The organism is Armatimonadota bacterium (assembly GCA_031081585.1).
GTDB lineage: Bacteria > Sysuimicrobiota > Sysuimicrobiia > Sysuimicrobiales > Humicultoraceae > Geohabitans > Geohabitans tengchongensis.
Genome location: JAVHLY010000002.1, coordinates 57672 through 115019, shown reverse-complemented (window position 1 = coordinate 115019; position 57348 = coordinate 57672). Strand labels below are relative to the sequence as shown.

Sequence of the window (57348 nt, the reverse complement as noted above, 5' to 3'; positions counted from 1 at the left end):
GAGGGTGACCAGCACCGGGCGCCCCGTGAGGACCGCCAGGAGAGCGGCGTGGCACTGGACGTTCAGGTCCTCCTTGGCGCCGAAGGCGCCGCCGTTGCTCACCTGGGTGACGCGCACCCGGTCCTCCGGCCACCCCAGGAAGGAGGCCACCTGCCGGCGGTCGTCCCAGGGCCCCTGGCCCTGGGAGTAGACGTGCAGCGTCCCGTCGGCTTCCGGGACCACCAGCGCGGACTCCGGCTCGAGGAAGGCGTGCTCGATGAACTGGGTCTGGAAGGTCTCGGTCAGGACGTGCGCCGCACTGGCCAGGGCGGCGTCGACGTCGCCGCGCTTGACCGTGGAGACCGAGAGGACGTTGCCGCGCTCGTGCAGGCGCGGCGCGTCGGGCTGCAGGGCCTGGACAGGATCCGTGACAGGCTCGAGGACCTCGTACTCCACCTCGATCAAGGCTGCGGCTTCCCGGGCCGCGGCCCGTGACGTCGCAGCGACGGCCGCCAGCACGTCCCCCACGTAGGCGGTGGTCTCCCCCTCGGCCACGAACTGGCGCCAGTCCCGCGTGATGAGCCCCTGGGTCCGTTCGCCGGGGACGTCGCGCCAGGTGGCCACCGCCACCACGCCCGGGTAGGCGCGCGCCTTCGTGGTGTCGATGCGCACCACCCGCGCCCGCGGGTGGTCCGAGAAGCGCAGCGCCCCGTGCAGCAGGCCGGGGACGCGCAGGTCGTTCACGTAGGGTTTGGTGCCCAGCGCGAGCTCCCGCCCCTCGTACCGTCCCGTGCGCGAGCCCACCCGGCCGCTCCAGTCCACCGCGGGCGGGGGCACCCCCCGCCCGGCCGCCGCCACGTGCTCGATGGCGTCGACGATCTTCACGTACCCGGTGCAACGGCAGAGGTTCCCGGCCAGCGCGCGGGCGATCTCGGCGCGGGAGGGGGTCGGCTGGCGCGCCAGCAGCGCCTCCGCCTTCATGACGATGCCGGGGGAGCAGAAGCCGCACTGGGAGGCGCCGGCGGCCACGAAGCAGTCGGCCCACAGGGCGCGGCGTTTGGGGGGCAGCCCCTCCAGCGTCGTCACCTGCCGCCCGGCCACCCGCGCCGCCGGCTGGGCGCAGGAGACCACGGCGCGGCCATCCACCATGACGGTGCAGGCGCCGCACGACCCCTCCGGCGCGCACCCGTCCTTCATGGAGGTGAGCCCGCACTGCTCCCGCAGGACCTCCAGCAGGCTGGCGCCGGGTGGGGCCTCGACGGTGACCGGCCGGCCGTTCAGCGTGAAGGCGATGGCCATGACCTCACCTCACTCCAGGGTGATGCGGGTCCCGGCGTCCCCGGCGAGCGCCCGCTCCAGGTTGGGCGGGTCGGTGATGATGGCCTCCCGGCCTCCCCGCTCCAGGTAGCCGATCACCGCTTCGATCTTGGGCGCCATGCTCCCCTGCCCGAAGTGCCCCTCGGCCAGGTAGCGGCGGGCCTCCGGCACCGTCAGGCGGCTGAGCCACTGTTGCTCGGGCCGCCCGTAGTGGAGGGCGACCTGGGGCACGGCGGTGGTGATGACGAAGAGGTCGGCCCCGATCAGGGTGGCGAGCAGCGAGGAGGCCAGGTCCTTGTCGATGACCGCGGCCACGCCGCGCAGGTTGCCCTCCGCGTCCCGCACCACGGGGATCCCCCCGCCCCCCACGCCGATGACGACGAACCCCTCGGCCAGCAGGCGCCGGATCGCCTCCACCTCCACGATACGCCGCGGCCGCGGCGACGGCACCACCCGCCGCCATCCCCGCCCGGCGTCCTGCACCACCGTCCACCCCTCGGCCTGGCGCTGGCGGGCCTTGGCCTCGTCCATGAAGGAGCCGATGGGCTTGGTGGGGTGCTGGAAGGCGGGGTCCCCCGGGTCCACCTCCACCTGGGTGACGACGGTGACGGCCTGGCGCACGAGGCCCCGGCGCTGGAACTCGTTGTGGAAGTGCTGCTGGATCATGTAGCCGATGGCCCCCTGGGTGTCCGCCCCGCAGACGTCCAGGGGCACCTCGTGCAGCTCGTGGGCGGCCAGCTCCGACCGGCGCAGGATGAACCCGATCTGGGGGCCGTTGCCGTGGGTGACCACCACTGACCACCCGTCGGCCACCATGGGGACGATGCGCTGCACCGTCTCCCCCACGGCGGCGTACTGGTCGGGGACGGTCTGGTGCTGGGGGTCTTTGATCAGCGAGTTGCCGCCGATGGCCACCACGGCGGTGCGGGACCTGGCCATGCTGCGCGCGCCTCCCCTAGCTCATCGTCAGGGCCATGACGGCCTTCTGGACGTGCAGGCGGTTCTCCGCCTGGTCGTAGACGACCGACTGCGGGCCGTCGATCACCGCGTCCGTCACCTCGATGTTGCGGTCGGCCGGCAGCGGGTGCATGTAGATGGCGTCCTCCCGGGCCAGCCGCATGCGCCGCTCGTCGGTGATCCAGTCCCGGTAGCGCTCGGCCAGCTCGGCGCCCTCGGCGTCGCTGCGGCCCGAGGCCATCGCCCCCCAGCTCTTGGCGTAGATGACGTCCGCCCCGCGGAAGCCCGCGTCGAAGTCGTCCAGGACCTCGAAGCCCACCCGGGCCCGCCGGGCGTTCTCCCGGGCCTGCTCCAGGACCTCGGGGAGCAGGTCGAAGCCCGGCGGGTGGACCAGCCGCACGTTCAGCCCGAAGCGCGGCATCAGCAGGACGAGGTCCTGGGGGATGCTGAGCGGCTTCTGGTAGCTGGCGGCGTAGGCCCAGCTCACCGTGATCGTCCGGCCGCGCGGGTCGCCGAGCTTCTCCAGGATGGTCAGCAGGTCGGCCAGGGTCTGGTGGGGGTGGAAGCGGTCGCACTGCATGTTCAGCACGGGGGCGCGACTGGCCTCGGCCACCGCGCGGATGTAAGCGTGGCCCGTCCCCCAGTCGACGTGGCGGATGGCGATGCCGTCGCAGTAGCGCCCCAGGATCTCGCCGATCTCCTTGGGGGTGTCGCCGTGGGCGATCTGGGTGGTGCGGCTCTCGATGAACTGGGCGTGGCCGCCCAGCTGGGCCATGCCCGCCTCGAAGGACGCCCGGGTGCGCGTGCTGGCGTAGAAGAAGAGCATGGCCAGGACCTTGTCGCGCAGGTAGGGGTGGGGCTGGCCCAGCGCCCGCAGCCGCTTGAGCGCCACGGCGGTCTCCAGCACGGTCTCGATCTCTTCCTTGCTCCACTCCTGGAGGCTGATCAGGTCGCGGCCGCGCAGGTGCGTCTGCACGCTACTCCACCGCCCCCAGGACCAGCGCCAGCAGCGCCATGCGCATCACCACCCCGTTGAAGGCCTCGATCCAGTAGCGGGCGTGGCGCGTGGCGTCCACGTCCGGCGGCAGCTCGTCCATGCGCGGCAGGGAGTGCAGGACGATGGCGTCGGGCTTGGCCAGCTCGGCCAGGAGCTGCCGGGTGACCTTGTAGGCCGCCGGGGTGGTGCCGCGGTCGGCCACCGCCTCCTCCCGCGGCTTCGTGTAGTCGGGCTGCACCACCGGCTCCATGTAGATGACGTCGGCGTGGCGCAGCACGTCGGCGACGCTGTCGGCCTCGCGGTAGCGGACGTTGCGCGCGTCCAGCTCCGCCTTGAACTCCGGCAGGAGCGACATCTCCCGCGGCGAGACGATGAAGGCCTCCATGTCGAACTGCGACATGGCGTAGAGGATGGAGTGCATGGTGCGCATGCGCATGTCGCCGACGCAGAGCACCTTCAGCCCGTCGAGGGTGCCCTTCTCCTGCCAGATGGTGTAGAGGTCGGTGAGCACCTGGGTGGGGTGCTCCCCCCACCCGTCGCCGCAGTTGATCACCGGCACCGAGGCCCAGCGCGCCGCCTCGGCGGGGGCGCCCTGCTGGAAGTGGCGCATGGCGATGACGTCGCCGTAGAACTCGAGCATGTGCACGGTGTCCTTGATCGACTCCTGGTACCAGTCCCCGGCGCGGGTCATCTTCACGTCGGAGAAGCCCAGCACCTTGCCCCCCAGCCGCAGCATGGCCGCCTCGGTGGCGAGCCGGGTGCGGGTGCTGGGCTGGTAGAAGGCGGTGACGAGCGTCTTCTCCTTCAGGAGGTCGGTGTTGCGCCGGTCCCGCGCGTAGGGGGCCAGCCGGTCGGCCACCTGGAAGACGTGGAAGTACTCCATCCGCTCGAAGTCCTTGAGCGAGAGGATGTCACGGCCGAGGAAACTCCTCATCCTATCCCTCCTTCGGTGCGTCTCCGGCGCGCGCCCCCGGGGCGCGGCGCCGTCGTCCCCGCGTGACGGTGACGACCCTCAGCCCACCCGCTCCACCCCGGTGAAGAGCACGACGACCTGCTCGTGCGCTCCCACCTCGCCCTCGCGCCGCAGGCGCAGCAGCCCGGCCAGCCCGGCCGACCCCGTGGGGTCCACCGGGATGCCGGTCGTCCCCCGGGCGAGGCGGTGGGCCTCCCGGAGGTCCCCCTCCGTCGCCGCCACCGGCCAGCCGCCGGTCACCAGCATCGCCCGCACCACCGCCGCCCAGTCGTAGGTCTCGTCGTCGATGATGCCGTGCGCCACCGAGCGCGGCGTCTCCTCCCAGGGCCACATGAACTCCCGGCGGTGCTGGACGGCGTAGGCGAGGGCCTCCTCGACGGCGTCGGGGTGGGCGGCCAGGAGGTCGGCCCGCGCGCGGTCGCCCTGCGCGTCCTCCGGCGCGCGCCAGGCCACGCCACGCCGGTCCAGGCCGCCCAGGGCCCGGGCCACGACGCGGTCGTAGGCGCGCCGCAGCGGCTGCACCCCCGCCGGCTGGACGGCGTGCACCCGCGGGAGGCGGGGCAGGACCCCGAGGGCCACCGCATCCTCCAGCCCCTGGACCACGGCGCTGGCCAGCGCGCCGCCCCCCACCTGCACGAAGAGACGGTCGGGGACGACCCCCGCCCCGGCCAGCGTGTCGGCGAGCTCGTAGCCCAGCGTCTTGCCGCCCTCGATGGTCAGCCCGTTGTCGCTCCCCTGGCAGGTGAAGGGCAGGCTGCCGGCGGCCACGGCGCGGCGCAGCGCCAGGTAGGTGGGGTCGCCCGATGTGCCCGGCTCGCGCGCGCACGCCACCACCCGCGCCTCCAGCCGGTGGAGGCGCTCGACAACCACCGGGTCGGCCGAGGTGGGGACGAAGACCCGCAGCGGCCACTGCGCCGCCCGCGCCACCACCGCGGCGGCCAGGGCGGCGTTGCCGCAACTGGCGATGGCCAGTTCCGGCCTCTCGTCCCCGCCGGCGCCCCCGAGCCCCGCGCCAGCGGGCGGTCCTCCGCCGGCCCGCCGCTCCACCTCCAGGTAGAGCCACAGCCCCATGAGGTGGCGGGCCTTGTGCGAGCCCGAGACGTTGCCGGTCTCGTCCTTCACCCACACCCCGCCCGAGGGGACGAAGCCCAGATGTGCGCCGAGCGCCGGCTGCGGGACGCAGGGGGTGACGACGAAGCCGCGGCCGTCCACGGCGGCCACGGCCCGGTCGAGGTCGGCCACCAGCGTAGCGAAGGCCTCGTCGCGCATCCCGGCGGCCCGGGCCAGGTGGTAGGGGCGCAGCAGCGTGCGGTAGCGCACGAAGGGGTTGGGCTCCGTCCCCCGGGGGAAGGTCAGGCGCGCGTGGTCGAGGCGGACCGCCAGCACGTGGTCCACCTCGGGGAGGGCGTCGGCCCGAGGGCAGCGGGCCAGCCAGCCGGCCCGCTCCGGGGCCTCGTAGCCGCACCCCGTGCAGCGCAGGACCGAGGGCACCGGCACCGCGCTCACCGCCCGGCCAGCACCCCCGTGCGGGCGTTGAACTCCCGGATCAGCGCGTCCCACACCGGAAGGAGGTCGCGCAGCGCCGTCCAGAACTGCGGCTGCCGGCGGGCCTCGAACGCGTCCAGCGGGACCCCCTGCTGCTCGACCCAGGTGAAGTAGCCCAGGTTGAAGATGCGGTGGCGCTCCAGGGTCGTGCACTCCCGCAGGTGGTCGGTGTCCACCCCGCGCAGGGACTCGGCGAAGACCTCCGCGGCCGCCGCCGCGTCAAAGCCTCCCGGGAAGTCGCGGCGCAGGACCTTCTCGCGCTCGCTGGCGTACAGCGCCGCGCCGTCGGTGGCCACCGTGACCAGGCAGTCCTCCGGTCCCAGGCGGAAGTGCTTGGCCGTCTTGATGGCGGCCAGCACGTTGCAGATGCTCGACAGGCCGAACGCCGGCAGCGCCGCCAGGACCGCCTCCGGCACCCCGGCCCGCTCGCGCAGGTACGCCTGCCCGGCCGGGCTGCTGAAGAGCACCCCCAGCCGGTCGGTGTGGCGGTCGGAGATCGCGGTGACGACGTCGGTGTTCATGACGTTGTGGATCAGCGGGATGTGCTTATCGCCGATCCCCTGGATGTTGTGCTCGCCGTAGCCGTTGTAGAGCATGGTCGGACACTCCAGCGCCTCCACCGCCACGATGCGGGCCCCGTAGCGCTCCTTCAGGTAGTCACCGGCGCCGAGCGTCCCCGCCGAGCCGGAGGCGGCGACGAAGGCGGCCAGGCGCAGCCCGGGCGTGCGCTCGCGCAGCGTCTCGTAGAGGTGGCCCAGCGCCCGCCCCGTCACCAGGTAGTGCGCCAGGTGGTTGCCGAACTCGGCGAACTGGTTGACGATGACGTTCCGCGGGTCGCGGGCCAGCTCGCGGCAGCGGTCGTAGATCTCCTTCACGTTGCTCTCGGTCCCGGGCGTGCGGACGATGTCCTCCGGCTCGGCCACCCACCGCTCCAGCCAGGCGAAGCGCTCCCGGCTCATCCCCTCGGGGAGGACGGCGATGCCCCGGCACCCCATGATGCGGCTGATGGCCACGCCGCCGCGGGCGTAGTTGCCGGTGGAGGGCCACACCGCCCGCTGGGTGGTGGGGTCAAACTGGCCGGTGACCACGCGCGGGGCCAGGCAGCCGTAGGCGGCCAGGACCTTGTGGGCGTGGATCATCGGGAAGCGGTCCCCGAGCGCGACCACGATGGGCGCGTCCACGCCGGTCAGCGCCCGCGGCAGGACGACGTGCTCGGGGACGGCGACGCGGCGCCGGTCGGCGCCATTGTACCAGTGCACTCGGTAGAGGTTCAGGGGCTCGGGGGCGTCCGGGTCGACCGCTGCCAGCGCCTCCTGCACCCTGTCGGGGATCCGGGTGGGGTCGGCCAGCTCGGCGAAGGTCGGCAGCGCCACGCGCGCCTGGCGCAAGCGGGCCACCGCCCGCTCGTACACCTCCCGGTCGACGATCTCCCGCTCCAGGCCCAGGTGCCGCATCGCGATGCCTCCGCTCCGTCCCCGCCCGGTAGCCGTGACAACGACATATCTTCGTTGTCACACGCCGGACGCGCTGACCTCCAGACGTCGTGACACCCTAGACGGCCGGCCCGCCCACCCCTGGGCGCGACGGGCCGAAGCGCTGGCGGCGCAGGAACCGCCCCGTCCCCGCCTCGCCCAGGAAGCGGCCGCCGTCCACCACCTGGCGCCCGCGCACCCACACCCCCACGGGGACGCCGCGCACGCGCATCCCCTCGAAGAGGTTGTAGTCGACCCGCATGTGGTGGCGGGCAACGCTGAGGGTGCGCTCGGCCGTCGGGTCCCAGAGGACCAGGTCCGCCTCCGCACCCACCGCCAGCGTGCCCTTGCGGGGGTAGAGGCCAAAGAGCTTCGCCGGGTTGGTGGCCGTGACCTCCACGAAGCGGTGCAGGTCGATTCGCCCGGTGGCCACGCCCTGCGCGTAGAGGACGACCAGCCGGTCCTCGATCACCGGCAAGCCGTTGGGGATCCGGCTGAAGTCCTCGCGCCCCAGCGTCTTCTGCCCTTCGTAGAAGAAGGGGCAGTGGTCGGTGGCCACGACGGCGAGGGTGCCGTCCCGCAGCCCCTCCCACAGCGCCGCCTGGTCGGCGGCGGTGCGTAGGGGAGGCGAGCAGACGAACTTGGCCCCCTCGAACCCCGGCCGCTCCAGCGCCTCAGCGGTGAGGCAGAGGTACTGGGGACAGGTCTCGGCCCACACCGGCTGCCCGCGGGCGTGGGCGGCCCGCACCGCCTCAAGCGCCCCCGCGCAGGTGAGGTGGACGACGTAGAGGGGGGCCTCCGCCAGCGCCGCCAGGGCGATGGCCCGGTGGGTGGCCTCGGCCTCCAGGATCGCCGGGCGGCTCCGGGGGTGCTCGCGCGGCTCCCGCCGCCCCGCCGCCACCGCCTCGCGCACCAGCAGATCGACGACGTCGCCGTTCTCGCAGTGGACCAGGGTGAGCAGCCCGTGGGCGCCCGCCAGGCGCAGGACCGTGAAGAGCGCGGCGTCGTCCACCTGCAGCCGCCCCTTGTAGGCCATGAGGACCTTCACGGAGGTGACGCCCCACTCGGGCAGGCGGGGGATCTCGGCGAGGGCCTCGGGGGTGGGGTCAGCCACGGTCATGTGGAAGCCGTAGTCGATGACGGCCTTGCCCTCCGCCCGGGCCTGCCAGCGGTCCAGCGCCTCGCGCAGCGTCCCGCCGCGCTCCTGGATGGCGAAGTCGATGTGCGACGTCGTGCCGCCGAAAGCGGCCGCCACCTGGCCGGTGTAGAAGTCGTCGGAGGAGGTGATCCCGTCGAGCGGCATGTCCAGGTGGGTGTGGACGTCGATGCCGCCGGGGAGGAGGTAGCACCCCCCGGCGTCCACGACGGTGGCGCCCGAGGCGGGCAGGTCCTCGCCGACGGCGGTAATGCGCTCCCCCTCGACCAGCAGATCGGCCCGAAACCGGTCGGTCGCGGTGACGAGGGTGGCGCCCCGGAACAGGGTCTTCATCGGCCTCCCATCGAGGGGCCCGCTCCAGCCCCGTGGAGCGGGCCAGGTCCTCCCGCGGCTGTCTGAGAGGAAAGGCCGGGGAACACTCGGAATCAGATTTCCACCTGCTCGCCGCGGACGCCTGCCCTGCGGGTGACCGCCGCGCGGGGGCAGGTGGGAGGGGGGAGGCTCGCATGGTCCACCGGGTTGCCCACCGGTTGCTGCGCGGGGCTGTCCTGGCCGCCCTGGTGCTGGCGACCACGACCCTGGCGTTCGCCCAGGCGCCGGCGCGCCCCGCACGTCCCGTCACCTGGAAGTTCACCCTGGACTTCCTCCTCCAGGGTCCCCAGGCCCCCTTCCTGGTGGCGCTGGAGAAGGGCTACTTCGCCCGGGAGGGGGTGCACCTGACCATCGACCGCGGCTTCGGCTCCGCCGACGCGGTGGCCAAGATCGCCGGCGGCGCCTACGACCTGGGCTACGCGGACATCAACACGATGATCGAGTTCAACGTCCGCAACCCGGGCAAGGAGCTCGTGGCCTTCGTCATGGTGCTCAACGCGCCGCCCTTCGCCATCCTCACGCTGCGGCGCGAGAACATCCGCACCCCGCAGGACCTCGTGGGCAAGCGCCTGGGGGCGCCGGCCGGGGACGCGCCGCGCCGGCTCTTCCCGGTCTTCGCCCGCGCCGTGGGCATCCACCCCGACTCGGTGGAGTGGGTGACGATGGACGTGCCGCTGCGCGAACCCTCCCTCATCCGCGGCAGCGTGAACGCCATCACCGGCTTCTACTTCACCGCGTTCATCAACCTGAAGGCCACCGGCGTCCGGCCGGAGGACATCGTGGCCTTCCTCTACAGCGACTACGGGCTGCCGCTCTACGGGAACGCCGTCATGGCCCCGCGGGCGCTGCTCGAGCGGGAGCCGGCGGCCGTGCGGGGGTTCGTGCGGGCCTTCATCCGCGGGGTCGCCGACAGCATCGCCTCCCCTCAGGAGGCCGTGGCGCTGCTCAAGCGCCGCGACCCGCTGCTGAACGAGGCGGTGGAGCAGGAGCGGCTGCTGTTGGCGCTGCGGGCCAACATCCTCACCCGGGAGGTCCAGGCCGACGGCTTCGGGGGCGTGCGACCGGAGCGGCTGGCGCGGGCCATCGACGCGGTGGCGCTGGCCTTCGGCCTGCCCACCAAGCCGACGTGGTACGAGGTCTTCACCCCGCGCTTCCTCCCGCCGAAGAAAGACCGGATGCTGCCGCCGCTGCGCTGAGGACGCTGCCCGCCCCCCACGTCGCGCCCGTGCCGGTCGACCCGCCCTTCATCCGGCTGGAGGGGGTGAGTGCCGCCTATACCCACGACCACCGGGCGGTCCCCGCCGTCGAGGACGTGAGCCTCACCGCTCCCCGGGGCGCCTTCGTGGCCGTCACCGGGCCCAGCGGGTGCGGGAAGACGACCCTGCTCAAACTGCTGGCCGGTCTGCTGCGCCCCACGCGCGGCGAAGTGTGGGTGGCTGGCCGGCCGGTGCGGGGCCCGCAGCAGCACGTGGGGATGGCCTTCCAGAACCCGATCCTCCTCCCCTGGCGACGCACCCTGGACAACGTGCTGCTGCCGCTGGAGATCGTGCCCCCGCACAAGCACCATCTGCGCACCCACCGCCGGGAGTACGTGGCGCGGGCGCAGGCGCTGCTGCGCGCGGTGGGGATGGACGGCTTCGGCGACCGCCACCCCTGGCAGCTCTCCGGCGGGCAGCAGCAGCGGGTGAACCTGTGTCGGGCGCTGATCCACGACCCGCTCCTGCTGCTGCTGGACGAGCCCTTCGGGGCGCTCGACGCCTTCACGCGCGAAGAGCTCTGGCAGGTCCTGCAGCGGGTGTGGCTGGAGCGGCGCTTCACCGTGGTGCTGGTGACCCACGACCTGCGCGAGGCCATCTTCCTGGCCGACACGGTCTACGTGATGAGCCCGCGCCCGGGGCGGCTGGTGTACGCGGCACCCGTCCCTCTCCCCCGGCCGCGGACGCTGGAGGACACCTTCACCCCTGCGTTCACGGAGCTCTACCACGCGGTGCGCCGGCACATCGGCGGTGGCGGGGAGGCCGCCGCAGGACCCGGCGGCGGCCCGGACCACGGCGCGCACGGCCTCCACCGAGAGAGGGCCGGACCATGACCCGGCAGCTGCGCGAGTGGACGCCGCCGGTGCTGGTCATCCTCGGCGCCTTCCTCCTCTGGGAGGTCGGTGTGGAGCTCCTCGGCGTCGAGCCATTCGTCCTGCCGGGGCCGCGGGCGGTGTGGGCCGCCTACCGGGCCTGGGAGGGGGCGATCTGGTTCAACGCGGCCCAGACCCTCTACACGACGCTGGTGGGGTTCGGGCTGGCGCTGGTGGGCGGGATGCTCCTCGGCCTGGCCATCGGCTACTCCGCCCTGGTCTATCGCGCCCTCTACCCGCTGCTGGTGGGGTTCAACAGCGTGCCCAAGGCGGCCATCGTGCCCGTGCTGGTCATCTGGTTCGGCATCGGCACCGTCCCGGCCATCCTCACCGCCTTCCTCATCTCGTTCTTCCCCATCGTGGTGAACGTGGCCACCGGGCTGGCCACGCTGGAGCCAGAGCTGCAGGACGTGCTGCGGTCGCTGGGGGCGAGCAAGCGGGAGATCTTCCTGAAGATCGGCCTCCCCCGCTCGCTGCCCTACTTCTTCGCCTCGCTCAAGGTGGCGGTGACGCTGGCCTTCGTCGGCGCCATCATCGCCGAGACGGTGGCGGCCAACCGTGGCATCGGCTACCTGATGATCGCGGCCAGCGCCCGCTTCGAAGTCCCGCTGGTCTTCGCGGGCCTCGTCGTGGTGGCGGCCATGGGGGTCGCCCTCTTCGTGGTCTTCGCGCTGGTGGAGCGGCGCCTGACGGGGTGGGCCTACCGGGGGCAGTCGGTCGCGGGCTGACGCCGTCTCCGGCGGCGCCGGCCGCGGACGCGAGATCTCCGCCCCTGCCCCCCATGCGCCGCCGGCGCGTGCTACCATGACTTCCCCGGAGGACCAGGAGACGGACCATGACAATGGTGGAGCACCTGGCCGCCTTCGCCGTGCGGGCCAGCGACGAGGATCTCTCGGCGGCAGCCCGGGAGCAGCTCAAGCTCCGGGTGCTCGACGCGCTCGGCTGCGCCATCGGCGCGCTGGACGGCACGCCCCTCCGCGCCCTGCGCGGGCACCTGGAGGCGTTCGGCGGCCGCCCGCTGGCGTCCCTCATCGGCGGGGGGCGCACCGCGCCGGACCGCGCCGCGCTCTACAACGGGGCCCTGGTGCGCTACCTGGACTTCAACGACAGCTTCCTGGCCCCCGGCGAGACCTGCCATCCCAGCGACAACCTGGGCGCCGTGCTGGCGGCCGCCGAGTCCGCCGATGCCAGCGGCCGCGACCTGCTGGCGGCGCTGGCCGTCGCCTACCAGGTGCAGTGCCGGCTCTCCGAGGTCGCCCCGGTGCGGGCCCGGGGGTTCGACCACGTGACCCAGGGGGCCTACGCGGCGGCCGCGGGCGTCGCCCGGGCGCTGGGACTGGACGCGGCGCGCGCGGCGCACGGCATCGCCATCAGCGGCACGGCCTTCAACGCGCTCCGGGTCACGCGCACCGGCCGGCTCTCCCACTGGAAGGGGCTGGCGTACCCCAACGCCGCCTTCGGGGCCACGCATGCGGTCTTCCTGGCCATGCGCGGGATCACCGGGCCGCTGGAGGTCTTCGAGGGCACCAAGGGCTTCATGGACGCCATCGCCGGGCGGTTCAGCCTGGACTGGAGCCGGGAGGACCTCGAGGCCGTGCGCCGCACCGTCGTGAAGAAGTACAATGCGGAGATTCACGCCCAGTCGGCCCTCGAAGGGTTGCTGGAGCTCAGGGCCGCGGCGGGGTTCGGCGGCGAGGAGATCGAGCGGATCGAGCTCGACACCTTCGACGTCGCCTTTCACATCATCGGCGGCGGTGCGGAAGGGGACAAGTACGAGGTCCGGACCAAGGAGGAGGCCGACCACAGCCTGCCCTACATGCTGGCCGTGGCCGCCCTGGACGGCGCCCTCGGCCCGGAGCAGTACACCCCCGAGCGGATCGAGCGCCAGGACGTGCAGGCCCTGCTGCGCCGGGTCGTGGTCCAACCGGACGAGGCGCTCAGCCGGCGCTTCCCGGCCGAGATGCCGGCGCGGCTGCGCGTCGTGCTCCGCGACGGGCGGGTGCTCTCGGTGGAGAAGCGGGACTACGAAGGGTTCCACACCCGCCCGATGCCGTGGGCGGGGGTGGTGGAGAAGTTCGAGCGGCTGGCCGCACCCTTCACCGACGCCAGACAGCGGCGGGCGGTGGTGGAGGCGGTGGCCGGACTGGAGGGGATCACCGTGCGCGAGCTGACGCGGCTCCTGGAAGCGATCGGCCAGGAGGGGAGACGATGAGCGCCATCGAGCCATCCGAGCGGGCGTTCGCGTTCATCCGGCTCAACGAGCGGGGCCGCAAGCCCCGGACACGCGGCGTCACCGAGATCCGCGGCCCCTACTACACGCCCATGGGCCGGCGGTATCTCGAGGACATCCTGGAGACGATGGGCGCCTGGGTGGACAGCCTCAAGTTCGCCGGCGGGTCGTTCGCCCTCATGCCGCGCGACCGGCTGGTGGAGCTCATCGAGCTCTGCCACCGCTACGACGTCCAGGTCTCCACGGGCGGCTTCATCGAACGCGTGCTCCTCCAGGGGCCGGACGCGGTCGACCGCTACGTCGAGGAGGTCCGGGCGGTCGGGTTCGACATCCTGGAGCTCTCCACCGGCTTCATCACGCTGCCCACCGACGACGTCGTGCGCCTGATCGAGCGGGTGCAGCAGGCCGGCCTCAAACCGAAACCGGAGGTGGGCATCCAGTTCGGGGCCGGCGGCGCCAGCGCCGTCGAGGCCCTCGAGGCCGAGGGCACGCGCGACGTGGAGTGGGCCATCGCGCAGGCCCGACGGTACCTGGAGGCCGGGGCCTGGATGATCATGGTCGAGTCGGAGGGGATCACCGAGAACGTCCGGACCTGGCGCACCGACGTGGTGGCGAAGCTGATCAACGCGCTGGGGCTGGAGCGGGTGATGTTCGAGGCCGCCGACCCGCCGGTCTTCGAATGGTACATCAGGCACTACGGCCCGGAGGTCAACCTCTTCGTCGACCACAGCCAGATCGTGGAGCTCGAGTGCATGCGCTCCGGCCTCTGGGGCACCGCGCGGGTGTGGGGCCGGGTACTGACGTACAAGGAGTAGTGCTCCCGGTGTCAGGAGAGTAGTGCTCCCGGTGTCAGGGGGCCTTCCCCACCGTCCCCCCCAGCACCGCCTGCCCGGTGGAGAGGCCGTAGTAGTGCGGCACCGGCTCCGGCCCGGGGACATCGGGGGCCGGCGGCCAGCCGGCACGCGGGCGCACCGGCGGGGCGAGTCCGACCAGGTCGTCCGGGCGCACCGGCACGCGGTTCAGCTCGCGCCCCGTGGCATCGCGCAGCGCGGCCACGATGGCGGCGGTGGAGACCACGGTCGACGGCTCCCCCACGCCCTTCGCCCCGTACGGGAATCCGGGCTCCGGCTCCTCGACCAGCATGGAGACCACCGGGGGCATGTCCAGGATCGTGGGGATCAGGTAGTCGGTGAAGGAGGGGTTGAGGATGCGGCCGTCCCGCAGCTGCAGCTCCTCCATCAGCGCCAGGCCGAGGCCCTGGGCGGTGCCGCCCTCGATCTGCCCGAAGACGTGCTGCGGGTGGATGGCCCGCCCCACGTCCTGCGCGGTGGCGATCTGGACGACGCGCACGAGCCCCAGCTCCTCGTCCACCTCCACCACGGCCCGCTGCGCGGCGAAGGCGAAGGCGACGTGGACGTCCCCCTGCCCGCGGGCGTCGAGCGGCGTGGTGCGCCGGTGGTGGAAGGTCCTGGTGGCCTCGATGGGCTCGGCCAGGAAGTCGGCGATGGCCCCCACCGGCTCGCCGTCCGCGAGAACCAGTCCGCCGGCCAGCGTGAGCGGCTCGCGCAGCGCCCGCCCCTGCGCGGCGGCGTGGCGGCGGACCCGCTCCAGCAGGGCGTCGCGCACGGCCTGGGCGGCCAGCTGCACCGCCCCGCCGGACATCATCGTCTGACGGGACGCCGAGCTCGACCCGGCCGACCCCACGGCCGTGTCGGGCTGGCGGATCACCACCTGCTCCACGCCCAGCTCGGTGCGGGCGATCTGGGCCAGCACCGTGTGCACCCCCTGGCCGACCTCCGCCGCAGCGCTGTGCACCTCCACCACCGGACCGGCCGGGCCGGCGAAGAGGCGCACGCGCGCCTCGGCCGCGTCGTCGAAGCCGCCGCTGTAGGCCAGGTTCTTGTAGCCGACGGCGAACCCCACCCCGCGGCGCAGGCGCTCGCCGCGGGAGACGTTGCCGGCGCCGCCGGGGTAGGCGAGCGGGTTCCGCCCGGCGGGGGGTTCCTCGGGCGGGAGCGGGACGGCGGCGCAGCGGTCGATGACCTCGCGCACGGGGGCGCTCCCCCGGACCACCTGCCCCGTGGGCAGCACCGACCCCGGGCGCAGGGCGTTGCGCCGCCGCAGCTCCACCGGGTCGATCCCCAGGGCCCGGGCCAGGCGGTCCATCTGCGCCTCGTAAGCGAAGCACGCCTGCACCGCGCCGAAGCCGCGCATCGCCCCGCAGGGCGGGTTGTTGGTGTAGACGCACGTCCCCTCGATGAGGGCGTTGGGCACCTCGTAGGGCCCGGCCGCAAAGGTGGCGGCGTTGGCGATGACCGCCGCCGACGACGAGGCGTAGGCGCCGCCGTCGAGCAGGATGCGCGCCCGCACGCACACCAGCCGGCCGTCGCGCGCCGCCCCGGTGCGCATCCAGATGCGCGCGGGGTGGCGGTGGACGTGGCCGTAGAAGGACTCCTCCCGCCCGTAGGCGATCTTCACCGGGCGGCCGGTGCGCAGCGCCAGCAGGCAGGCGTGGATGTGCATGGAGAGGTCCTCGCGGGCGCCGAAGGCCCCGCCGACCCCTGCCAGGTAGAGGCGCACCTTCTCCTTGGGCAGGCCCAGGCACGGCGCGATCTGCTCCTGGTCGACGTGCAGCCACTGCGTGGCCACGTACAGGTCGACGCCGCCGTCGCCGGCGGGCACGGCCAGGCCGGCCTCGGGCCCGAGGAAGGCCTGGTCCTGCATCCCGGTCTCGTAGTAGCCCTCCACCCACACCTCGGCCGCGGCGTCGGGGTCGCCGTGGACGATGCGCAGGTGGCGCAGCACGTTCCCGAAGTCGTGCAGGCGCGGCACGTCGGGGCGCAGCGCCTCCTCCATGTCGGTCACCGCCGGCAGGAGCTCGTACTCCACGACCACCCGCTCGGCGGCGCGGCGGGCCGTCTCCGGGTCGTCCGCCGCCAGCACCGCCACCGCCTCGCCCACGTAGCGCACCCGGTCCCACGCCAGCACCGGCTGGTCGGCGAACTCCAGCCCGAAGGTCTTCCGCCCGGGGACGTCGTCGGCCAGGAGGACCGCGTGGACGCCGGGGGTGGCCAGGGCGGCGGAGACGTCGATGCGGCGGATGCGGGCGTGCGCGTGGGGGCTGCGCACGGTGTGGCCGTAGAGCATCCCCTCGGCCCACAGGTCGCTGCCGAAGAGAAACTCCCCCTTGACCTTGGGGACCCCGTCGACGCGGCGGGCGCTCTCGCCGACGACGCCGCGAGTGCGGGTCACGGTGCGGACGCTCATCCCGCCACCGTCCTCTCGCTCCACGCCAGGATCTGGCGCGCCACCCGCCGCCCCTCCACGGCGATCTCCTCCTCGTCGGCCCGCACGAGCCGCCCGTCGCGCACCACCCACTGCCCGGCCACCAGGAGGTGGCGCACCCGGCGCGGTGTGCAGAAGAGGAGCGCGGCCACCGGGTCCGCCTCCGCCCCGGCGAACTCCACCCCCTCCACGGAGAAGAGCGCCACGTCGGCCTGCTGCCCCGGGACGAGGGAGCCCAGCTCGGGGCGGCCCAGGCAGAGCGCCCCGCCGCGGGCAGCCGCCCGCAGCACCTCGCGGGCCCCAAGGGTGGCGGCCCCGTGGACGCGGCTGGCCAGCAACCCCATGCGCGCCTCCGCCAGCAGGTGGCCGCTGTCGTTGGAGGCGGAGCCGTCCACCGCCAGTCCTACCGTCACGCCGGCGCGGAGCAGGGCCGCGGCGGGCGCGATCCCCGACCCCAGACGCAGGTTGGAGGTGGGGCACCAGGCCACGGCGGTCTGCGTGCGGGCCAGGCGCTGGATGTCCCCGCCGTCGAGGTGGACGGCGTGGGCCAGCCAGACGTCGGGGCCGAGCCAGCCCATCTCCTCCAGCAGCTCCACCGGCCGGCGCCCGAAGGTCTCCAGGCAGTAGGCCTCCTCGTCGCGCGTCTCGGCGATGTGCGTGTGCAGGCGGATGCCGAGGCGGCGGGCCAGGTCTGCGGCGTCGCGCATCAGGCGCGGTGTGACGGAGAAGGGCGAGCAGGGCGCCACGGCGATGCGCAGCATCGCGGCGGGGCGCGGATCATGGTGGCGCCGGATCACCTCTTCGGTGTGGTGCAGGACGGTGTCGGCGTCCTCCACGAGCCCGTCGGGCGGCAGCCCTCCCCGGCTGGCCCCCAGGTCCATCGACCCGCGGCAGGGGTGGAAGCGCACCCCGAGCGAGGCCGCGGCGGCGATGGCTGCCTCCAGGATCCCCCCGCCGCCGCGCGGGAAGACGTAGTGGTGGTCCGTCGTCGTGCTGCACCCGGAGAGGGCCAGCTCGGCCAGCCCCACGCGGGCCGCCGCCCACGCCCACTCCGCGTCCACCCCGGCCCACACCGGGTAGAGCGCGCGCAGCCAGCCGAAGAGCCCCTGGTCCTGGGCCCGCACACGGGTGAGCGCCTGGTAGAGGTGGTGGTGGGTATTCACCAGACCCGGGAGGGCCACGAGGCCGCGGCCGTCCACGCGCTCCGCCTCGGGCGGCGCCGGGGCAGGACCCGTGCCCACCCAGGCGATCACCCCATCCTGGACCAGCACGGAGCCGCCCGGGAGCTCGGTCCCCGCCTCGTCCATGGTGACGACCACCTCGCAGCGGTCGATGAGCAGGGTGCTCACGCCGGAGCGGGACGGAGGCGATCCGCGGCCAGGCGGACCGCGTCGAGGATCTTGGCGTAGCCGGTGCAGCGGCAGAGGTTGCCCGCCAGGGCCTCCCGGACGGTCAGCTCGTCGGGGTCAGGGTGGCGCTCCAGCAGGTCGGTGACGGCCACGACCAGCCCCGGGGTGCAGAAGCCGCACTGGACCGCCCCCGCCTCCAGGAAGGCCTCCTGCACGGGGTGGAGGGTGCCGGCGGCGGCCAGGCTCTCCACGGTGCGCACCTCGCGCCCCTCCGCCTGGGCTGCCAGCACCAGGCAGGCGCAGACCAGCTCGCCGTCGAGCCACACCGAGCAGGAGCCGCACTCCCCCTGCTCGCAGGCGTTCTTGGCGCCGGGCAGGCCGAGGTGGTCGCGCAGGGCCGCCAGCAGGCTGGCCCCCGGCCAGACCTCCGCCGTCCGCCACTCGCCGTTCACGCGCATCCGGACGAGCATCGGTTCGCCTCACCGTCGGGACGTGGCATCATGCGGGAATGTTCGGCATGTACGCTTCCCGCCCCGGTCCCGCCACTCCTGCCGCAGCGCGCCGAAAGTGCGGACGCGCCGGCGTCCCGGCAGGAGTGCCCGCGCCACCGGGGGAACCTGTCCGTGTGGCGCTCGCTGGCCTGCCGGACAGCGGGCAGAGGTCGGGGTCGCTCGACGCCCCCCTGCTGGCCCTCCGGGAGATCACCAAGACCTTCCCCGGCGTCGTCGCCAACGACCGGGTGACGCTCGAGGTGCGTGCCGGGGAGATCCACGCCCTGCTGGGCGAGAACGGCGCCGGCAAGACCACCCTGGTGCACGTCCTCTACGGCCTGCACCAGCCGGACGGCGGGGAGATCCTCCTGCGCGGCCGGCGGGTCACCATCCACTCCCCGCGGGACGCCATCGCGCTCGGCATCGGGCTGGTGCCGCAGCACTTCCTGCTGGTGCGCCGCCACACCGCCGCCGAGAACATCGCGCTGGGCCTGGCCGACGCCCCCTGGCTCTTCCCCGCCCGCCAGGTGGAGCGCCGCCTGCGTGAGGTGGGCGCGCGCTACGGCCTCACCGTGGACCCGCGCGCCCCGGTGTGGAGCCTCTCGGTGAGCGAACAGCAGCGCCTGGAGATCCTCAAGGCGTTGCTGCGCGGCGCCCGGGTCCTGGTGCTGGACGAGCCCACCAGCGTCCTCACCCCGCAGGAGGCCGAGGCCCTCTTCGCCGTCTTGCGCCGCATGCGCGCCGAGGGGCAGGCGGTGATCTTCATCACCCACAAGCTCGACGAGGTGATCGGCCTGGCGGACCGGGTGACCGTGCTGCGCCGCGGCCGCGTGGTGGGGACGCTCCCCGTGACCGGCGTGGACAAGCGGACGCTGGCGCGGATGATGGTGGGGCGCGAGGTGGAGTTCCGCCCGCGCCGCACGCCGCGGGCGCCGGCGGGCGAGGCCCTGCGGGTGGAGGGGGTGTGGGCGCGCAACGACCGGGGGCTCGTGGCCGTGCGCGGGGTGAGCCTCACGGTGCAGGGCGGCGAGGTGGTGGGCGTCGCCGGCGTGGCGGGGAACGGCCAGCGGGAGCTCGTGGAGGTCCTCACCGGGCTGCGCCCGGCCGAGCGCGGGCGGGTCTGGGTGCTGGGGCGCGAGGTGACCAACCGCACCGCGCGGGAGGTCTTCGAGGCCGGAGCGGCCCACATCCCCGAGGAGCGGCTCGGCGTGGGCGTCGTGCCGGCGATGACCGTCCAGGAGAACCTGGTGCTGCGCCACTACCGCTACCCGCCCTTCGCCCGCGGCCCGCTCCTGGACCTGCGGGCGGTGGAGGGGTTCGCCACCCGCCTGATCGCCGAGTACGAGATCGCCGCGCCGGGGCCGCGCACGCCGGTGCGCGCCCTCTCTGGCGGGAACATCCAGAAGCTCATCCTGGCGCGCGAGCTCTCCGGCCGGCCGGGCCTGATCGTGGCCGCCCACCCCACCTCGGGGCTGGACGTGAGCGCCACCGAGCAGATCCACGCCCAGCTCCTGCGCCGGCGGGACGAGGGGGCCGGGGTGCTCCTGGTCTCTGAGGACCTCGACGAGGTCCTGGCCCTCGCCGACCGGGTGGCGGTGATGTACGGCGGACAGCTCATGGCCGTCCTGCCGGGCGCCGAAGCCGACCGGGAGACGGTCGGACTGCTGATGACGGGGCAGGCGGCCGCCCCCGCGGCGGAGCGCACCGGAGGGGAGCCCGCCCGGGAGTCCGCGGGATGAGACGGGTCGGCCCCTTCTTGGTGGAACCTCGGCCTGACCCCCCGGGGTGGTGGGTGCTCACCGTCTCCGCCGGGGCCGTCGTGGCCGCGTTCCTCCTGGCCGGCGTGATCTTCGCCGCCTACGGCGTCTCCCCGGTGCGCGCCTACGCCGTGATCGTCCAGGGGACCCTCTTCAACGCCCGGGCCCTGCCGGAGATCGTGCGCAACACCATCCCCCTGCTGCTGGCCGGCGTGGGGCTGGCCCTGGCCTTCCGTGCCCAGTTCTGGAACATCGGCGCCGAGGGCCAGCTGCTCTGCGGCGCCATCGGCGCCACCTGGGTGGCCCTCTTCTCCCCCGTCCCCGCGGCGTGGAAGCTGCCGGCCATGTTCCTGGCCGGCTTCCTGGCCGGTGCGACCTGGGGCGCGCTGCCGGTCCTGCTGCGCTGGCGCTTCGCCGTGAACGAGGTCATCTCCACGCTCATGCTCAACTACATCGCGCTCTACATCGTCGCCTGGCTGGTGCACGGCCCCTGGAAGGGGCCGGAGATGCGCGGCTTCGCCTTCACCAATGCCTTCCCGCCGGGCGCCACCATCCCCGTGCTGGCCGGCACGCGCATCCACTGGCCCACCCTCGCCCTCGGGCTGCTGCTGGCCGTGGGCGCGGCGTTGCTCCTGGCCCGCACGCGGCTGGGCTTCGAGATCCGCGTCCAGGGGCACAGTCCCGAGGCGGCGCGGTATGCGGGCATGCGGCCGGCGCGGGTGACCTTGCTCGTCATGCTCCTGGCCGGCGGGGCGGCGGGATGGGCCGGGGTGGGGGAAGTGGGCGGCATCCACCACCGCCTGCTCGACCCCAACCAGATCTCGCTGGGCTTCGGCTACGCGGCCATCATCGTGGCCTGGCTCGCCCGCAACAACCCGCTGGCGGTGATCGCCACCGCGCTCTTCCTCGGGATCATCTTCGCCAGCGGGGACGTGATGCGGGTGGCGCTGCAGATGCCGGCCCGGGTGACCGACGTCTTCAACGGGCTGATCCTCTTCTGCCTGATCGGCAGCGAGCGGCTGCTGCGGCTGCGGGTGCGATGGGCGCCTGCACCCGCTGCACGCGCCCCGGTGATGGAGCCGGAACGGGAAGTCCCCGGGCTGGGGGGCGGTGACGGATGATCTCAGGGGACCGGAGGAGCGGTGGCCTGAGGCCGGCGGGGCCGGGGGAGCGCCGGGGTCTGGGGGCGGGGGAGCCGGAGGGCGCGTGATGGAAGCGGTGGTCACCTGGCTGGCCGAGACGCTGGTGCGGGCGCTGGCCCTGGGCACGCCGCTGCTGTGGGCGGCGCTGGGCGAGGTCTACGCCGAGCGCAGCGGCGTGGTCAACCTGGGCGTGGAGGGGATGATGATCCTCGGCGCCTTCGCCGCCTTCGCCGTGGCGCAGACCCTGGGGCGTCCCGAGGTGGGGCTCCTGGCCGCCGCCGGCGTCGGCGGGCTGGCCGCGCTGCTGCACGCCTTCGTCGCCGTGACGCTGCGCGCCAACCAATACGTCTCGGGGCTGGCCCTCACCATGCTCGGCCTGGGGCTCTCCGCCCTGCTGGGCCGCCGCTGGGAGGGGCTGCCGCTCCTCAACACCCTGCCCGAGGTCTCGGGGGTCACCTTCGGCGGGGTGCTGCTGGCGGTGCTCCTGTGGTTTGTCCTGTACCACACCGCCTGGGGGGTGGCGCTGCGCTCGGCGGGAGAGGCGCCGGCGGCCGTGGACGCCGTGGGCATCAACGTGGCCCTGGTGCGCTACCTGGCGGTGGTCCTGGGCGGCATGCTGGCCGGGGTGGGCGGCGGCTTCCTCTCGGTGGCCTACCGCCCCTCCTGGACCGAGGGGATGACCGCGGGGCTGGGGTGGATCGCCATCGCCATCGCCATCTTCGCCGCCTGGGACCCGCTGCGGGCGGTGGCCGGGGCGGTGCTCTTCGGGGGCCTCTTCCACCTGTCGTTCCGCCTCCAGACCTGGATCCCCCCGGAGCCGCTCCAGCTCATGCCGTTTGCGGTGACGATCCTGGTCCTGGCGGCGGCGGGGCGGGGCGGCGCCCGCCGGTGGGGTGGGGCGCCCGAGGCGCTGGGCCTGCCCTATAGCCGGGGCGAACCCTGACGATCCAGGGGCCGGGCGGCAGGCGGAGGCGTCGTGGCCGTGGAACCAGATCACGCAGAACTGGCGCAGGGGAGGGAGACGATGCGGATCCTGCGGGCATGCCTGGTGCTCATCCTGGTCCTGGCCTTCGCCGCCGGCGGGGCGGCGCAGGCGAAGCTCAAGGTGGGGTTCATCTACGTGGGCCCCATCGGCGACTACGGGTGGACCCACGCGCACGACCAGGCGCGGCGGATCGTCGAGCAGAAGCTGCCGGTGCAGACGATGTACGTGGAGTCGGTGCCGGAGGCCCAGGTGCAGCCCTTCATCGAGAAGCTCATCCAGCAGGGCGCCCGGGTGGTCTTCACCACCAGCTTCGGCTTCATGGACGGCACGCTGGAGATGGCCAAGCGCTACCCGACCATCATCTTCGGCCACGCCAGCGGCTTCAAGCGCAACCACAACATGTTCACCTACATGGCCGACTTCTACCAGGTCTACTACCTCAACGGACTGATGGCCGGCGCGCTGACCCGGAGCCACAAGATCGGCTACGTGGGCGCCTTCCCCATCCCGGAGGTCAAGCGCCACATCAGCGCCTTCGCGCTCGGCGTGCGCGCCGTGAACCCGCGCGCCACCGTCCACGTCCGCTGGATCTTCTCCTGGTTCGACCCGGCCAAGGCCAAGGAGGCCACCGAGGCTCTCATCGCCGAAGGCGCCGACGTCTTCGCCTTCACCGAGGACTCGCCGACGGTGATCCAGGTGGCGGCGCGGCGAAACCTCCTCTCCTTCAGCCACTACTCCCCGATGCAGCGGTTCGCCCCGCGCCACGTGATCTCGGGGCAGCTGGTGCACTGGGAGACGATCTACCTGGACTTCCTCTCCAAGGTGCTCAGCGGCCGGTACAACGCCGAGAACCTGGCCAACGTGGACTACTGGTGGCTGCTGGCGGAGAAGGCGGTGGAGCTGGGCGGGGAGTTCGGGGTACCGATCAACCCGATCTTCGTGGACCGGCTGAAGGCGGCGCGGGTCCAGACGCGGGAGTTCGGCCGGGTCTCCGTCTACGACCTGGTGAACCGTCGCCTGGCCCAGATGTCCGCCAAGCCGGTGAAGTGGGACCCCTTCACCGGACCCATCCGCGACCGCAACGGGGTGCTGCGCGTCCCGGCGGGCAAGGTCATGACCGTGGCCGAGCTGACCACGATGGAGTGGGCGGCCCCTGGCGTGGTCGGCCCCTGGCCGAAGGAGCCGAAGTAGCGGGCGTGGTCGGCCCCGCGCCGCACGAGCCGGCGTAGGGCTGCCACGCCAGCCCGGCGCGAACTCCAGCCCCGGCGCGACCGGCCGGCCCGAGGCTACTCCGCCGCCCCGGCGGAGAGCCGGGCCGGCCGTGCCGTCTGCTGGACCTTGGCGAGCGCCTCCTCCAGGATGTCGAGGGCCCGCTGCAGGTCCTCCTCGGCGATGACCAGGGGCATCAGGAAGCGGATGACGTTGCCGTAGAGCCCCGCCCGCAGGGCGAGGACACCTCTGGCCAGCGCCTCCCGCAGCACCGCCGCCGTCGCGTCGGGCGCCGGCGCACGGGTGGTGCGGTCGTGCACCAGTTCGACCGCGCGCATGGCACCCAGGCCTCGGGCGTGGCCGACGAGGGGGTAGCGCGCCGCCCACGCGGCCAGGCGCGCCTCCAGCACCTCCCCCAGCCGGCGCGCCCGCTCCACCAGCCGCTCCTCCTCGATCACCTCGAGGACCGCCAGCGCCGCCGCGCAGGCGACCGGGTTGCCCACGTACGTCCCCCCGAGCGCCCCCGGCGGGGCCTGGTCGAACAGGTCGGCGCGGCCCACGACCGCTGAGAGGGGCATCCCGGCGGCCAGGGACTTCCCCACCACCAGCAGGTCCGGCGTGACACCGCTGTGCTCCACGGCGAACATCCGCCCCGTCCGCCCGAACCCGGTCTGGATCTCGTCGACGATGAGGAGGATGCCGTGGCGATCGCACAGCGCTCGCAAGGCCGGGAGGAAGTCCGGCGGCGGGACGACGAACCCGCCCTCCCCCAGCACCGGCTCCACGATCACGGCCGCCACCGCGTCCGGCGCCACCTGCGCCACCAGCATCCGCTCCAGATGGTCCATGACGTAGGCGGTGGGGTCGGCCGACGGGGTGCGGTAGGGGTCGGGGTAGGGGGCCCGGTAGACCTCGGGCATGAAGGGCCCGAGGCGCCGCTTGTAGGGGTCCACGCGGCTGGTCAATGAGAGGGCCAGGTAGGTGCGGCCGTGGAAGGCGCCCTCGAAGGCGATGAGGGCCGGCCGCCCCGTCGCCGCCCGCGCCACTTTCACCGCGTTCTCCACCGCCTCCGCGCCGGAGTTGAAGAGGGCGGCGCGCCTGGGTCCGGCGCCGGGGGCCAGGGCCACGAGGCGCTCCGCCACGGCGACGTACGCCTCGTAGGGGGCCACGGTGAAGTCGGTGTGGATGAAGCGCCTCGCCTGCTCGGTGATGGCGGCCACGACCTTCGGGTGGCTGTGCCCGACGTTCAGGCACCCCACCCCGCCGCTCAGGTCCAGGTAGACGTGGCCGTCCGCGTCCCACAGGCGGGCGCCCTCGGCGCGCACCACGAAGACGGGCGTCAGCAGGTCGAGTGCCGGCGGGACGACGGCGCGGGCCCGCCGGAGCAGCGCGTCCGCGCGCGGGCCCAGACGGTGGACGGCGTGGCGGGGATCGGTCACGGTGCGGCTCCCTTCGCGGTCAGCGGCGCTCCAGCGCCACGACGGTGTGGACGTGGTTCGTCTGGGGGAAGAGGTCGAGCGGGCGGACGGCTCCGGCGACGTAGCCCCACCCGCGCAGGCGCCGCAGGTCTTCGGCGAGGGCCCGCAGCGACCGCGCCACGTAGACCAGGCGGTGGGGCCCTGCCGCCTGGAGCGCCGGACCCAGCTCCGCCGGCAGCCCGGCACCCGGCGGGGCGAGGACGAGGACGTCGCTGCGCTCCCCGCGCCGGTGGAGCTTGACCAGCACGCGGCCCGGGTCGCGGGTGTAGAAGACGGCGTTGGCGATGCCGTTGGCGGCGGCGGTGGCCCAGGCCGCCGTCATGGCCTCGCGGTCGGCGACCACGCCGACGGCCCGCCGGACGCACCCCGCCAGGGCCAGCGTGAGCACGCCGCCCTCCGCGAACGCCTCGAGGACCTGCTCCTCGCCGCGCAGCCGGGCCGCCTCGCGGACGGTCTCGAAGAGCAGCTTGAGCGCCCGCGGGCTGGGCAGGACCGGCAGGCGGGGGTCGAGGCGCCAGCGCACCCCCAGCAGCTCCTCCTGGACGTACGGCCGTCCCCACAGGAGGTCGAGGCGCGGGCCGAGCAGCCGCGGGAGGGGACGCCGCTGCACGGTGAGCAGGATTCCCACGAGGCCGGGGACCCGGTCGAGGAGGGCGCGGACGAAGGCCATGCGGTCGGGGAGGGGGCCGGTGGTGGAGAGGACCGCCAGAGCCTCCCCCGTGGCTGCCGCGGTCAGCCCCACCACGCCGCGGACCAGGCCGCGCCGCAGCCGGGGGTCGTACGGCGGCAGCCGCAGCGCCGCCACCGCCTCACGGACGGCGTGGAGGAGCTGCACGTTCGTGGGGTGCTGGACGGCGCACGACTCCACCGGCACCACCGCGCCCCCGCCCCAGGTGTGGAACCCCGCCACGGGAACGCCGGCCCGACCGCTGATCGTGGCGGCCAGCACGGTGCGGTAGGTCCAGGGCTCGATGCCCACGCAGGGGGCTACGGCCGGGGGCTCCACCTCCGCGCCGCGCAGCGCCTCGACCACCATGGCCTGCTTCAGGCGGCGCTGTCCATCCAGGACGATGTGCTGCCACTGGCACCCCCCGCAGCGGCCGAAGTGCGGGCAGGGAGGGACGGTGGCATCGGGGGACTTGCGCATGAGCCCGACGATGCGGCCGCGCAGGACCGGGGAGGTCTGCGTGACCTCGACGACGGCGGTCTCGCCGGGAATGCCGTAGGGGACGGCCAGACGGACCCGGCCGACGCGAGCCACGGCGGCGCCGTCTGGGGCCATGGCCGAGAAGGTCACCGTGAGCTGCGTCCCCGGCCGCAGGGGGCGGAGGCCGCCCGCGCGGTCCCCCACGCGTCCGGAGCCCCGTGCCGACGGCGTCGCGCGCCCCACGGACGCGGACGGAGACGGAGCCGCCTCACGCATCCCGCAGGCGCTCCCGCAGCAGCCGGTTGACCAGGTCGGGGTTGGCGCGCCCGCCGGTGCGCTTCATCACCTGCCCGACCAGGAAGGCCAGGGCGCGATCCTTCCCCTGGCGGTACTCCTCGGCGGGCCGGGGGTGGGCAGCCAGCACCTCCTCCACCACCCGGGCCAGGGCCTCGGGGTCGCTCAGCTGCTCCAACCCGCGCTCCGCCACCAGCGCCGCCGGCGGGACGTCGCGGCGCATCACCTCGGGCAGCAGCTCCTTGGCCGCGCGGATGCTGATCCGGCCTTCCTCCACCAGGCGCAGCAGGTCGGCCAGGCGCGCGGGCGTGAGCGCCGTCTGGTCGATCTCCCGCCCTTCGGCGTTGAGGACGCCGGCGACGTCCCCCACCAGCCAGTTGGCCACGGTGCGCGGCTGCGGGAAGGCGGCCAGGGTAGCCTCGAAGAAGCTGGCGAGCTTGGGATCGCGGACGAGCAGGTTGGCCTCGTGGCGCCCCAGCCCGAGCGCCGTGACGTAGCGCGCCCGCTTCTGCGCCGGCAGTTCCGGCAGGCTGGCCCGGACCGTGTCCAGCCACGCCTCGTCGATGTGGAGCGGCACCAGGTCGGGCTCGGGGAAGTAGCGGTAGTCCTCCGCCTCTTCCTTGGTGCGCGTGGAGAAGGTCACCTGGCGGCGCTCGTCCCAGTGGCGGGTCTCCTGGACCACCGGCGCGCCCTGCGCCAGCAGGGCAGCCTGCCGCTCGGCCTCGAAGGTCAGCGCCCGCTCCAGCGCGCGCAGGGAGTTGAGGTTCTTCACCTCGGTGCGCGTGCCCAGGGTGCCGTCGGGTCGGCGCAGCGAGATGTTGGCGTCCACCCGCAGCGTCCCCTCCTCCATCCGCCCCGCGCTCACCTCCAGGGTCTGGAGGAGCGCGCGCAGCTCGAGGAGGAACTCCCGCGCCTCGGCCGGGCTGCGCAGGTCGGGCTGGGTGACGATCTCCATCAGCGGCACGCCGGAGCGGTTGTAGTCCACCAGCGAGCGTGGCCGCCCGTCCTGGGGGTGGAGGAGCTTGCCGGTGTCCTCCTCCAGGTGGACCCGGCGGATGCGGATGGCCCGCCCCTCCCCGTCCACCTCGATCTCCAGCCACCCGTCCGTGGCCAGCGGCGGGTGGTCCATGTATTGGTACTGGGAGATCTGGTAGTTCTTCGGCAGGTCGGGGTAGTAGTAGTTCTTCCGGTGGAACTGGCTGCGCGGGTGGACGCGGCAGCCCAGGGCCAGCGCCGTGCGCAACCCCAGCTCCACCGCCCGCCGGTTGGGGACCGGCAGCGCCCCCGGCAGCCCCAGGCAGACCGGGCAGACCAGCGTGTTGGGCGGCGCGCCGAAGGCCACCGCGCACCCGCAGAACATCTTGGAGGCGGTGAGGAGCTGGGCGTGGATCTCCAGCCCGATCACCACCTGCAGGCCGCGCGCGGTGACGGCTCTCATGGGGCGTGCTCGGCGACAGCGCTCATGCGGCGGCGGCCAGGGCCGGCGCCCGGCGGTGCCAGGGCGTGACCTGCTCGTAGGCGTGGGCGGCGCGCAGCAGCGTGGCCTCGTCGAAGGGGCGCCCGATGAGCTGCAGGCCCACCGGCAGCCCGTCGGCGAAGCCGCACGGCACGGAGATCCCCGGGAGGCCCGCCATGTTCACCGGGACGGTGAAGATGTCGGCCAGGTACATCTGCAGGGGGTCGTCCACCCGCTCGCCCAGGCGGAAGGCCACGGTCGGCGAGGTGGGCAGCGCCACCAGATCCACCTCGCGGAACGCCGCCTCGAAGTCCCGCCGCACCAGTGTGCGGGCGCGCTGCGCCGTCAGGTAGAAGGCGTCGTAGAAGCCGCTGCTCAAAGCGTAGGTGCCCAGCATGATGCGGCGCTTCACCTCGGCGCCGAAGCCCGCCGCGCGGGTGCGGGCGAACATCTCCACCACGTCCGGGGCCGCCACGCGCAGGCCGTGGCGCACCCCGTCGTAGCGGGCCAGGTTGCTGCTCGCCTCCGCCGTGGCCACCAGGTAGTAGGTGGCCAGCGCGTAGTCGATCATCGGCAGGCTCACCTCGCGCAGCTCCGCGCCGAGCCCGGCCAGCACCTCGAGCGCGGCCTCCACCGCCGCCGCCACCCCGGGCTGCAGCCCCTCGCCGCGCCCCTCCCGGGCCACGCCAATGCGCAGCCCCTCGATGCCCCCGCCCAGCGCCGCCGGGTAGTCCGGCACCGGCACCGGCGCGCTGGTGGCGTCGAGCGGGTCCGGGCCGGCGATCACCTGGAGGAGGAGGGCCGCGTCCCGCACCGTGCGCGCCAGCGGGCCGATCTGGTCGAGCGAGGAGCCGTAGGCGACCAGCCCGGAGCGGGAGACCCGGCCGTAGGTGGGCTTGAGGCCGACGATGCCGGCCAGCGCGGCCGGCTGGCGAATGCTGCCGCCGGTGTCGGTGCCGAGCGCCCAGGGGGCCAGCCCCGCCGCCACCGCGGCGGCCGAGCCGCCGCTGCTCCCGCCCGGGACGCGCGAGAGGTCCCAGGGGTTGCGGGTGGGGCCGAAGGCGGAGTTCTCGGTGGAGGAGCCCATGGCGAACTCGTCCAGGTTGGTCTTCCCCAGCAGCACCGCGCCCGCCTCGCGCAGCCGCACCATCACGGTGGCGTCGTAGGGGGGCCGCCACCCCTCCAGGATGCGGGAGCCGCACGTGGTGGGCACCCCGCGGGTGCAGATGTTGTCCTTCACCGCCACCGGGATCCCGGCGAGCGGCGGCAGGGGCTCGCCCCGGGCTGCCCGCTGGTCCCACCGGCGCGCCTCCGCCCGCGCCGCCTCCGGGTCCACGTAGAGGTAGGCGCGCACCTGCCCGTCCAGCGCCTCGATGCGCGCCAGGTAGGCGTCCACCACCTCCAGCGCGGACCAGTCGCGGCGGCGCAGCCCCTCGATCAGGCTCGCGGCGGGCAGCAGGGTGTCGAGCATCAGCCGGCGCGACCCTCCCCGCCCCGGTCCGGCGGCGGCCCGGCGGTCTCGTCGGCGACCTCCCCGGAGCCATGCGGCCCGTCGGCCCTGCCGGGCGGTGGGGCGGCTTCGTGGACGGCCTCCTCCGGCACGGGCGGTGGGGATTCGTGGACGACCTCCTCCAGCACCGCCGGGACAACGAAGAACCCCTCCTCCACCTCGGGGGCGGCCGCCAGGACCTCGTCCCGCGGCAGCGACGGTCGGGGGATGTCCTCCCGGAAGAGGTTGGTGCCCTCGTGGACGTGCGCGGTCGGGGGGACCGTGCCGAGGTCCAGGCTCTGGAGCCGGGCGAAGTAGTCGACGATCTCGCGGAGCTGGCGGGTGAAGGCCTCCCGCTCGGCCTCGGTGAGGGCCAGCCGGCTCAGCCGGGCGACGTAGTCGACGGTGGCGCGATCGATGGCCATGGCAGGGACCATCGTACCACGAGCCGTTTGCGCCGTTGCCGGGAGCAGAGTACTCCGCCACCGGTACCCGAGGGGTAGCGACCTCGAGGACCTGGAAGCTGGCGGCACGGAGGTGCAGATCACCGCCCCGGAGACGCTGGAGTGCGCGCTGGCGAGTGAGACCGGTACCCAGAGTGTGCCCTGAGCAGTCAGACAGCGGGAGGGACCGCCACGATGTTTGAGCGAGCGATGCGCGAGGTCGTAGAGCAGGCAAGATGGCACGGGAAACGGACGGTCACTCTGCGAACTCCTCCAAAATTTGGAGCACGTCGAACTCGTTGCCGTCGGGGTCGGCAAAGGACGTTTGCAGGGCGCGCATCAGTTCCGCAGGCCTGAAGTCGTACTCCCGTGGAGGGCGCACCAAGCCGCCGAACTGGCGGGGGTCCGGGGACCCGGGGACGCCCGTGCTAGGATGGGGCCGACGTGGAGCGCAGCCGGGACTGGATGGAGGACGCCCGCCGCGACCTGGAGCACGCCAGGAGCGACGCGGAACGGGGGTTCTACAACTGGGCCTGCTTCTCCGCGCAGCAGGCCGCCGAGAAGGCCGTGAAGGCCGTCTTCCAGCGTCTGGGGGCGGAGGCGTGGGGCCACTCGGTGGCCGACCTCCTCGGCGAGCTCCGCTCACGCGCCGACGTCCCGGGCGCGCTCGTCGACCGTGCCCTGGAACTGGACAAGGCCTACATCCCCGCCCGCTATCCCAATGCCCACCCGGCGGGGTCGGCCAGCAGCCGGTACACGCGAACGGAGGCCGAGCGCCTGATCGCCCATGCGGAAGCGGTCGTCGAGTTCTGTCAGGGTCTCCTATCCACGCTGGACTAGGGAGGCGCTGGTGGAGGCCCTGCGCGCGCGCCTCCCGGCGCTGGCACAGGTCCTTCCGCTGAGGCGGGTGGTGCTCTTCGGCTCGTACGCCCGGGGCCGGCACACCGCCGCCTCGGACGTCGACCTGCTGGTGGTCTACGCCGACCCGCCCCGCGCTGAGGCGTATGCCGTGGTGCGCCAGACGCTCGCCCTGCCTCGCCTGGAGCCGCACGTGTACAGCGAGGCGGAGTACCGGGCGGTGCAGGCGACCGTGGACCGGATGACGCGCGGCGGCGTCACCCTCCTGGGCAGCAACCTGTAAGCGGACCGCCGCTCCGCTCGGCCCCGGGGGTTCAGGTGGTCGGGCCCGCCGTCCCCGCCGGGACCACCGCCGCGCGGCTGCGCTGGTGGCGGAAGGGCAGGATGGGGCAGGCCACCAGGTGGCCGCCGCCCACGTCCAGCAGCGGCGGGTCCTCGATGCGGCAGGACTCCTGAGCGTACAGGCAGCGGGTGTGGAAGCGGCACCCCCTGGGCGGGTTGACCGGGCTCGGCACGTCCCCCGGCAGGATGATGCGCTCCCGCCGGATGGCCGGGTCAGGGATGGGCACCGCCGAGAGGAGGGCCTCCGTGTAGGGGTGCTGCGGGTTGGTGAAGAGCTCGTCGGCGTCGGCGATCTCCACGATGCGCCCCAGGTACATGACGGCGATGCGGTCGCTGATGTGCTTGACCACGGAGAGGTCGTGGGCGATGAAGAGGTAGGTCAGCCCGAACTCCTTCTGCAGCTCCTCCAGCAGGTTCAGCACCTGGGCCTGGATGCTCACGTCCAGGGCGGAGACCGGCTCGTCGCAGATGATGAGCTTCGGGTTCACCGCCAGGGCCCGGGCGATGCCGATGCGCTGCCGCTGCCCGCCGCTGAACTCGTGCGGGTAGCGGTTGGCGTGGTAGGGGGAGAGGCCCACCACCTCCAGCAGCTCCTGCACGCGCCGCACCTTCTCCTTGCCGCGGGCCAGGTTGTGGATCTCCAGGGGCTCGCCGATGATGTCGCCCACCGTCATGCGCGGGTTGAGGGAGGAGTAGGGGTCCTGGAAGATGATCTGCATGTCGCGGCGCAGGCGGCGCATCTCCTCCTTGTTGAGCTTGAAGATGTTGCGCCCCTCGAAGTAGACCTCGCCGCTGGTGGGCTCCTGCAGGCGCAGGATGACGCGTCCCGTGGTGGTCTTGCCGCACCCCGACTCCCCCACCAGGCCCAGCGTCTCCCCGCGGCGGATGGTGAAGGAGACGCCGTCCACGGCCTTCACCGCCCCCACCTGCTTCTGGAAGATGAAACCCTTGGTGATGGGGAAGTACTTGTAGAGGTTCCGGACGTCGAGGATGATGTCGTCGCTCACCGTCGCCATGTCGGTCCTCCCGTGCGTCGTCCTCCCGTGCGCCGTCCTGCCGGCGTCAGCGCCCGCTCACCGCGCCGTCCCCCGGCCGCCCCGGCCCCGGCCGCGCCGCCGTGCGCCTCACTCCTGCACCACCGGGCGCGGCGTGGCCGCCGCCAGCCCCGCTTCCACCGCCGCCCGCCGGTCCTCCTCGGTGGCGTGCTCGCTGTAGAGGTAGCACCGCGCCGTGTGCTCCGGCCCCACCAGGTACTCCGGCGGATCCTCCTGCACGCAGATCTCCATGGCGAAGGGGCAACGCGGGGCGAACGGGCACCCCGGGGGCAGGTCGATCAGGCTGGGGGGCTGCCCCTCGATGGGGATGAGCCGCTCCTTGCGCTCGTGCAGCTTGGGGATGGAGTGGAGCAGGCCCCAGGTGTAGGGGTGCTTGGGATCCTGGAAGGTGCGCAGGACGTTGGCCTTCTCCACCGGCCGCCCCGCGTACATGACCACCACGTTGTCGCACATCTCTGCCACCACGCCCAGGTTGTGCGTGATGAGGATGATGGCCATGTGGAACTCCTGCTGCAGCTCCTGCATCAGCTCGAGGATCTGCGCCTGGATGGTCACGTCGAGGGCGGTGGTGGGCTCGTCGGCGATGAGGATGGAGGGGTTGCAGGAGAGGGCCATGGCGATCATGACCCGCTGGCGCATCCCGCCGCTGAACTGGTGCGGGTAGTCCTTCACCCGTTCCCGGGCCAGCGGGATGCGCACCTTCTCCAGCATCTCCACGGCCCGGTCCCACGCGGCCTTGCGGGGCAGGCGCTGGTGGAGCATCACCGCCTCGGCGATCTGCTCGCCAATGGTGAGCACCGGGTTCAGCGAGGTCATGGGCTCCTGGAAGATCATGGCGATGCGGTTGCCGCGGATGCGGCGCATCTCCTCCTCGGAGAGGCTCAGCAGGTTGCGTCCCTCGAAGAGGATCTCGCCGGCCACGATCTTGCCGGGGGGCTGGGGGATGAGCCGCATGATGGACAGCGCGTGCACACTCTTCCCCGACCCGGACTCCCCCACGATGCCCAGGGTCTCCCCCCGGTGCAGGTCGTAGGAGAGGCCGTCCACGGCCTTCACCACGCCCTCGTCCGTGTAGAAGTAGGTCTTCAGGTTGCGTACCGACAGCAGGGGCTGCTCCGCCACGCTCTCACCTCATCCCCGGAGATACCTTATTCTACCGTCCCGCCCCTAGAACTCCCACTGCCAGCTGTTCCAGGGGAGGTAGTAGGTCCCCAGCCCGGTGGGCCTGACGTTCCGCACGTCCCGGCGCATCGTCGTCAGGCTCAGGCGGAAGTACAGCGGCAGCGAGGGGAGCTCCTCGGCGAAGAGCTCCTGGTGCCGCTTGAACAAGGCGTTCCGCCGGCCCTCGTCCAGCTCGTTAATGATCTGCTCCATCAGCCGGTCGTTCTCCAGATTCCGCCACCCGACCCGGTTGTTCCCCTCCCAGTTGTTCTGCTCGCTGGGGATCTGGCTGCTGTGGAACCGGTCGAAGGCCGTGGAGTCGGGGGTGAAGAGGCTGGCGTACATGGCCAGGTGGGGGAACTGCCGGCGCGGCACCACGCTGCCGAAGAAGACCGAAGCGGGCCGGTTGTCGATGCGCAGGTCGATGCCCACCTGGCGCAGCTGCTCCTTCATGATCTGCTGCACCTGCTCCCGGGGCGCGTTCCCCGCCGTCGTCATGATCGTCAGCTCCACCCGGCGGCCGGCCCGGTCCCGCAGGATGCCGTCGGGCCCGGGGGTGAAGCCCGCCTCGGCCAGCAGGGCCCGCGCCCGGGCCACGTCATACGGGTACTTCTTCACGTTGGGGTTGTAGGCCGGGTGCTTGGGGGCCAACCAGGAGTGGGCCACCGGCTGCTTGCCCTGGAAGAGGGCCCGCACGATGCCCTCGCGGTCGATGGCGTACGCCAGGGCCTGCCGCACGCGCTTGTCCCGCAGCCACTCGTGGTCCAGGTTGAAGTCGATGCGCTCCCAGATGAGCGCCTCCGTGTAGTGGGTGGCCACGCGCGGGTTGCGGCGCTCGATCTCCACCATCTGCTCGATCCCGAAGTTGTTGATCTCCGTGGCGTCGACGGTGCCGGCGATCTGGTTGGCCGTCAGGACCGTGGAGTCGAGGATGAAGCGGAAGATCAGGCGGCGCACCCTGGGGGCGCCCAGCGGCCACCGCTCGTAGGCCTCCAGGGCGATGTGGCTGCCGGGGGCCCACTCGACGAAGCGGTACGGCCCGTTGGCCACCGGGGCGCGGAAGTACGGGTGGGCCTGCATCCGGGTGGGGTCGCGCAGGTAGTCGCGCTCCAGGACGTGCCGGGGGAGCGCGTACTGGATGCCGAAGGGGTCGGCGTTGGCGAAGGGCCACAGCTCGTTCCACTGGACCACCAGGGTGTAGGGGTCGTTCGGGGTCGGGACCAGGACGTTGTCGACTTTGTTCACGATGAAGCGGCTGTACCGGTGGGGCACCCGGGGGTTCCGGAGGAAGCCGTAGGTGAAGCGCCAGTCCAGCGCGGTGACCGGCCGGCCGTCGTGCCAGGTGAAGCCGCGCTTGAGCCGCCAGGTCACGCGCATCTTCTTGGTGGGCAGGACCTGCCAGTCCCCGTCCTTGATGGTGGGGAGCTTCTCCGCCATGACGGGCATGCGCACCCACCGGTCCGTGTAGGGGGCGATAAAGCCCCACAGCGGGTTGTGGATGACCCCGGCCGCCGCCATGATGGAGAACGGCCCCAGGATGTCCGGCTCCTGCGCCATGCCGATGACGATGGTGTCGCGGGCCGGCGCCGCTTGGGTGGCGCCCGCCCACCCGCCGAGGAGCAGCGCCAGGACCGTGCCGCAGACCACCGCGCGTCGGATCGCTGCCATCGTCGCTCCCTCCCTCCTCACACCCGGAGCCGCGGGTCCAGTGCGTCCCGCAGCCCGTCTCCCAGGAAGTTGAAGCTCAGCACCGTGATGAAGATGAACACCCCCGGGAAGACCGCCAGCCAGGCGGCGTTCCACAGGTACTCCTGGGCCCGCTGCAGCATGTTGCCCCACGACGGGGTCGGCGGCTGGATGCCCAGCCCCAGGTAGCTGAGCGCCGACTCCCCCAGGATGGCGCCGCCCACCGTCAAGGTGGCGGCAACGATGACGGGGGCCAGGGCGTTGGGGATGAGGTGGCGCAGGACGATGCGCGCCTCCGAAGCCCCCATGGCCCGGGCCGCCTCGACGAAGTCCTGGGCCTTCAGCGAGAGGATCTGGCCCCGCACCAGGCGGGCCACCCCCGTCCACCCGAAGGCGCTGAAGATGAGGACGATGCGCAGCACCCCGCCGCCCGGGATCAGCGCGGCCAGGATGAGGTAGAGGGGGAGCGTCGGGATGGAGAGGAGGACGTCCACCAGCCGCATGAGCGCCGTGTCCACCACCCCGCCGTAGAAGCCGGCCGCCGCGCCGGCGAGCGAGCCCACCACGGCGATGGCGACGGCCGTGACGTAGCCCACGGTCAGGGAGATCCGTCCCGCGTACATGATCCGCGTCAGCACGTCGCGCCCCAGCTCGTCCGTGCCGAGGGGGTGCGCCCCCCCGGGCCGGTGCCAGCGGGCGTCCAGGCTGATCCGGTCCACCGGGTAGGGCGCCAGGACCGGGGCCAGCACGGCCATGAGGGTGAGCAGCAGGGCCACGACGCCGCCCACCAGCGCCAGGCGGTGGCGGAGGAAGCGGCGCACCGCCACCTGCCAGTAGGAGAGACCGAGGCCCACGCCCGCCGCGGCGCGGCGTCGCCGCTCCAGCTGCAGGGCCAGGTCGGGGGAGAGGACTTGTCGCGCCACCGCCGCCGCCTCAGTCGTAGCGAATGCGCGGGTCGACGAGCGCGTAGGCCACGTCGGCCAGGAGGTTGGAGAGGATGGTCATGAGGGCCAGGAAGAGCAGCACGGCCATGGCCACGTAGTGGTCGTGCCCCAGCACGGCCTGGTAGAGCAGCAACCCCGTCCCCGGCCAGCTGAAGACCGTCTCGGTGATGACCGCCCCGTCCAGGATGCCCGGGAGGCTGAGGGCGACCAGGGTGATGATGGGGATGAGGGCATTGCGCAGGGCGTGGCGGTTGATGACGACCCGCTCCGGGTTCCCCTTGGCCCGGGCGGTGCGGATGTAGTCCTGCCGGATCACCTCGAGCACGCTGGAGCGGGTGTACCGGGCCCAGGAGGCCATGCCGGTGGTGGCCAGGACGAGGGTGGGCAGGACCAGGTGGCGCAGCCGGTCCAGCACCCCCTCCACCCCCCCGTGCACGCCGGGCGTCATCATCCCGCCGGCCGGCAGCTTCAGCCAGGCCAGGCCGGGGAGCTGCGCCCAGGGGGCCCAGACCGCAAAGAGGAGGATGAAGAGGATCCCCTGCCAGAAGACCGGCATGGCCAGCCCGACGAAGGAGAGCACGGTGACGACGTAGTCCGCCGGCGAGTACTGGTGCAGCGCCGAGTAGATCCCCACCGACACCCCGACGACGAAGGCGATGAGGAAGGCCGCGGTGAGCAGCATCAGCGTGTTCTTCAGCCGCTCCCCCATGATCGCGGTCACCGGCTGCCCGTAGGTGCGGGAGTAGCCGAGATCGCCGCGGAGGACGGTGCGCAGCCACTTCAGGTAGCGGATGTGCAGCGGGTCGTCCAGCCCGTAGTAGCGGCGCAGGTGGGCGATGTCTTCCGGCCGGATGTCCGGGTTGCTGGCGGCCAGGAGCTCCACCGGGTCCCCCGGCGTGAAGACGAGCAGGGTGAAGAGGAGCAGGGAGAGACCGAAGAGGATCACCACCGTCTGGACGGCCCGGCGCATCAGGTATCGCTGCATCCCGTCTCCTCGGCCCCGGGGGCGGACGTGGACCCGGGGGTCGGCGGGCCGGCCCCCGGGTCCACCTTCAGCCTACTGGGCCCACTCCCACTGCTCCGAGTTCCAGTTGATGTAAGTGCCCGCCAGCCCCGCCGGCTTGACGTTCCGCAGCGCCCGGGCGGAGGTGGTCAGGCTGAGCCGGAAGTACAGCGGGATGGAGGGGAGGTCCTCCACCCAGAGCTCCTGCTGCCGGCGGAAGAGGCGGATGCGCCGCTGCGTGTCGATCTCCTCCATGATCTGGTCGATGAGCCGGTCGTTCTCGGCATTCCGCCACCCCGGGATGTTCTGCCCCTCCCAGTTGTTCTCCGGGCGGGGGATCTGGGTGCTGTGCCACAGCGCCGCGGGCAGGGTGGTGGGGGACATGACCCAGGCGTACATGACCAGGTGGGGGAACTGCCGGCGCGCCGTGACCTGGCCGAAGAGCACCGAGGCCGGACGGTTGTCGATGCGCAGGTCCACCCCCACTTGGCGGAGCTGCTCCCGCATCACCTGCTGCACCTGCTCCCGGAGCGCGTTGCCGGCCGTGGTCATGATGGTCAGCTCGAACCGGCGCCCCTGGGCGTCGCGCAGGATCCCGTCGGGGCCGGGGGTGAAGCCGGCCTCCCGCAGGAGCGCGCGCGCCCGCTCGAGGTTGTAGTCGTACTTCTTCACGTTGGGGTTGAAGGCCTCGTGGCGCTCGGGGAGCCAGGTGTGGGCCACCGGCTGCCGGCCGCCGGGGCAGGCCAGCTCGGCGAGCTGCTGCCGGTTGAGCGCGTGGATGAGGGCGTGCCGGACCCGCCGGTCCCGCAGCCACTCGTGGTCCAGGTTGAAGTCGACGTGCTCCCAGATCAGCGCCGGGGTGTAGTGGCCCTGGACCGCCGGGTTGCGCCGTTCGATCTCGGCCACCTGGGTGCAGTCGAAGTTGTTGATCTCGGTGACGTCCACCTGCCCGGCGATGGCGTTGGCCTGCAGCACGGTGGCGTCCAGGATGAAGCGGAAGACGATGCGCCGGATCTTCGCCCGTCCTTCCTTGAAGCCGTCGTAGGCCTCCAGGGTGATGTGGCTGCCCCGCGCCCACTCCACGAACCGGTACGGGCCGTTCCCCACCGGTTCGAAGTTCTGCCGGTGGCGGCTCAGCCCGGTGGGGTTCTGCTGGTACTCCCGCTCCAGGACGTGCTTCGGGTAGGTGGTGTGTCCGAGGTTGGCGAAGGGATAGCGCTCGTTCCACTGGACCACGAGCGTGTAGGGGTTGTTGGGGTTGGGGACCAGCATGTGGTCGATCTTCCGCAGCACGAAGCGGCTGGCCGTGGGCGTGCGCGGGTTGCGCAGCATCAGATAGGTCCAGGAGGTGTCCAGGGCGCTGACCGGACGCCCGTCGTGCCAGGTGTACCCGCGCTTGAACCGGTAGGTCACCCGCATCTTCTTCTCGGGCAGCAGCTCCCAGTCGCCGTCGCGCAGCGACGGGATCTTCTCCACCAGGCGCGCGTTGAGCTTCCACTCGTGGTTGAACTCGACCATGGAGACGAAGAGCGAGTTGTTCACCGCGGCGCCGATGGCCAGCGTGCAGCCGGCGAAGACCGTCATGAGGCAGGCCGGCTCCTGGGCTGCGCCGATCACCACCGTGTCCCGTCGGGCCTGACCCGCGTCGGCGGCGACGGGTACCAGGGCGACTGCCAGCGCCACCAGGACCAGGCACCGTCCGATCCAGCCCATACGCATGTTCTCCTCCCTCCCCCCGACGGGAGCCGGTCAGCGGTCCGCCCGTCCCGGGCGGATCACACCTTGAGCCGCGGGTCGAGGGCGTCCCGCAGGCCGTCTCCCAGGAAGTTGAAGCACAGCACTGTCAGGAAGATCATCGCCCCGGGCCAGATGGCCAGCCAGGGCGTCGTCCAGACGTAGTCCTGGGCGTTCTGGAGCATGTTCCCCCAGGACGGCGTGGGCGGCTGGATGCCCACGCCCAGGAAGGAGAGCCCGGCTTCGGAGAGGATGGCCCCGCCCACGGTGAGGGTCGCCGCGACGATCACCGGCGCCAGGGCGTTGGGGATGAGGTGGCGCAGCAGGATGCGGGCGTCGCTGGCCCCGATGGCCCGGGCCGCCTCGGTGAAGTCCTGGGCGCGCAGCTTCAGCATCTCCCCGCGGACCAGGCGCGCCGTGCCCATCCAGGCGAAGGCGCTGAGGACGATGATGATGCCGGTCACCGAGCCGCCCATGTAACGGGCCAGGATGATCAGGATGGGCAGGTCGGGCAGGGAGAACATGATGTCGGTGAAGCGCATGAGGACGTTGTCCAGGACGCCCCCGTAGTACCCGGAGATCCCGCCGACGACCATCCCGAAGAGCGCGGCGGCCAGGGCCGCGCTGAAGCCCACGCTGAGTGAGATCCGGCCGGCGTAGAGCAGGCGGGTGAGGACGTCGTGGCCGAGGTCGTCGGTGCCGAGGGGGTGCGCCCAGGTCGGAGGCGAGCGCCGGTTGTAGAGGTCGATGGCGTCGAACTCGTAGGGGGTGAGGACAGGGGCCAGGATGGAGACGGCGATGAAGAGGAGGATCACCGCTCCCCCGATCATGGCCACCCGGTGCTTCTTGAACCGCCGCCAGGCGATCTGCCAGTAGCCCTGGCCGGGAGGAGCTTCGACGACGGCAGTCGGGCGCTCGACGATGACAGCCATGGGGCGCTCCTCGCTCAGTCGTACCGGATCCGCGGGTCGAGCACCGCGTAGGCGATGTCCGCCAGCAGGTTGAAGATGATGACCAGGGCCGCCAGGAAGATGATGATCCCCTGGGCGACAGCGAAGTCCGCCGCCAGCACCGCCTCCACCAGCAACCGGCCCACGCCGGGCCAGCCGAAGACCGTCTCCGTCAGCGGCGCCCCGGCGAAGAGCGCCGGGATGGAGAGGGCCACGATGGTCACGATGGGGATCATGGCGTTCTTCAGGGCGTGCTTCGTCACCACCACCTGCTCGGCCAGTCCCTTGGCCCGGGCCGTCCGCACGTAGTCCTGGCGGATCACCTCCAGCATGCTCGACCGGGTGTACCGGGTGTAGGAGGCCATGAAGAGGAGCGACAGCACCAGGGTGGGCAGGAGCATGTAGCGCAGCCGGTCCAGGTAGAGCGCCAGGCCCCGGGTGATGCCCGGAGTGCTGAACCCTCCCGCCGGGAGCCGCAGCCAGTCGAGCCCCGGCAGGGCCGTCCAGGGGTGCCACACGGCGAAGAGGTAGATCATCATGATGCCGAACCAGAACGCCGGGATGGACACCCCGAAGAAGGTCAGGAAGGTGGCGATGTAGTCCGCCGTGGAGTACTGGTGGAGCGCGGAGTAGATCCCTACCGGGACCGCGACCGCCAGCGAGAGGAAGAACGCCGGGATCTGCAGCCAGAGGCTGTTGCCCACCCGGTCCCACATCAGCGCCAGCACGGGGACCTTGTAGACCTGGGAGTAGCCCAGGTCGCCGTGCAGCGCCGCCCATAGCCACTTGAAGTACCGGATGTACAGCGGCTGGTCGAGGCCGTAGAGCCGCTTCAGGCGGGCCACGTCCTCGGGCTTGATGTTGGGGTTCCCGAAGACCAGCAGGTCCACCGGGTCGCCAGGCGCCGCCGCCAGCAGCAGGAAGATGATCACCGACAGCCCCACCACCAGAGGGATCATCTGGAGCAGACGGCGGATGAGGTAGCGGCTCATCGGTCAGCAGGACCCGGCGGGCGGGGCGGGGAGGTCCCCCGCCCCGCCGCCAGGGACGTCCGTGTTACCGGACCCACCTCCAGCTCGGGGCGTTCCAGGTGACCGGCGTGTCAGCCCCCGTCGGGAGGAAGTTCTGGAGCCCGGCCTTGTGCCCGGTGTAGTCGGAGCGCAGGTAGAGCGGGATGACTGGGAGGTCCTCCACCCACAGCTCCTGCGCGCGCCGCAACATCGCCGCCCGCCGCCCCTCGTCCAGCTCCTCGGGCACGGCGTGGCAGATGCGCGTCACCTCGTCGTTCTTGTAGCCCGGGTAGTTCTGCCCCTCGCGCTTCTCGGGGGTGGGGATGGTGTCCCCCGTGTAGAGCCCCTCGCAGTCCGAGGTGGGGCTGAAGACCCAGGCGTACATGGCCAGGTCGAAGTCGCGCCGCGGCAGCGCGTCCCCGAAGTAGGCCCGCGCGGGCAGGTTGACGATGCGCACCTCGACCCCCACGGCCCGCCACTGCGCCTGCAGGATCTGCTGCACCTGCTCCCGGGTGCGGTTGCCCGCCGTGGTGGTGAAGCGCAGCGAGAGGCGCTGGCCCCCCTTCTGCAGGATCCCGTCGGGCCCCGGGGTGTAGCCGGCCTCGGCCAGCAGCTGCCGGGCCCGGGCCGGGTCGAAGGCGTACTTCTTGACGTTCCGGTTGAAGCCGTAGTGCTTCTCCGGCAGGAAGGAGTGGGAGACGGGCTGCTTGCCCTGGAAGAGCTGCTGGACCAGCTCTTCGCGGTTGATGGCGTAGATCAGGGCGTGGCGCACCCGCTTGTCGCGCAGGTGGACGTTGTCCAGGTTCAGGTCGATGTGCTCCCAGATCAGGCCGGGCTCCGCCCGCAGGACCCAGTCGCGCCGGTTCTCCCGCTGCAGCCGCGCCTCCAGCTCCAGGCCCTGGACGAAGGGCACCGCCGTCTCGTCGAAGGCGTCCGCCGCACCGGAGAGGATGTTGGCGATGATGGTGTTGGTGTCAGAGATGAACCGGTAGACGATGCGCCGCACGCCGCGCTCCTTGGGCAGGTACGGAGGCACTCCCTGCCAGTTCGGGTAGGCCTCCACGGTGATGGACGAGCCCCTCTGCCACTCCCGCAGCACGTAGGGCCCGTTGCCGATGGTCGGCACGCCCGTGCCCCAGGCCTGGTCGAACCGGGCCGGGTTCTGCCGGAAGATCCGCTCGGTGGCGTGCTTGGGCAGGATGCCGGACCCCGCCGCGCCGAGGTTGGCGAAGGCGTACTTCTTCTTCCACTGCACCGTCATCTGGTAGGGGTTGGGGGCGAGGATGTTCTCCACGCGCTCGGCTACGTCGCGGCCGGCGGTGGGAAAGTCGGGGTGCATGTTCACGCGCCAGGCCCAGATCCAGTCCTGGGCGGTGACCGGCCGGCCGTCGTGCCAGGTGAACCCGCGCTTGATCCGCCAGGTCACCTGCATCTTGTCGCCGGGCAGCACCTTCCAGTCCCCGTCCTTGAGGTTGGGGATCTTCTCGGCCAGAATCGGGAAGTACTTCCACTCGTTGGTCATCCCGACCAGGTCGGTGAAGATCAGGGACCGGATGACCGAGGCCACGAACATCTGACAGGAGTCCGGCTGGGGTGCCAGACACGAGGGTTCCTGCTGGGTGAACAGGACCACGGTGTCCGGCCCCGTGGCCGGCCGTGCGGGCGCGGCTCCCACCAGCGTGGCGGTGCCGAAGGTCACCACCAGCGCCAGCAGGAGCGAAGACCACCTCCAGTGCCGCATGCACTCTCCCTCCTCTCTCCCGCCCCGGTCCGGGGCGGCGACGCGTCTCCTCCTCGTGGGTCTCTCCGTCTCCTCCCCGCGGTCACCTCCCTTCGCCGTTCCCGTCGTCAAAGGCCCCTGGCCGTTGACGCCCGTGGCCGGTCACGCCGTTGGTCGGTAACGCCGTACCGTCAGTGGAGGCCCCGGATCACCCAGTCGAGAGGACTAGGCGTGACCACCGCCTCCCGGGACGGACTCTGCTCCTCTCGGGGCGGCCCCACGTAGATCTCGTCACTGTGCTTGACGGGAGAGGTCACGGGGTGCGGCCGCCGGGCGGAGCCCCTCTCCAGACTGGAGGGGGCTGGCTGGCCAGGCTGAGCTACCGGCCGAGAAGGCGCTGCTCCCTTGGGCACCACCCGCTGGGCCTCCAGGAACCGCTGCACGTCCACCCGCCGAACCCGGATCGTCCGACCCATCCGCACCGCCTCGAGTCGGCCTTCACGGATGTAGCGGTAGACGGTCAGGCGGTTGAGCTGGAGGTAGGCAGCCACCTGGGCTACGGTGAGCAGGTCCCCCTGGGTGGTAACACGCTCGGGCTTACGGGCCATGGCGCTCTCCAGTATAGCGAGAACTTGACTCAAGTATACAAGACCATAGTCTTGAGCCATCAAGTCCTACGGACCCGGGCCTCCCGAAGTTCCACCCTCCGACTTCAGGAAAGCCACGGATGGGGGCATCCGCTCGCATCCGCTTTCGAGGTCCCCTTTGGGGGAACCCCCGCCATCACCCGGAGCGCAGTCGCGGGTCGAAGGCATCCCGCAGCCCATCCCCCAGGAAGTTGTAGGCCACGACCGCCAGGACGATGAACACCCCCGGCAAGAGTAGCCAGGGCGACCGGGAGAGGTTGATCAGGTTGGTGCCGGCCGTGAGCAGGTTGCCCCAGGAGGCACAGGGTTCCCGCACCCCGAACCCCAGGAAGCTTAGCCCCGACTCCCCCAGGATGGCCCCGGGGATCGACAGGGTGGCCACCACGAGGACCAGGGAGGCCGTATTGGGCAGGATGTGGCGCAGGATGATACCCAGGTCGTCCCGCCCCAGGGCCCGGGCGGCCAGGACGAACTCCCGCTCCTTCAGGGAGAGGACGTAGCCACGGATCAGCCGGGAGAACCCCGTCCACCCAAGGAAGCTCAGGATGATGACGATGAGGTAGAAGCGGGTGGTGCACCCCACGTTGGTGGGGAGGATGGCGCTGAGGGTGATCAGCAGGTAGAAGCCAGGCAGGGCGATGATGGCCTCGACGACGCGCATCATGATGTTGTCCACCCGCCCGCCGTAGTAGCCGGCGATCCCGCCGTAGACCATGCCGATGGGGATGGTGATGGAGACGACCATGATGCCGATGAGCAGGGAGACCCGGGAGCCGTAGAGGATGCGGCTGAAGAGGTCCCGCCCGAACTGGTCGGTGCCCATGAGGAAGATGCGCCCCGGCTCCTCCACCCCGAAGAGGTGCACCCGGGTGGGGATGATCCACAGCAGGCGGTAGGGCTCGCCCTGCACAAAGAACCGCACCGGGTACCGCCGGGAGGTGTCCGGCCGGTAGATGCGCAGCTGCGGGTCGACCAGCGTCGTGGCGTAGACGAACGGCCGCAGGTGGATGCGCCCCTCGGCGTCGACGAAGCGCGGCAGGATGGGCGGGTGGAAGAAGCGGTTGCGATCGGTGAAGTCGAGCGGGTAGGGGGCGAGGAATTCCGCGAAGAGCATCATCGTGTAGAGGACGGCCAGGATCCCCAACCCCACCATGGCCACGCGGTGCTTGCGCAGCTGCCGCCAGGCCAGCTCCCCGGGGGTCCGCCGGATCACCCGCGCCGCCTCCGTCGTCGCCAGGCCGGTCAGGGGCAGCGGGCGCGAGCGGGCGGGGACGCGGGCGCTAGTCATAGCGGATCCGCGGGTCGGCCACCGCCAGGAGGAGGTCGGCGATCAGGTTCCCCAGGATGAGCGTCACACTGCCGAGCAGCAGCGCCCCCATGACGACGTAGAGGTCCTTGCGCACCACCGACTCCAGGATGAGCTGGCCCAGCCCCGGCCAGCCGACCACGTTCTCCAGGATCGCCGAGCCCGAGAGCAGCGCGCCAATCTCGAAGCCGAAGATCGTGATGAGGGGGTTGATGGCGTTACGCACGGCGTGCTTGTAGGTCACCGGCCGGTCAGCCAGCCCCTTGGCCCGGGCGGTGCGCACGTAGTCCTGGCGTAGCACCTCCAGCAGGTTGGCCCGCATCTGCCGCATCAGTCCCGCCGCCGCGCCGAAGGCCAGCACCGTGGCGGGGACGAGCATGTGCCGGGCCACGTCCAGGACCTTCCCGTACCACGGGAGGGTGTCGTACTCGATGGAGGTCATGCCGCCGATGGGCAGCCAGCCCGTGACGAAGGCCAGGTAGAGCAGCAGCAGCCCGGAGAAGAAGGTCGGCGTGGAGATCCCCAGGTAGGCCACCATGGACAGCGCGTTGTCGGACCAGGAGTACTGGCGGGTGGCGGCGTGGATGCCGATGGGGATGGCGATGAGCCAGGCCAGGACCAGCGCCCCCAGGTTGAGGATGAGGGTGTTGAGGAGGCGGCTGCCCAGCAGCCAGCTCACCGGCACGTGGTAGGCGAAGGAGTAGCCGAAGTCGAAGTGCAGCACCGACCACAGCCACTTCAGGTACTGGATGTGCACCGGCTGGTCCAGCCCCAGGTTGCGGCGCATCTCCTCGACCACCGCCGGGTCCACCACCGGGTTGAGGCGGATCTCCGCCAGAAAGTCCCCCGGGGAGAGGTGGATGACGATGAAGGAGATGAGGGTCACCCCGAAGAGCAGGGGGACCATGTGGAACAGGCGGCGGACGATGTAGCGCAGCATGGGGGGTGCCCGGGGGCGAGGTCGCCGTGCCTCGCCCCCGGGCGGTCACCGGCCTACGGGCGGTACGCGCCCTTGAAGTAGCGCGTGTCCAGCTCGCCTGTGACACCCTGCAGGCCCAGCTTGACGTTGCCGATGGTGTTACGCAGCGCCGGCTGGGTCTTGACGTAGGGGAAGTAGAGCATCGGCAGGTTCTCGTAGACGACCTCCTGGAAGCGGGCCAGGATGGCCTTGCGCTTGTTCTGGTCCACCTCGGTCCCGCACTGCTCGAAGAGCCGGTCCACCTCGGCCTCCCACGCCGTGGCCGGCTGCTTCTGGTTGGGGTTCCACATGTGCAGGTCGCCCGAGCTCAGCCACAGGTTGCGGGCAGTGCAGGGTTCGATGCCGCCGGTGAAGCCGATGATGATGGCCTCCCAGTTGTAGGTCCCGGTCAGCTTGCTCACCAGGGACGGGAAGGCCTCCGTGGTGAAGGTGGCGCGGATGCCCAGCTTGACGAAGTCCTGCCGGACGATGTTGCCGATGGCCTCGCGGTCCTGGTTGCCGGCGTTGGTGACGATGGTGAACTCGACGACGTTGCCCTGCGCGTCGCGCAGCACCCCGTCGGGCCCCTTGCGGTAGCCGGCCTCGGCCAACAGCTGCTGGGCCCGGTTCAGGTCATAGGGATACGGGCGCAGGTTGCGGTTGTAGTAGAGCGTGTTACCCACGCTGACGTCGCTGGTGGGCGGTGTGGCCCGGCCGGCGTAGACCTGGTTGATGATCGTCTGCTGGTCGATGGCGTGGGCCAGGGCCCGGCGGAAGCGCACGTCGGAGAACCAGGCCACCTTCGTCTTGCTGATGGGGGCGTTGGGGTTCTGGTTCAAGACCAGGAACTCCCGGGTGAAGGTCTCCGGGCCGTCGTAGATGGTGAAGTTGTGCTGGCGCTCCAGCGCCTTCAGCTCGGCGAACTCCCGGGGCCGCGCGCCATACGCGTCGGTCTCCCGGGCCAGGAACTTCAGGCGGGCCGCCTCCGTGTTGGGCACGACCAGGATGACGTAGCGGGTCAGGTAGGGGAGGCGCTGCCCCTGCCGGTCCACCTTCCAGTAGCGGGTGTTCCGCAGCATGATCACCCGCTGGCCGGGGGTGTAGGACTGGAGGACGAAGGGCCCGCTCCCCACGATGTCCCGAGGGTTGGCGTTGATGCCCCAGGACTGGGTGAACTGCTGTCCGCCCGCGTTCAGCGCCGCCTCGAGCTTGTGCTTGGGCACGATGGGGAAGCCGATGAACCGCAGGAAGAGTCCCACCGGGGGCTGGTTGCGCGGGGTCATGAACTGGATGCGGCGGCGGTCCAGCACGCGCCAGCGGACGGGCTCCCCGCGGAAGGTCAGCAGGTTCCTGAAGCTGTTGTCCACGCCCGGGGTGAAGATCGCCTTGGCGCTGAACTCCACGTCCGCCGTGGTGAGCGGCTGACCGTCCGACCAGACGATCCCCTCCCGGAGGGTAAAGGTCCAGGTGCGCCCGTCCGGGCTGACGCTCCAGGACTCCGCCAGCGAGGGTTCGATCTCCCCGGTGAGGTAGTTCTGCTCGACGAGCCCATCCGCGAACGCCCCCGTGACCGCCCCTGAGGCGGTGTCCTGCACGACGATGGGGTTGAAGGTCCGGGGGTCGGAGATCTGGGAGATGATGTACGTCCCGCCGTACTTCCCGATCTCCGGCGCCCGCATGTTCACCCCGGGGTTCGGGATCCCGGGGAGGCTGAAGCGGGGCGCCGGGGCGGCTGCACTCAGCGCCGCGGTCGTCCCGGCCAGGACGAACGCCACGAGCAGAGCCAGTGCACTCCTCCGCATCCTCCTCCCTCCTACGACGGCCGGTGCCGTCCCGGTCTCTTGCCGAACCGTGGCGACCGGACGCGGGCCCGTCGACGGGCCCAGCCCGGCTCCCTGCGTGTACTCGAGATTATCGTCGTACATCCTAGAGCATTCGAGTATTCCTCGGGTCGGCCGGTGACCCCTTCTCCCAGCCTCAAGGGGTCTGGATCACCTCCAGGGGGGCATAGCCGGCGGCCAGGCGCTTGACCCCGGCGGCGAACTGGACGGTGATCACCGCCAGGACCCCCTCCCCCTCCACCTCCAGGACCCGGCCGTCCCCAAAGGTGGCGTGGCGCACCAGGGAGCCGGTCGGGGGCACGACCACGCGCCGGGCCTCCTCCGCCCAGGCCAGGGGCCCGGGCGGTTCCTCCTCACCGGCCGGGCGGGGGGTGGCGGCCGGGCGCAGCAGGGACTGGGGGACCTCGTCCAGGAAGCGGGAAGGGATGGCCGGCTGGGGGGTGCCGAAGAGGGTGCGCTGGCGGCTGTAGGTCAGGTAGAGACGCTCCCTGGCCCGGGTCATCCCCACGTAGCAGAGGCGCCGCTCCTCCTCCAGCCCGCCCTCCTCCTCCAGGCTGCGGGCGTGGGGGAAGATCCCCTCCTCCATCCCCACCAGGAAGACGATGGGGAACTCCAGCCCCTTGGCGCTGTGGAGGGTCATCAGCGTCACCCGATCGGCCTGCTCCTGCCAGGTGTCCACGTCGGTGATGAGCGCCAGGTGTTGGAGGAAGGCCTCGAGGGTCTCCTCTCCGGTGACCTGCTCGAACTCGCGCGCCACCGTGACCAGCTCGCGCAGGTTCTCCAGCCGGGAGTAGGCCTCGTCGGTCCCTTCCGCCTCGAGCATGGCCTGGTAGCCGGTCTCGACGATGGTCTGCTCGATCAGGTCGCTGACCCGGACGCGGCCGGCGCGGTCCCGGATGCGCTCCACGATCCCGAGGAACTCCCCCGCCGCCCGGACGACCGGCCGGGGCAGCTCGGCCAGGGCCTCGGGGGCGGCCATGGCCTCGAGCACCGTCATCCCGTGCGCCGCCGCGTAGGCCTCCAGGCGGGCCAGGGAGACCTCGCCGATGCCACGGCGGGGCGTGTTCACCACCCGCCGCAAGCTGCCCAGGTCCTGGGGGTTCAGGGCCAGCCGCAGGTAGGCCAGGAGGTCCTTGACCTCCTTGCGCTCGTAGAAGCGCACCCCGCCCACCACCTGGTAGGGGATGCCGGCGCGCAGGCACTGCTCCTCGAAGAGGCGGGACTGGGCGTTGGTGCGGTAGAGGACGACGACGTCGCGGTAGGGGCGGCCGGCCGCGGCCTCCCGGCGAATGACATCGACGACGAAGCGGGCCTCGTCGTGCCCGTCGTAGGCCTCGTACACCTGCACCGGCTCCCCCTCGGGGTTGGCCGTCCACAGGCGCTTCTCGTGGCGGTGGGGGTTGTGGCGGATGACCTCGGTGGCGGCCGCCAGGATCGTCTTCGTCGAGCGGTAGTTCTGCTCGAGCTTGACGATGGTGGCGTCCGGGTAGTCGCGCTCGAAGTCGAGGATGTTCCTGATGTCGGCCCCGCGCCACCGGTAGATCGACTGGTCGTCGTCCCCCACCACGCACAGGTTGCGGTGACGGGCGGCCAGCGCGCGGACGATCCGGTACTGCGCGCGGTTGGTGTCCTGGTACTCGTCCACCAGGATGTGCAGGAAGCGTTCCTGGTACTCGCGCAGGACCTCGGGCGCCTCCTCGAAGAGGCGCAGCGTCTCCAGCAGCAGGTCGTCGAAGTCGACGGCGCCCCGCTCCCGCAGGGCCGCCTGGTAGGCGGCGTAGACCTTGCCGGCGATCTCCTCGTAGAGGTTCTCCGCCCGGGCGGCGTACTCCGCCGGCCCCAGCATCTCGTCCTTGGCCTTGCCGATCATGCCCAGCAGAAGCGCCGGCGGGAAGCGCCGTTCGTCCAGCCCCAGCGCGCCCAGCACCTCGCGGACCAGCGTTCGCTGGTCGTCCGCGTCGTAGACGACGAAGTGGCGGGGCAGCCCCACCCGCTCGCCGTGGCGCCGCAGCAGGCGGCTGCAGAGGTGGTGGAAGGTGCCGATCCAGATGGCCCGTCCGACGGCACTGCCCACCAGGCGGTCCACCCGCTCGCGCATCTCGTTGGCCGCCTTGTTGGTGAAGGTCACGGCCAGGATGCGACCGGGCCGCACCTCGCGGACCCGGATCAGGTGGGCGATACGGTAGGCCAGGACCCGGGTCTTCCCCGAGCCGGCACCGGCCAGGATGAGCAGCGGGCCTCCCGGGTGCTCGACCGCCTGGCGCTGGGGCGGGTTGAGGCCGGCCAGCAGACCGTCGCCGCGTGTCATCCAACGCTCACCGGCCACATCGGCGCGAGCACGACGCGGCTACGGGCGGCGCCGTGGTGCGCTCGAGGCGGAGATCAGGTCTGGACGAGGGGGACGCCATACGCCTCGAAATGGCGGTCAGCCGTCAGGATCGTCAGCCCTTCCAGCGGCGCTGGCGCGATCAGGAGCCGGTCGAATGGATCACTGGGCGCGGGGGCAGGCCCGCCACGTGAAGGCTGTGGCGACTTCCTGGGGCAGAGGCTCATCGAACGTTTCTTCGATCGCCACCAGGCCCGCATCGAGGCCCAACCGCCGCATCCCTGCCGATTCGGCCGTCACCGGCACCAGGCGGGCGACGGGAATCCCTCGGGTGATGACGACCGCCCCACCCCGGACCACCCGTCGGATGAGCCGGGAAAGGTGCGTCTTGGCCTCGTGGATCGTCACGGGAGCCACTCCACAGGAGAGTAGATTGGACCCAATGACTCAGTCAACGTCCTACTCCCACTCGATCGTGGCCGGGGGCTTGCTGGTGACGTCGTAGAGGACCCGGGTAATCCCGCGCACCTCCCGGGTGATGCGGCTGGCCAGGATCTCCAGCAGGTCGTCGGGCAGGCGAGCCCAGTCCGCCGTCATCCCGTCCTCGCTGGTCACCGCCCGCACCACCACCACCTCGCCGTAGGCGCGCGCGTCCCCCTGCACCCCGACGCTGGCCACGGGGAGGAGGATGGCGAAGGCCTGCCAGAGGTCGCGGTGGAGCCCGGCGCGCCGCACCTCCTCCCGGACGATGGCGTCGGCGGCGCGCAGCCGGTCCAGCCGCGCCTCCGTCACCTCGCCGACGACCCGGATGGCCAGCCCCGGGCCGGGGAAGGGGTGGCGCTCCACGATGGCGTCGGGCAGCCCAAGCTCGCGGGCCACCTCGCGCACCTCGTCCTTGAAGAGCTCGCGCAGCGGTTCGACCAGGCGCAACCGCATGCGCTCGGGGAGCCCGCCCACGTTGTGGTGGGTCTTGATGCGCGCGGCGGTGCGGGTCCCGCTCTCGATGACGTCCGGGTAGAGGGTCCCCTGGACCAGCACGTCCACGTCCCCCACCCGCGCCGCCTCCTCCTCGAAGACGCGCACGAACTCCTCGCCGATGCGCCGCCGCTTGGCCTCGGGGTCGGTGACGCCGCGCAGGCGCGCGAGGAATCGCGCCCGGCCGTCCACGTGGACGAGCCGCACCCCGTAGAGGTCGCGGAAGGTGCGCACCACCTGCTCGGGCTCGCCGGCCCGCAGGAAGCCGTGGTCGACGAAGATGCAGGTCAGCCGGTCGCCGATGGCCCGGTGGACCAGCGCCGCCGCCGTGGCCGAGTCCACCCCGCCGGAGAGGGCGCAGAGGGCCCGCCCCTCCCCCACGGCCCGCCGGACGGCGTCGACGGCGCGGTCGACGAAGGAGGCCATCGTCCAGGTGGGGCGGCACCCACACACCTCGAAGAGGAAGGCGCGCAGGACCTGCACTCCCCAGGGCGTGTGGGAAACCTCGGGGTGGAACTGCACGCCGTAGAGTCGGCGGGCGTGGTCGCCCATGGCGGCGATGGTCCCGCCGTCGGTGTGCGCCAGCCGCTCGAACCCCGGCGGGAGGCGCCGGACGGCGTCGCCGTGGCTCATCCAGCAGATCAGGCGGTCTTCCAGGCGCCCGAAGAGCGGCTCGCGCCGGTCCAGGTAGAGGCGGGTGCGGCCGTACTCGCGGTGGTCTCCGGGTCCGGTCTCCCCGCCCAGCGCGTGGGCCATCAGCTGCATCCCGTAGCAGATGCCCAGCAGGGGCACGCCCATGGTGAAGAGCGCGGGGTCGGGGCGGGGGGCCTGCGGCTCGTAGACGCTGGCGGGGCCGCCCGAGAGGACGATGCCGGCGGGGCGCAGGCGGCGCAGCGCCTCCACCGGCGTGTCGAAGGGCAGGATCAGGCTGTGGACCCGGCTCTCCCGGATCCGGCGGGCGATGAGCTGGGCGTACTGGGCGCCGAAGTCCAGGACGATGACCGTGTCGTGCCCCGTGTCGGTAGCGGAAGGCGCTTCGGGGAGGGGCACGGGCTGCCCGGCCGGGGCGGCCTCCGGGGCGGTCACGCCCGGGCCCGGTTCGACCGCGCGGCCGCGCGTCACCGCCCCTGCCCCACCCGCTGGGCGAACTGCAGCCCCTTCCCTTCCGTGGCCAGCGCCGGTGCCAGCACGATCTCCACCTCGTGCATCTCGGCGAGCGTCGTCGCCCCGCACATGCCCAACGCCGTGCGCAGCGCCCCGGCCAGGTTCTGCGACCCGTCGTCCACCACGGCGGGGCCCAGCAGGATCTGGCGCAGCGTCCCCGAGGTCCCCACGCGGATGCGCGTACCGCGCGGCAGGGCGGCGTGCGGCGTGGCCATCCCCCAGTGGAAGCCGCGGCCCGGCGCCTCCTCGGCCCTGGCCAGGGCCGAGCCCAGCATGACGGCGTCGGCACCGCAGGCGATGGCTTTGGCCACCTCCCCGCCCACCCCGATGCCCCCGTCGGCCACCACCGGTACGTAGACGCCGGTGCGGCGGCGGTACTCGTCGCGGGCGGCGGCCACGTCGGCAATGGCGGTGGCCTGGGGCACGCCCACCCCCAGCACGCGCCGGCTGGTGCAGGCCGCGCCGGGCCCCACCCCCACGAAGACCCCGGCGGCCCCCGCGTCCAGGAGCTGGAGGGCGGCGTCGTAGGTCACGCAGTTGCCCACCATCACCGGGACGTCCAGCCGGCGGGTCAGGTCGCGCAGCGAGAGGCTGGCCCCGCGGCGGCTGCGGTGGCGCTCGGTCACCACGGTCGACTGCACCAGCACGGCGTCGGCGCCCGCCTCCACCGCCGGACGGACCAGGCGCTCGGCCTGGGCCGGCGTCACCGAGACCAGGCAGGGCACACCGGCCGCCTTGATAGCCGCCACGCGCTCGGCCACCAGCTCCTCCCGCACCGGCGGGCGGTAGACCTCCTGGAGCCGCGCCACCGCCTCCTCCGGCGAAGCGCTGGCGATGGCCTCCAGGGCCACCTCCGGGTCGGGGTAGCGCGTCTGCAGTCCTTCCAGGTTGAGCACACCCGCCGCCCCCAGCGCGCCGAGCAGCGCGGCCGTGCGCACGTCCACCACGCTGTCCATGGCCGCCCCGAGGAAGGGCAGGGGGAAGGTCAGGTCACCGACGCGCCAGGAGAGGTCGACGTCCTCGGGGTCGACCGTCGAGGTCCCGGGGGCGAGCGCGATGTCGTCGAAACCGTAGGCGGTGCGGGCGGTGCGGTGGCGGCCGACGAAGGGCATCAGCGGTAGATCTCCGGTTTGAGCACGCAGATGAAGGGGACGTTGCGGTAGCGGCCGGCGTAGTCGAGCCCGTAGCCGACCACGAAGCGGTCGGGGATCTCGAAGCCCCGGTAGTCGATGCGCACCTCCCGGCGCCGCCGCGGCACCTTGTCGAGGAGGGCGCAGACCGCCAGCGAGGCCGGGTAGCGGGCGCGCAGGAGCTCCAGCAGGTAGTCCATGGTGTAGCCGGTGTCGATGATGTCGTCCACGACCACCACGTGGCGCCCCTCGATCGACTGGTCCAGGTCCTTGAGGATGCGCACGATCCCGGAGCTCTCCGTCCCCTGCCCGTAGGAGGCGGTGGCCATGAAGTCCACGGCGCAGGGGATGGTGATGGCCCGCAGCAGGTCGGCGAGAAAGACGAACGATCCAGTCAGAATGCCCACCAGCAGGGGCTCGCGCCCGTCGTAGTCGTGAGAGATGGCCCGACCGAGCTCCTGGATCCGCTGCTGGAGAGCCTCAGTGGGAATCAGGATCTCATCGACGTCGTCGAGCAGGGACACGGCCCCTCCAGGAAGGAAGGCAGCCTGTGCGCGGCCGGTGCAGAAGACGTAAAATTTATTATAGGAACGGTGCACCTGACCTGTCAAATGCCACCTAGATATTGGAAACATTTACCGGGGGAGCGTCCAGGTCGTTCGGTTCTGCGCTCCGCCCAACCTGCAGCAGCGGCGCGGTCAAGGTGCCGGGGTGGCGTGCGTGCGGCTCCCGGGTTTCGTGAACGGGAGTCCTGCGCGGCAGAGGGGACAGAGGGCCGGCAGGTAGGCCTCCGCCTCCACGGTGACCAGCGCCTCAAAGGGGACCCCCAGGGTGAGCGCCGTGCCGCTGCGGTCGACCAGGGCCCCGATCCCCACCACCTGGGCGCCGTGGGCCTCGAGCAGCCGCTTCACCTCGCCCACCGCCGCTCCGGTGGTCACGACGTCCTCGACGACGAGCGCGCGCTCCCCCGGGCGCACCGTGAAGGAGCGGCGCAGGGCCATCCGGCCTTCCTCCCGCTCCGTCCACAGCGCCCGCGCCCCCAGCTGGCGGGCCACCTCGTAGGCCAGGACGATCGCCCCGATGGCCGGCCCGACCACGACCTCGACGCCCCGGTCGCGGAACCGGTCGGCGAGCTCGCGGCAGGCCTCGGCGGTCTCGGTGGGGTGCTGGAGGAGGAGGGCGATCTGGATGTAGGTGGGACTGTGCATCCCCGAGCTGAGGAGGAAGTGCCCCTCCTGGTAGAGGGGGTGGCGCCGGAAGATCTCCGCGAAGGACGCCATGGCTAGGTGGGAGCGGCGCTCCCCAGCCGCAGCTCCTCGAGGATCGCACGCGCCGCGACCGCAGGATCCCCGGCCTCGACGATGGGCCGGCCCACCACGACCAGGTCGGCCCCCGCCTGCGCCGCCTCGGTTGGGGTGGCGACGCGCTGCTGGTCCTCGGCCGGCCAGCCGCGCGGCCGCACCCCGGGGGTGAGCGTGAGGAAGCCGCGGGGACAGGCGGCGCGCACGAGCCCCACCTCGCGGACGGCCACGACCGTCCCGTCCATGCCCAGCGAAGCCGCCCACCGCGCCTGCTCCTGCACGCGGCGGTCGTGGTCGCCCTCCTGACCGATCGGGAGCGGCTCGCTGGTCAGATGTGTGACGCCGAGCAACCGCGGCCCGCCGGCCTCCCGGGCCGCGGCAGCGCCCGCCCGCACCATCGCCTCCCCGCCGGCCAGGTGCACGGTCAGGTACGATGCGCCCAGGCGCGCAGCGGCGCGGACGGCGCCGGCGACGGTGTGGGGGATGTCGTGCAGCTTGAGGTCCAGGACGACTACCCCGCCCCGCTCCCGTACCAGCGCCACGGCCTGGGGCCCTGTCGCGGTGAAGAGTTCCAGCCCCACCTTGAAGTGCGTGACGATCCCCTCGAGCCTGTCCAGCAGGGCGCGGGCCCGGGACAGGTCGGGGACGTCCAGGGCGACGACCAGCTCAGCCACTCCAGCCCTCCGCGGCGAGCGCCAGGCCCGGGGCCTCATCCGGCAGGCCCTCGACCGCACCGACCACCTGGCGGATGTCGCTGAACCCGTGCTGCTGCAGGTAGGTGGCGAGGCCCGCGGTGATCCGGCGCGGTGCCTCCGCATCCACCAGCACGGCAGACGCCACGCCCACGGCGTGGGCCCCCACCAGCAGGAACTCCAGCGCGTGCTCGGCCGTGAGGACCCCGCCCATGCCGATGACCGGGAGACCGGTGGCGCGCGCCACCTCCCAGGTGAGGCGCACCGCAACCGGCCGGATCGCCGGCCCCGACAGGCCGCCAAGCCCGGCGCCCAGCCGAGGGCGGCGGGTGCCCGGGTCGATGGCCAGCCCGGCCAGCGTGTTCACGCACCCGAAGGCGTCCGCGCCCGCCCCGGCCGCGGCACGCGCCACCGCCGTCACGTCGGTGGCGTTGGGGGTGAGCTTGACGATGAGCGGCCGCCGGGTGGCCCGCCGCACGCCCGCCACCAGCTCCTCCGTCAGGCGGGGCTCACTGCCGAAGCGCTGGCCGGCGTGCACGTTGGGGCAGGAGACGTTCAGCTCGATGGCGGCCACCCCGTCCTCGGCGTCCAGCCACTCGGCCAGACGGACGAACTCCTCGACCGTCGTGCCGGCCACGCTGACCACGATGGGGATGCCCAGCGTGCGCAGGAAAGGGAGGTCTTTCACCAGGAAAGCAGCCAGGCCTGGGTTGCGCAGCCCGACGGCGTTCAGCCAGCCGCCGTCCACCTCGACCACGTGCGGCCGCGCGTGCCCCTCGCGGGGCTCCAGGGTCACCGACTTGGTGATGAACCCCCCGAAGGCGCGCAGGTCCACCGCCCCCTGGACCTCCCGCCCGAAGCCCAGCGGCCCGGGGGCGGCCAGCACCGGCGTGGGGAAGGTGATGCCGGCGAGGGTGATGGCCAGACGTGGGCCCCCGGCGGGGTGGACCTCGGCAGCTTGGGACGACGTGGGCACGCGGGCAACCCCTCCCTCTTCTGATTCCACCCGATCCGCCCGGATCCTCGCACCGGACGAGCACCAAGGCGGACCGGGCGCTGTGTCGTGGGTAACAGTCGGAGGAGGCGGGAGGGGCTATGCTCCCCTGGCACGACACTCCAGCTCGGAGGGAGGACGACACGATGAAGCGTGCACTGGCACGGTGGTTCCTGCCTGTTGCCCTCGCGCTCACCAGCGCGCAGGGGGCCGCGGTTCCCCTGGTGGCTCAGGTCTACTACCTGGACCAGGACGGACCGGGCCGCGACCGCACCGACCTCAGCGCCCAGACCATCTGGCTCGACCAGGACGCTCCTGGCCGTGACCGCGTGGACGTGGGCTAGATCGAGCATCCGAGGGTGAGGGATCCCATCCCCTCACCCTCGCCCCTCACCCTCGCCCCTCACCCTCGCCCCTCACCCTCGCCCCTCCCCTCGCCATCCCCTCCGTCGCGCCATTTCCCCAGCCGCTCGTCCTCCTCCTGGATGCCGCAGAGTGTCGGAGCGGTTCAGGGGAGCGGAGAGGTCAGGAAGTGGGAATCCGCCGCAGCAGGTCCGGGAAGCGCCGCACGAAGTCCGCAATGGCCAGCTCGGCGGCCCTGAGGAGCGGCAGACCCCCCTGATCGTATCCATGGACCTCCGTGCGCATCGGGAGGCCCGGAACCACCGCAGACCCGAGGTGAATCGCCAGCACCACAGTCGCCGCCGGAGGACCTTCCGGGATCTCGTCGGGCGTCAGCGGGGGACGCGCTGGATCGACGTCCGCGCGGATGAGGCTCCCGGTGATGAAGAGGCGGGCACCGGCTCGTCGAGCCACTTCGCTGGCACCCGCGATCGTGCGGAGGTCGGCAGCCCGCCCCCCTGTCTCCCGGATGGCCCGTTCCACGTCGGCAGCAGGCACGATCGGGTACCCACGCTGGGCGAGGCTCTGGGCCAGGCGGAGGGTAGCGAAGCGAGCCAACGCGCCACGCATCCCAACTTCGTCCGCGAAGGGCAGGATGGCGATGGGACCCACCTGTTGGGCCGTGACCCTGGCTCCCGAGGGCGGGGCCAGGGCGACACCGGCGAAGACTGCCAGGAGGAGAGATCCCACCCGGCGGGCAGGCACCCTTCGCATCATGGCCCTGGTGACTCTCACCTGCTTCACCTCCCTCAGGCATGGAGGCCCCGGCGGGCACTACCCCAGAGGGGAGCGGTCAGGTCCCCCGGCGGCGGACGATCGACCACACGCCCCCCTGCTGCTTGACCAGGTCGCCCACTTGCACCTGCTGCCAGAAGGGGAAGGGGGCGGCGTAATCGTGCCCGTTGATGACGAGGATGAACTCCCCCCCGGAGGGGTCGTAGCGTTTGGCCTCCACCCAGCCGATGACCTCGGGCTGCCCGGGTTCCCGGTCGCAGCCAGGGACGAGCTGGGCCAGCGGTAGGAGGAGGACCAGCACGAAGGCGATCTTCACACCATCCCCCCTTGGGTCGCGGACGACGTGTGCGTATGAGGAAACGAAAACGCCCCCGGGGAGAGTTTCCCCGGGGGCGCCCCGTTCCCTGCTCTACCAGGAGTAGGTGAGCTGCACCCGGTAGAAGTTCGTCGTGTCAGCTCCGGCGACGGTCTGCCGGAACCACATCGGGCTGAGCGTGGTGCGCGGCGCGATGGTCCAGTTCAGCCGCGCCCAGAAGGTGCTGACGCTGGCCCCGGAGGCCACACCCGAGCCGGGTGCGGTGTTGATCCGGGTGTAGGACTCGTAGGTGAGCGCCGCGTTCACCGTGGGCGAGAAGGTCAGGCTGAGGTTCGTGCCCCACCCGCGCATGTTCCAGCAGTCGGTCGCGCTGAAGAGGATCTCGTCACACGCGTAGGTGTAGACGGGCACGTCCCCGCCCGCCGGCAGCGGACCGTAGTTCTTGTA

General features: G+C 72.3%; 50 protein-coding genes and 1 pseudogene (2 of these 51 running past the window's edge). 12 read left to right on the top strand and 39 right to left on the bottom strand.

What is annotated here, in order from left to right; all coding sequences use genetic code 11:
• From xdh to hydA, 7 genes are all read right to left on the bottom strand, one after another.
• A protein-coding gene (gene xdh / locus RB146_01610) for a selenium-dependent xanthine dehydrogenase (GenBank protein MDQ7827679.1) crosses the window boundary here: on the bottom strand, positions 1 to 1278 show its 5' end (the start). Its footprint begins 1443 nt before the window's first position; 1278 of the gene's 2721 nt are visible here — the first part of the coding sequence; it begins with the start codon at positions 1276 to 1278; its stop codon lies beyond the left edge, outside the window.
• A 9-nt stretch (positions 1279 to 1287) separates the two neighbouring features.
• A complete protein-coding gene (arcC, locus tag RB146_01605; GenBank protein MDQ7827678.1) occupies positions 1288 to 2235 on the bottom strand; it encodes a carbamate kinase in 948 nt (315 codons plus the stop codon).
• 16 nt (positions 2236 to 2251) lie between these two features.
• Positions 2252 to 3229, bottom strand: a complete 978-nt coding sequence (locus RB146_01600) for an ornithine carbamoyltransferase (protein ID MDQ7827677.1) — start codon at positions 3227 to 3229, stop codon at positions 2252 to 2254.
• 1 nt (position 3230) lies between these two features.
• On the bottom strand, positions 3231 to 4184 hold the full coding sequence (gene pyrB, locus RB146_01595; protein MDQ7827676.1) for an aspartate carbamoyltransferase: 954 nt from the start codon (positions 4182 to 4184) through the stop codon (positions 3231 to 3233).
• Positions 4185 to 4262: 78 nt separating this feature from the next.
• Positions 4263 to 5729 (bottom strand): pyridoxal-phosphate dependent enzyme, encoded by a 1467-nt coding sequence (locus RB146_01590; protein ID MDQ7827675.1) that lies wholly within the window; start codon positions 5727 to 5729, stop codon positions 4263 to 4265.
• Positions 5726 to 7222: a pyridoxal-phosphate dependent enzyme gene (locus RB146_01585; GenBank protein MDQ7827674.1), complete on the bottom strand. Its 1497-nt coding sequence runs from the start codon at positions 7220 to 7222 to the stop codon at positions 5726 to 5728. The genes RB146_01590 and RB146_01585 overlap by 4 nt, the downstream gene beginning before the upstream one ends.
• A 97-nt stretch (positions 7223 to 7319) precedes the next feature.
• Positions 7320 to 8729: a dihydropyrimidinase gene (gene hydA / locus RB146_01580; protein MDQ7827673.1), complete on the bottom strand. Its 1410-nt coding sequence runs from the start codon at positions 8727 to 8729 to the stop codon at positions 7320 to 7322.
• Positions 8730 to 8902: 173 nt separating this feature from the next.
• Between hydA and RB146_01575 the strand changes: the two genes are divergently transcribed.
• From RB146_01575 to RB146_01555, 5 genes are all read left to right on the top strand, one after another.
• On the top strand, positions 8903 to 9964 hold the full coding sequence (locus RB146_01575) for an ABC transporter substrate-binding protein (protein MDQ7827672.1): 1062 nt from the start codon (positions 8903 to 8905) through the stop codon (positions 9962 to 9964).
• A 50-nt stretch (positions 9965 to 10014) separates the two neighbouring features.
• Complete coding sequence (locus RB146_01570) at positions 10015 to 10857, top strand: ABC transporter ATP-binding protein (GenBank protein MDQ7827671.1); 843 nt, start codon at positions 10015 to 10017, stop codon at positions 10855 to 10857.
• Positions 10854 to 11624 carry an ABC transporter permease gene (locus RB146_01565; protein MDQ7827670.1) on the top strand — a complete coding sequence of 257 codons (771 nt, stop codon included), beginning with the start codon at positions 10854 to 10856 and terminating at the stop codon, positions 11622 to 11624. Before RB146_01570 ends, RB146_01565 begins: the two co-directional genes overlap by 4 nt.
• Before the next feature lie 107 nt (positions 11625 to 11731).
• On the top strand, positions 11732 to 13108 hold the full coding sequence (locus RB146_01560) for an MmgE/PrpD family protein (protein MDQ7827669.1): 1377 nt from the start codon (positions 11732 to 11734) through the stop codon (positions 13106 to 13108).
• Positions 13105 to 13941: a phosphosulfolactate synthase gene (locus RB146_01555; protein MDQ7827668.1), complete on the top strand. Its 837-nt coding sequence runs from the start codon at positions 13105 to 13107 to the stop codon at positions 13939 to 13941. Before RB146_01560 ends, RB146_01555 begins: the two co-directional genes overlap by 4 nt.
• A 34-nt stretch (positions 13942 to 13975) precedes the next feature.
• Here RB146_01555 and pucD read toward each other — a convergent pair whose 3' ends face one another.
• The 3 genes from pucD to RB146_01540 are packed head-to-tail and all read right to left on the bottom strand — an operon-like array spanning position 13976 to position 18230.
• Complete coding sequence (gene pucD / locus RB146_01550) at positions 13976 to 16393, bottom strand: xanthine dehydrogenase subunit D (protein ID MDQ7827667.1); 2418 nt, start codon at positions 16391 to 16393, stop codon at positions 13976 to 13978.
• Entirely contained in the window at positions 16390 to 17760 is a 1371-nt protein-coding gene (locus RB146_01545) for an 8-oxoguanine deaminase (GenBank protein MDQ7827666.1), read from the bottom strand. The genes pucD and RB146_01545 overlap by 4 nt, the downstream gene beginning before the upstream one ends.
• A complete protein-coding gene (locus RB146_01540) occupies positions 17757 to 18230 on the bottom strand; it encodes a (2Fe-2S)-binding protein (protein ID MDQ7827665.1) in 474 nt (157 codons plus the stop codon). Before RB146_01540 ends, RB146_01545 begins: the two co-directional genes overlap by 4 nt.
• A 155-nt stretch (positions 18231 to 18385) precedes the next feature.
• Between RB146_01540 and RB146_01535 the strand changes: the two genes are divergently transcribed.
• The 4 genes from RB146_01535 to RB146_01520 all read left to right on the top strand — a co-directional run bounded on the left by RB146_01535 (position 18386) and on the right by RB146_01520 (position 23326).
• Positions 18386 to 19990, top strand: coding sequence for an ABC transporter ATP-binding protein (locus RB146_01535; protein MDQ7827664.1), 1605 nt, complete (start codon positions 18386 to 18388; stop codon positions 19988 to 19990).
• A complete protein-coding gene (locus RB146_01530) occupies positions 19987 to 21129 on the top strand; it encodes an ABC transporter permease (protein MDQ7827663.1) in 1143 nt (380 codons plus the stop codon). Before RB146_01535 ends, RB146_01530 begins: the two co-directional genes overlap by 4 nt.
• Before the next feature lie 88 nt (positions 21130 to 21217).
• Positions 21218 to 22093 carry an ABC transporter permease gene (locus RB146_01525; GenBank protein ID MDQ7827662.1) on the top strand — a complete coding sequence of 292 codons (876 nt, stop codon included), beginning with the start codon at positions 21218 to 21220 and terminating at the stop codon, positions 22091 to 22093.
• A gap of 81 nt (positions 22094 to 22174) precedes the next feature.
• Entirely contained in the window at positions 22175 to 23326 is a 1152-nt protein-coding gene (locus tag RB146_01520; protein ID MDQ7827661.1) for a BMP family ABC transporter substrate-binding protein, read from the top strand.
• Positions 23327 to 23421: 95 nt separating this feature from the next.
• Here RB146_01520 and gabT read toward each other — a convergent pair whose 3' ends face one another.
• The 5 genes and pseudogenes from gabT to gatC form a co-directional block, all read right to left on the bottom strand.
• Positions 23422 to 24783: a 4-aminobutyrate--2-oxoglutarate transaminase gene (gabT, locus tag RB146_01515; GenBank protein MDQ7827660.1), complete on the bottom strand. Its 1362-nt coding sequence runs from the start codon at positions 24781 to 24783 to the stop codon at positions 23422 to 23424.
• Between the two features lie 19 nt (positions 24784 to 24802).
• Complete coding sequence (gene rlmD / locus RB146_01510) at positions 24803 to 26173, bottom strand: 23S rRNA (uracil(1939)-C(5))-methyltransferase RlmD (GenBank protein ID MDQ7827659.1); 1371 nt, start codon at positions 26171 to 26173, stop codon at positions 24803 to 24805.
• Between the two features lie 64 nt (positions 26174 to 26237).
• Positions 26238 to 27701, bottom strand: a complete 1464-nt coding sequence (gatB, locus tag RB146_01505) for an Asp-tRNA(Asn)/Glu-tRNA(Gln) amidotransferase subunit GatB (GenBank protein MDQ7827658.1) — start codon at positions 27699 to 27701, stop codon at positions 26238 to 26240.
• A gap of 22 nt (positions 27702 to 27723) precedes the next feature.
• Entirely contained in the window at positions 27724 to 29190 is a 1467-nt protein-coding gene (gene gatA / locus RB146_01500) for an Asp-tRNA(Asn)/Glu-tRNA(Gln) amidotransferase subunit GatA (protein ID MDQ7827657.1), read from the bottom strand.
• A gap of 158 nt (positions 29191 to 29348) precedes the next feature.
• Positions 29349 to 29633: pseudogene (gene gatC, locus RB146_01495) on the bottom strand (Asp-tRNA(Asn)/Glu-tRNA(Gln) amidotransferase subunit GatC).
• Positions 29634 to 30095: 462 nt separating this feature from the next.
• Here gatC and RB146_01490 point away from each other — a divergent pair.
• Complete coding sequence (locus tag RB146_01490; protein MDQ7827656.1) at positions 30096 to 30491, top strand: HEPN domain-containing protein; 396 nt, start codon at positions 30096 to 30098, stop codon at positions 30489 to 30491.
• A 10-nt stretch (positions 30492 to 30501) separates the two neighbouring features.
• On the top strand, positions 30502 to 30792 hold the full coding sequence (locus RB146_01485) for a nucleotidyltransferase domain-containing protein (GenBank protein ID MDQ7827655.1): 291 nt from the start codon (positions 30502 to 30504) through the stop codon (positions 30790 to 30792).
• 31 nt (positions 30793 to 30823) lie between these two features.
• On the opposite strand, the gene RB146_01480 is transcribed toward RB146_01485, so the two are convergent.
• From RB146_01480 to RB146_01380, 21 genes are all read right to left on the bottom strand, one after another.
• The gene (locus RB146_01480) at positions 30824 to 31867 is read right to left on the bottom strand and encodes a dipeptide ABC transporter ATP-binding protein (GenBank protein ID MDQ7827654.1); all 1044 of its coding nucleotides are present in this window, start codon (positions 31865 to 31867) and stop codon (positions 30824 to 30826) included.
• A gap of 108 nt (positions 31868 to 31975) precedes the next feature.
• On the bottom strand, positions 31976 to 33028 hold the full coding sequence (locus RB146_01475; protein ID MDQ7827653.1) for an ABC transporter ATP-binding protein: 1053 nt from the start codon (positions 33026 to 33028) through the stop codon (positions 31976 to 31978).
• A 45-nt stretch (positions 33029 to 33073) separates the two neighbouring features.
• Complete coding sequence (locus tag RB146_01470; protein ID MDQ7827652.1) at positions 33074 to 34735, bottom strand: peptide ABC transporter substrate-binding protein; 1662 nt, start codon at positions 34733 to 34735, stop codon at positions 33074 to 33076.
• Between the two features lie 17 nt (positions 34736 to 34752).
• Entirely contained in the window at positions 34753 to 35676 is a 924-nt protein-coding gene (locus tag RB146_01465; GenBank protein MDQ7827651.1) for an ABC transporter permease, read from the bottom strand.
• Between the two features lie 10 nt (positions 35677 to 35686).
• A complete protein-coding gene (locus tag RB146_01460) occupies positions 35687 to 36682 on the bottom strand; it encodes an ABC transporter permease (protein MDQ7827650.1) in 996 nt (331 codons plus the stop codon).
• 72 nt (positions 36683 to 36754) lie between these two features.
• Positions 36755 to 38419: a peptide ABC transporter substrate-binding protein gene (locus RB146_01455; protein MDQ7827649.1), complete on the bottom strand. Its 1665-nt coding sequence runs from the start codon at positions 38417 to 38419 to the stop codon at positions 36755 to 36757.
• Between the two features lie 56 nt (positions 38420 to 38475).
• Positions 38476 to 39366, bottom strand: coding sequence for an ABC transporter permease (locus RB146_01450; protein ID MDQ7827648.1), 891 nt, complete (start codon positions 39364 to 39366; stop codon positions 38476 to 38478).
• Between the two features lie 14 nt (positions 39367 to 39380).
• Entirely contained in the window at positions 39381 to 40376 is a 996-nt protein-coding gene (locus RB146_01445; protein MDQ7827647.1) for an ABC transporter permease, read from the bottom strand.
• A gap of 64 nt (positions 40377 to 40440) precedes the next feature.
• Entirely contained in the window at positions 40441 to 42135 is a 1695-nt protein-coding gene (locus tag RB146_01440; GenBank protein MDQ7827646.1) for a peptide ABC transporter substrate-binding protein, read from the bottom strand.
• A 170-nt stretch (positions 42136 to 42305) separates the two neighbouring features.
• Positions 42306 to 42722, bottom strand: a complete 417-nt coding sequence (locus RB146_01435) for an excisionase family DNA-binding protein (protein MDQ7827645.1) — start codon at positions 42720 to 42722, stop codon at positions 42306 to 42308.
• A 175-nt stretch (positions 42723 to 42897) separates the two neighbouring features.
• On the bottom strand, positions 42898 to 44049 hold the full coding sequence (locus RB146_01430; protein MDQ7827644.1) for an ABC transporter permease: 1152 nt from the start codon (positions 44047 to 44049) through the stop codon (positions 42898 to 42900).
• Entirely contained in the window at positions 44042 to 45007 is a 966-nt protein-coding gene (locus tag RB146_01425) for an ABC transporter permease (protein ID MDQ7827643.1), read from the bottom strand. Before RB146_01425 ends, RB146_01430 begins: the two co-directional genes overlap by 8 nt.
• Positions 45008 to 45060: 53 nt before the next feature.
• Positions 45061 to 46827, bottom strand: a complete 1767-nt coding sequence (locus RB146_01420) for an ABC transporter substrate-binding protein (protein ID MDQ7827642.1) — start codon at positions 46825 to 46827, stop codon at positions 45061 to 45063.
• A 175-nt stretch (positions 46828 to 47002) separates the two neighbouring features.
• Complete coding sequence (pcrA, locus tag RB146_01415; GenBank protein MDQ7827641.1) at positions 47003 to 49174, bottom strand: DNA helicase PcrA; 2172 nt, start codon at positions 49172 to 49174, stop codon at positions 47003 to 47005.
• Between the two features lie 180 nt (positions 49175 to 49354).
• Positions 49355 to 49600, bottom strand: coding sequence for a type II toxin-antitoxin system prevent-host-death family antitoxin (locus RB146_01410; protein ID MDQ7827640.1), 246 nt, complete (start codon positions 49598 to 49600; stop codon positions 49355 to 49357).
• Between the two features lie 51 nt (positions 49601 to 49651).
• Positions 49652 to 51217 (bottom strand): glutamine-hydrolyzing GMP synthase, encoded by a 1566-nt coding sequence (gene guaA / locus RB146_01405; protein ID MDQ7827639.1) that lies wholly within the window; start codon positions 51215 to 51217, stop codon positions 49652 to 49654.
• Positions 51218 to 51285: 68 nt separating this feature from the next.
• Positions 51286 to 52446: a GuaB3 family IMP dehydrogenase-related protein gene (locus tag RB146_01400; GenBank protein MDQ7827638.1), complete on the bottom strand. Its 1161-nt coding sequence runs from the start codon at positions 52444 to 52446 to the stop codon at positions 51286 to 51288.
• Positions 52443 to 52979: a hypoxanthine phosphoribosyltransferase gene (hpt, locus tag RB146_01395; GenBank protein ID MDQ7827637.1), complete on the bottom strand. Its 537-nt coding sequence runs from the start codon at positions 52977 to 52979 to the stop codon at positions 52443 to 52445. The genes RB146_01400 and hpt overlap by 4 nt, the downstream gene beginning before the upstream one ends.
• Positions 52980 to 53159: 180 nt before the next feature.
• Positions 53160 to 53741: an orotate phosphoribosyltransferase gene (pyrE, locus tag RB146_01390; protein MDQ7827636.1), complete on the bottom strand. Its 582-nt coding sequence runs from the start codon at positions 53739 to 53741 to the stop codon at positions 53160 to 53162.
• 2 nt (positions 53742 to 53743) lie between these two features.
• Positions 53744 to 54436: an orotidine-5'-phosphate decarboxylase gene (pyrF, locus tag RB146_01385; GenBank protein MDQ7827635.1), complete on the bottom strand. Its 693-nt coding sequence runs from the start codon at positions 54434 to 54436 to the stop codon at positions 53744 to 53746.
• Positions 54429 to 55430 (bottom strand): dihydroorotate dehydrogenase, encoded by a 1002-nt coding sequence (locus tag RB146_01380; protein MDQ7827634.1) that lies wholly within the window; start codon positions 55428 to 55430, stop codon positions 54429 to 54431. Before RB146_01380 ends, pyrF begins: the two co-directional genes overlap by 8 nt.
• A gap of 164 nt (positions 55431 to 55594) precedes the next feature.
• Here RB146_01380 and RB146_01375 point away from each other — a divergent pair, with 164 nt between their 5' ends.
• Positions 55595 to 55792 carry a hypothetical protein gene (locus RB146_01375; GenBank protein MDQ7827633.1) on the top strand — a complete coding sequence of 66 codons (198 nt, stop codon included), beginning with the start codon at positions 55595 to 55597 and terminating at the stop codon, positions 55790 to 55792.
• A gap of 181 nt (positions 55793 to 55973) precedes the next feature.
• On the opposite strand, the gene RB146_01370 is transcribed toward RB146_01375, so the two are convergent.
• The 3 genes from RB146_01370 to RB146_01360 form a co-directional block, all read right to left on the bottom strand.
• Positions 55974 to 56540: a hypothetical protein gene (locus RB146_01370; protein ID MDQ7827632.1), complete on the bottom strand. Its 567-nt coding sequence runs from the start codon at positions 56538 to 56540 to the stop codon at positions 55974 to 55976.
• A gap of 103 nt (positions 56541 to 56643) precedes the next feature.
• A complete protein-coding gene (locus tag RB146_01365; protein ID MDQ7827631.1) occupies positions 56644 to 56901 on the bottom strand; it encodes a hypothetical protein in 258 nt (85 codons plus the stop codon).
• 93 nt (positions 56902 to 56994) lie between these two features.
• Positions 56995 to 57348: the final stretch of an S-layer homology domain-containing protein gene (locus tag RB146_01360; protein MDQ7827630.1), read on the bottom strand. 1245 nt of this gene lie beyond the right edge of the window; the window shows 354 of its 1599 coding nt (coding positions 1246-1599); the start codon falls outside the window, past its right edge — the gene reads right to left on this strand; it ends in the stop codon at positions 56995 to 56997.

What these genes read in the sequence shown, in the direction of transcription:
- arcC (MDQ7827678.1), bottom strand. Translation starts at nt 2,235, where the DNA reads ATGGCCAGGTCCCGCACCGCCGTGGTGGCCATCGGCGGCAACTCGCTG.
- pyrB (MDQ7827676.1), bottom strand. Translation starts at nt 4,184, where the DNA reads ATGAGGAGTTTCCTCGGCCGTGACATCCTCTCGCTCAAGGACTTCGAG.
- RB146_01585 (MDQ7827674.1), bottom strand. Translation starts at nt 7,222, where the DNA reads ATGCGGCACCTGGGCCTGGAGCGGGAGATCGTCGACCGGGAGGTGTAC.
- hydA (MDQ7827673.1), bottom strand. Translation starts at nt 8,729, where the DNA reads ATGAAGACCCTGTTCCGGGGCGCCACCCTCGTCACCGCGACCGACCGG.
- RB146_01575 (MDQ7827672.1), top strand. Translation starts at nt 8,903, where the DNA reads ATGGTCCACCGGGTTGCCCACCGGTTGCTGCGCGGGGCTGTCCTGGCC.
- RB146_01565 (MDQ7827670.1), top strand. Translation starts at nt 10,854, where the DNA reads ATGACCCGGCAGCTGCGCGAGTGGACGCCGCCGGTGCTGGTCATCCTC.
- RB146_01560 (MDQ7827669.1), top strand. Translation starts at nt 11,732, where the DNA reads ATGACAATGGTGGAGCACCTGGCCGCCTTCGCCGTGCGGGCCAGCGAC.
- RB146_01555 (MDQ7827668.1), top strand. Translation starts at nt 13,105, where the DNA reads ATGAGCGCCATCGAGCCATCCGAGCGGGCGTTCGCGTTCATCCGGCTC.
- pucD (MDQ7827667.1), bottom strand. Translation starts at nt 16,393, where the DNA reads ATGAGCGTCCGCACCGTGACCCGCACTCGCGGCGTCGTCGGCGAGAGC.
- RB146_01540 (MDQ7827665.1), bottom strand. Translation starts at nt 18,230, where the DNA reads ATGCTCGTCCGGATGCGCGTGAACGGCGAGTGGCGGACGGCGGAGGTC.
- RB146_01530 (MDQ7827663.1), top strand. Translation starts at nt 19,987, where the DNA reads ATGAGACGGGTCGGCCCCTTCTTGGTGGAACCTCGGCCTGACCCCCCG.
- RB146_01525 (MDQ7827662.1), top strand. Translation starts at nt 21,218, where the DNA reads ATGGAAGCGGTGGTCACCTGGCTGGCCGAGACGCTGGTGCGGGCGCTG.
- RB146_01520 (MDQ7827661.1), top strand. Translation starts at nt 22,175, where the DNA reads ATGCGGATCCTGCGGGCATGCCTGGTGCTCATCCTGGTCCTGGCCTTC.
- gatB (MDQ7827658.1), bottom strand. Translation starts at nt 27,701, where the DNA reads ATGAGAGCCGTCACCGCGCGCGGCCTGCAGGTGGTGATCGGGCTGGAG.
- gatA (MDQ7827657.1), bottom strand. Translation starts at nt 29,190, where the DNA reads ATGCTCGACACCCTGCTGCCCGCCGCGAGCCTGATCGAGGGGCTGCGC.
- RB146_01480 (MDQ7827654.1), bottom strand. Translation starts at nt 31,867, where the DNA reads ATGGCGACGGTGAGCGACGACATCATCCTCGACGTCCGGAACCTCTAC.
- RB146_01470 (MDQ7827652.1), bottom strand. Translation starts at nt 34,735, where the DNA reads ATGGCAGCGATCCGACGCGCGGTGGTCTGCGGCACGGTCCTGGCGCTG.
- RB146_01460 (MDQ7827650.1), bottom strand. Translation starts at nt 36,682, where the DNA reads ATGCAGCGATACCTGATGCGCCGGGCCGTCCAGACGGTGGTGATCCTC.
- RB146_01455 (MDQ7827649.1), bottom strand. Translation starts at nt 38,419, where the DNA reads ATGCGTATGGGCTGGATCGGACGGTGCCTGGTCCTGGTGGCGCTGGCA.
- RB146_01450 (MDQ7827648.1), bottom strand. Translation starts at nt 39,366, where the DNA reads ATGGCTGTCATCGTCGAGCGCCCGACTGCCGTCGTCGAAGCTCCTCCC.
- RB146_01445 (MDQ7827647.1), bottom strand. Translation starts at nt 40,376, where the DNA reads ATGAGCCGCTACCTCATCCGCCGTCTGCTCCAGATGATCCCTCTGGTG.
- RB146_01440 (MDQ7827646.1), bottom strand. Translation starts at nt 42,135, where the DNA reads ATGCGGCACTGGAGGTGGTCTTCGCTCCTGCTGGCGCTGGTGGTGACC.
- RB146_01435 (MDQ7827645.1), bottom strand. Translation starts at nt 42,722, where the DNA reads ATGGCCCGTAAGCCCGAGCGTGTTACCACCCAGGGGGACCTGCTCACC.
- RB146_01430 (MDQ7827644.1), bottom strand. Translation starts at nt 44,049, where the DNA reads ATGACTAGCGCCCGCGTCCCCGCCCGCTCGCGCCCGCTGCCCCTGACC.
- RB146_01425 (MDQ7827643.1), bottom strand. Translation starts at nt 45,007, where the DNA reads ATGCTGCGCTACATCGTCCGCCGCCTGTTCCACATGGTCCCCCTGCTC.
- RB146_01420 (MDQ7827642.1), bottom strand. Translation starts at nt 46,827, where the DNA reads ATGCGGAGGAGTGCACTGGCTCTGCTCGTGGCGTTCGTCCTGGCCGGG.
- pcrA (MDQ7827641.1), bottom strand. Translation starts at nt 49,174, where the DNA reads ATGACACGCGGCGACGGTCTGCTGGCCGGCCTCAACCCGCCCCAGCGC.
- pyrE (MDQ7827636.1), bottom strand. Translation starts at nt 53,741, where the DNA reads ATGGCGTCCTTCGCGGAGATCTTCCGGCGCCACCCCCTCTACCAGGAG.
- RB146_01375 (MDQ7827633.1), top strand. Translation starts at nt 55,595, where the DNA reads ATGAAGCGTGCACTGGCACGGTGGTTCCTGCCTGTTGCCCTCGCGCTC.